General features: G+C 69.1%; 60 protein-coding genes (2 of these 60 cut by a window edge). 44 read left to right on the forward strand and 16 right to left on the reverse strand.

The features are described from left to right. Positions 1–651, reverse strand: partial view of a hypothetical protein gene (locus BLW75_RS43055; RefSeq protein ID WP_034310881.1) — the 5' portion only. 252 nt of this gene lie to the left of the window's left edge; 651 of the gene's 903 nt are visible here — the first part of the coding sequence; its start codon is at positions 649–651; the stop codon falls past the left edge of the window. A 314-nt stretch (positions 652–965) separates the two neighbouring features. On the opposite strand from BLW75_RS43055, the gene BLW75_RS36610 reads away from it, so the two are divergent. Next, a complete protein-coding gene (locus tag BLW75_RS36610; RefSeq protein WP_241783536.1) occupies positions 966–1301 on the forward strand; it encodes a helix-turn-helix domain-containing protein in 336 nt (111 codons plus the stop codon). A 333-nt stretch (positions 1302–1634) separates the two neighbouring features. On the opposite strand, the gene BLW75_RS36615 is transcribed toward BLW75_RS36610, so the two are convergent. Next, on the reverse strand, positions 1635–2249 hold the full coding sequence (locus tag BLW75_RS36615; protein WP_034310886.1) for a (2Fe-2S)-binding protein: 615 nt from the start codon (positions 2247–2249) through the stop codon (positions 1635–1637). Then, complete coding sequence (locus BLW75_RS36620) at positions 2249–3109, reverse strand: putative RNA methyltransferase (protein ID WP_091599132.1); 861 nt, start codon at positions 3107–3109, stop codon at positions 2249–2251. Before BLW75_RS36620 ends, BLW75_RS36615 begins: the two co-directional genes overlap by 1 nt. Positions 3110–3284: 175 nt before the next feature. Between BLW75_RS36620 and BLW75_RS36625 the strand changes: the two genes are divergently transcribed. The 6 genes from BLW75_RS36625 to ku all read left to right on the forward strand — a co-directional run bounded on the left by BLW75_RS36625 (position 3285) and on the right by ku (position 9611). Continuing rightward, positions 3285–4679: an ammonium transporter gene (locus BLW75_RS36625; protein WP_167373561.1), complete on the forward strand. Its 1395-nt coding sequence runs from the start codon at positions 3285–3287 to the stop codon at positions 4677–4679. Then, positions 4676–5014 (forward strand): P-II family nitrogen regulator, encoded by a 339-nt coding sequence (locus tag BLW75_RS36630; RefSeq protein ID WP_020630602.1) that lies wholly within the window; start codon positions 4676–4678, stop codon positions 5012–5014. The genes BLW75_RS36625 and BLW75_RS36630 overlap by 4 nt, the downstream gene beginning before the upstream one ends. A gap of 9 nt (positions 5015–5023) precedes the next feature. Next, the gene (locus BLW75_RS36635) at positions 5024–7339 is read left to right on the forward strand and encodes a [protein-PII] uridylyltransferase (protein WP_034310891.1); all 2316 of its coding nucleotides are present in this window, start codon (positions 5024–5026) and stop codon (positions 7337–7339) included. Positions 7340–7375: 36 nt separating this feature from the next. Further along, positions 7376–8218, forward strand: a complete 843-nt coding sequence (locus tag BLW75_RS36640; RefSeq protein ID WP_034310893.1) for a DMT family transporter — start codon at positions 7376–7378, stop codon at positions 8216–8218. A 92-nt stretch (positions 8219–8310) separates the two neighbouring features. Then, complete coding sequence (locus BLW75_RS36645; protein ID WP_091599135.1) at positions 8311–8703, forward strand: hypothetical protein; 393 nt, start codon at positions 8311–8313, stop codon at positions 8701–8703. Positions 8704–8753: 50 nt separating this feature from the next. Continuing rightward, positions 8754–9611 carry a non-homologous end joining protein Ku gene (ku, locus tag BLW75_RS36650; RefSeq protein WP_034310896.1) on the forward strand — a complete coding sequence of 286 codons (858 nt, stop codon included), beginning with the start codon at positions 8754–8756 and terminating at the stop codon, positions 9609–9611. Between the two features lie 247 nt (positions 9612–9858). Here the strand turns inward: ku and BLW75_RS36655 are convergent, their stop codons facing one another. After that, entirely contained in the window at positions 9859–10110 is a 252-nt protein-coding gene (locus BLW75_RS36655) for a hypothetical protein (protein WP_091599138.1), read from the reverse strand. Between the two features lie 240 nt (positions 10111–10350). Between BLW75_RS36655 and ffh the strand changes: the two genes are divergently transcribed. The 17 genes from ffh to BLW75_RS36740 all read left to right on the forward strand — a co-directional run bounded on the left by ffh (position 10351) and on the right by BLW75_RS36740 (position 24766). Further along, positions 10351–11892, forward strand: coding sequence for a signal recognition particle protein (ffh, locus tag BLW75_RS36660; protein WP_034310899.1), 1542 nt, complete (start codon positions 10351–10353; stop codon positions 11890–11892). A gap of 3 nt (positions 11893–11895) precedes the next feature. Further along, positions 11896–12969 (forward strand): amidohydrolase family protein, encoded by a 1074-nt coding sequence (locus tag BLW75_RS36665; RefSeq protein WP_034310901.1) that lies wholly within the window; start codon positions 11896–11898, stop codon positions 12967–12969. A gap of 45 nt (positions 12970–13014) precedes the next feature. Then, on the forward strand, positions 13015–13764 hold the full coding sequence (locus BLW75_RS36670) for a CPBP family intramembrane glutamic endopeptidase (protein WP_091599141.1): 750 nt from the start codon (positions 13015–13017) through the stop codon (positions 13762–13764). 58 nt (positions 13765–13822) lie between these two features. Then, positions 13823–14641, forward strand: a complete 819-nt coding sequence (locus BLW75_RS36675) for a CPBP family intramembrane glutamic endopeptidase (RefSeq protein ID WP_034310906.1) — start codon at positions 13823–13825, stop codon at positions 14639–14641. 157 nt (positions 14642–14798) lie between these two features. Then, positions 14799–15245 carry a 30S ribosomal protein S16 gene (gene rpsP, locus BLW75_RS36680; RefSeq protein WP_005154724.1) on the forward strand — a complete coding sequence of 149 codons (447 nt, stop codon included), beginning with the start codon at positions 14799–14801 and terminating at the stop codon, positions 15243–15245. Next, positions 15242–15481 carry an RNA-binding protein gene (locus tag BLW75_RS36685; RefSeq protein ID WP_003103110.1) on the forward strand — a complete coding sequence of 80 codons (240 nt, stop codon included), beginning with the start codon at positions 15242–15244 and terminating at the stop codon, positions 15479–15481. Before rpsP ends, BLW75_RS36685 begins: the two co-directional genes overlap by 4 nt. Positions 15482–15497: 16 nt before the next feature. Next, positions 15498–16010, forward strand: coding sequence for a ribosome maturation factor RimM (gene rimM / locus BLW75_RS36690; protein ID WP_034310909.1), 513 nt, complete (start codon positions 15498–15500; stop codon positions 16008–16010). Continuing rightward, positions 16010–16774: a tRNA (guanosine(37)-N1)-methyltransferase TrmD gene (trmD, locus tag BLW75_RS36695; RefSeq protein ID WP_034310911.1), complete on the forward strand. Its 765-nt coding sequence runs from the start codon at positions 16010–16012 to the stop codon at positions 16772–16774. The genes rimM and trmD overlap by 1 nt, the downstream gene beginning before the upstream one ends. Before the next feature lie 160 nt (positions 16775–16934). Beyond that, entirely contained in the window at positions 16935–17303 is a 369-nt protein-coding gene (gene rplS / locus BLW75_RS36700) for a 50S ribosomal protein L19 (RefSeq protein WP_005154717.1), read from the forward strand. 31 nt (positions 17304–17334) lie between these two features. Continuing rightward, positions 17335–18285, forward strand: a complete 951-nt coding sequence (gene lepB / locus BLW75_RS36705) for a signal peptidase I (RefSeq protein ID WP_034310914.1) — start codon at positions 17335–17337, stop codon at positions 18283–18285. A gap of 58 nt (positions 18286–18343) precedes the next feature. Next, entirely contained in the window at positions 18344–19123 is a 780-nt protein-coding gene (locus BLW75_RS36710; RefSeq protein WP_034310916.1) for a ribonuclease HII, read from the forward strand. Then, complete coding sequence (locus BLW75_RS36715; RefSeq protein WP_003096226.1) at positions 19120–19443, forward strand: DUF2469 domain-containing protein; 324 nt, start codon at positions 19120–19122, stop codon at positions 19441–19443. Before BLW75_RS36710 ends, BLW75_RS36715 begins: the two co-directional genes overlap by 4 nt. Positions 19444–19674: 231 nt before the next feature. After that, entirely contained in the window at positions 19675–20061 is a 387-nt protein-coding gene (locus tag BLW75_RS36720; RefSeq protein WP_034310918.1) for a YraN family protein, read from the forward strand. Then, positions 20062–21573, forward strand: a complete 1512-nt coding sequence (locus tag BLW75_RS36725; RefSeq protein WP_034310921.1) for a YifB family Mg chelatase-like AAA ATPase — start codon at positions 20062–20064, stop codon at positions 21571–21573. It begins immediately after the preceding gene. Then, on the forward strand, positions 21570–22709 hold the full coding sequence (dprA, locus tag BLW75_RS36730) for a DNA-processing protein DprA (RefSeq protein ID WP_034310924.1): 1140 nt from the start codon (positions 21570–21572) through the stop codon (positions 22707–22709). Before BLW75_RS36725 ends, dprA begins: the two co-directional genes overlap by 4 nt. 105 nt (positions 22710–22814) lie before the next feature. Then, entirely contained in the window at positions 22815–23810 is a 996-nt protein-coding gene (locus BLW75_RS36735; RefSeq protein ID WP_091600117.1) for a tyrosine recombinase XerC, read from the forward strand. A gap of 20 nt (positions 23811–23830) precedes the next feature. Then, positions 23831–24766 carry a FliA/WhiG family RNA polymerase sigma factor gene (locus BLW75_RS36740; protein WP_034310925.1) on the forward strand — a complete coding sequence of 312 codons (936 nt, stop codon included), beginning with the start codon at positions 23831–23833 and terminating at the stop codon, positions 24764–24766. 521 nt (positions 24767–25287) lie between these two features. Here the strand turns inward: BLW75_RS36740 and BLW75_RS36745 are convergent. Continuing rightward, complete coding sequence (locus tag BLW75_RS36745) at positions 25288–25893, reverse strand: murein hydrolase activator EnvC family protein (protein ID WP_034310927.1); 606 nt, start codon at positions 25891–25893, stop codon at positions 25288–25290. A 381-nt stretch (positions 25894–26274) separates the two neighbouring features. Between BLW75_RS36745 and rpsB the strand changes: the two genes are divergently transcribed. The 6 genes from rpsB to BLW75_RS36775 all read left to right on the forward strand — a co-directional run bounded on the left by rpsB (position 26275) and on the right by BLW75_RS36775 (position 31999). Beyond that, a complete protein-coding gene (gene rpsB / locus BLW75_RS36750; protein ID WP_034310929.1) occupies positions 26275–27147 on the forward strand; it encodes a 30S ribosomal protein S2 in 873 nt (290 codons plus the stop codon). A gap of 93 nt (positions 27148–27240) precedes the next feature. Beyond that, complete coding sequence (gene tsf / locus BLW75_RS36755) at positions 27241–28065, forward strand: translation elongation factor Ts (protein ID WP_034310932.1); 825 nt, start codon at positions 27241–27243, stop codon at positions 28063–28065. A gap of 92 nt (positions 28066–28157) precedes the next feature. After that, positions 28158–28901: a UMP kinase gene (gene pyrH, locus BLW75_RS36760; protein WP_005154669.1), complete on the forward strand. Its 744-nt coding sequence runs from the start codon at positions 28158–28160 to the stop codon at positions 28899–28901. A 51-nt stretch (positions 28902–28952) separates the two neighbouring features. After that, a complete protein-coding gene (gene frr / locus BLW75_RS36765) occupies positions 28953–29510 on the forward strand; it encodes a ribosome recycling factor (RefSeq protein WP_034310934.1) in 558 nt (185 codons plus the stop codon). Beyond that, positions 29510–30406: a phosphatidate cytidylyltransferase gene (locus BLW75_RS36770; RefSeq protein WP_034310936.1), complete on the forward strand. Its 897-nt coding sequence runs from the start codon at positions 29510–29512 to the stop codon at positions 30404–30406. The genes frr and BLW75_RS36770 overlap by 1 nt, the downstream gene beginning before the upstream one ends. A 45-nt stretch (positions 30407–30451) precedes the next feature. Continuing rightward, a complete protein-coding gene (locus tag BLW75_RS36775; RefSeq protein WP_241783538.1) occupies positions 30452–31999 on the forward strand; it encodes a carboxylesterase/lipase family protein in 1548 nt (515 codons plus the stop codon). A 14-nt stretch (positions 32000–32013) separates the two neighbouring features. On the opposite strand, the gene BLW75_RS36780 is transcribed toward BLW75_RS36775, so the two are convergent. Then, complete coding sequence (locus tag BLW75_RS36780) at positions 32014–32859, reverse strand: VOC family protein (protein ID WP_034310938.1); 846 nt, start codon at positions 32857–32859, stop codon at positions 32014–32016. 115 nt (positions 32860–32974) lie between these two features. Here BLW75_RS36780 and BLW75_RS36785 point away from each other — a divergent pair, with 115 nt between their 5' ends. Next, positions 32975–33814, forward strand: coding sequence for a class I SAM-dependent methyltransferase (locus tag BLW75_RS36785; protein ID WP_034310943.1), 840 nt, complete (start codon positions 32975–32977; stop codon positions 33812–33814). Here BLW75_RS36785 and BLW75_RS36790 read toward each other — a convergent pair. Both BLW75_RS36790 and BLW75_RS36800 read right to left on the reverse strand, forming a co-directional pair. Next, entirely contained in the window at positions 33760–34368 is a 609-nt protein-coding gene (locus BLW75_RS36790) for a PadR family transcriptional regulator (RefSeq protein ID WP_034310945.1), read from the reverse strand. The genes BLW75_RS36785 and BLW75_RS36790 overlap by 55 nt on opposite strands. Before the next feature lie 483 nt (positions 34369–34851). Further along, positions 34852–37020: a YcaO-like family protein gene (locus tag BLW75_RS36800; RefSeq protein ID WP_034310950.1), complete on the reverse strand. Its 2169-nt coding sequence runs from the start codon at positions 37018–37020 to the stop codon at positions 34852–34854. A 266-nt stretch (positions 37021–37286) separates the two neighbouring features. Here BLW75_RS36800 and rlmN point away from each other — a divergent pair, with 266 nt between their 5' ends. The 4 genes from rlmN to BLW75_RS36820 all read left to right on the forward strand — a co-directional run bounded on the left by rlmN (position 37287) and on the right by BLW75_RS36820 (position 39934). Further along, a complete protein-coding gene (gene rlmN / locus BLW75_RS36805; protein ID WP_034310951.1) occupies positions 37287–38393 on the forward strand; it encodes a dual-specificity RNA methyltransferase RlmN in 1107 nt (368 codons plus the stop codon). 33 nt (positions 38394–38426) lie between these two features. Next, positions 38427–38714 (forward strand): hypothetical protein, encoded by a 288-nt coding sequence (locus tag BLW75_RS36810; protein ID WP_091600119.1) that lies wholly within the window; start codon positions 38427–38429, stop codon positions 38712–38714. 12 nt (positions 38715–38726) lie between these two features. Next, entirely contained in the window at positions 38727–39017 is a 291-nt protein-coding gene (locus BLW75_RS36815; RefSeq protein WP_198935721.1) for a hypothetical protein, read from the forward strand. Between the two features lie 101 nt (positions 39018–39118). Continuing rightward, on the forward strand, positions 39119–39934 hold the full coding sequence (locus tag BLW75_RS36820; RefSeq protein ID WP_034311193.1) for a DUF1206 domain-containing protein: 816 nt from the start codon (positions 39119–39121) through the stop codon (positions 39932–39934). A gap of 99 nt (positions 39935–40033) precedes the next feature. Here BLW75_RS36820 and BLW75_RS36825 read toward each other — a convergent pair whose 3' ends face one another. Beyond that, positions 40034–40807 (reverse strand): AraC family transcriptional regulator, encoded by a 774-nt coding sequence (locus BLW75_RS36825; RefSeq protein ID WP_034310956.1) that lies wholly within the window; start codon positions 40805–40807, stop codon positions 40034–40036. 91 nt (positions 40808–40898) lie between these two features. Between BLW75_RS36825 and BLW75_RS36830 the strand changes: the two genes are divergently transcribed. The 6 genes from BLW75_RS36830 (at position 40899) to BLW75_RS36855 (ending at position 47332) form a co-directional block, all read left to right on the forward strand. Continuing rightward, the gene (locus tag BLW75_RS36830; protein WP_034310959.1) at positions 40899–41702 is read left to right on the forward strand and encodes a sulfite exporter TauE/SafE family protein; all 804 of its coding nucleotides are present in this window, start codon (positions 40899–40901) and stop codon (positions 41700–41702) included. A gap of 127 nt (positions 41703–41829) precedes the next feature. Further along, a complete protein-coding gene (locus BLW75_RS36835) occupies positions 41830–43815 on the forward strand; it encodes a beta propeller repeat protein (RefSeq protein WP_034310962.1) in 1986 nt (661 codons plus the stop codon). Positions 43816–43893: 78 nt separating this feature from the next. After that, a complete protein-coding gene (locus tag BLW75_RS36840; RefSeq protein WP_034310965.1) occupies positions 43894–45075 on the forward strand; it encodes a cysteine desulfurase-like protein in 1182 nt (393 codons plus the stop codon). Between the two features lie 157 nt (positions 45076–45232). Then, positions 45233–45745 carry a hypothetical protein gene (locus BLW75_RS36845; RefSeq protein WP_034310967.1) on the forward strand — a complete coding sequence of 171 codons (513 nt, stop codon included), beginning with the start codon at positions 45233–45235 and terminating at the stop codon, positions 45743–45745. A 135-nt stretch (positions 45746–45880) separates the two neighbouring features. Beyond that, positions 45881–46708: a poly(ethylene terephthalate) hydrolase family protein gene (locus BLW75_RS36850; RefSeq protein ID WP_034311194.1), complete on the forward strand. Its 828-nt coding sequence runs from the start codon at positions 45881–45883 to the stop codon at positions 46706–46708. A 69-nt stretch (positions 46709–46777) separates the two neighbouring features. Continuing rightward, positions 46778–47332 carry a cysteine hydrolase family protein gene (locus tag BLW75_RS36855; RefSeq protein WP_034310971.1) on the forward strand — a complete coding sequence of 185 codons (555 nt, stop codon included), beginning with the start codon at positions 46778–46780 and terminating at the stop codon, positions 47330–47332. A 6-nt stretch (positions 47333–47338) separates the two neighbouring features. On the opposite strand, the gene BLW75_RS36860 is transcribed toward BLW75_RS36855, so the two are convergent. Beyond that, positions 47339–48775, reverse strand: coding sequence for a PP2C family protein-serine/threonine phosphatase (locus BLW75_RS36860; RefSeq protein WP_034310972.1), 1437 nt, complete (start codon positions 48773–48775; stop codon positions 47339–47341). Between the two features lie 348 nt (positions 48776–49123). Between BLW75_RS36860 and BLW75_RS36865 the strand changes: the two genes are divergently transcribed. Together BLW75_RS36865 and BLW75_RS36870 are read left to right on the forward strand one after the other, a co-directional pair. After that, positions 49124–49948 carry a GAF and ANTAR domain-containing protein gene (locus BLW75_RS36865; protein WP_395766749.1) on the forward strand — a complete coding sequence of 275 codons (825 nt, stop codon included), beginning with the start codon at positions 49124–49126 and terminating at the stop codon, positions 49946–49948. Positions 49949–49975: 27 nt separating this feature from the next. Continuing rightward, positions 49976–50839: an alpha/beta fold hydrolase gene (locus BLW75_RS36870; RefSeq protein WP_034311199.1), complete on the forward strand. Its 864-nt coding sequence runs from the start codon at positions 49976–49978 to the stop codon at positions 50837–50839. A 37-nt stretch (positions 50840–50876) separates the two neighbouring features. On the opposite strand, the gene BLW75_RS36875 is transcribed toward BLW75_RS36870, so the two are convergent. From BLW75_RS36875 to BLW75_RS36895, 5 genes are all read right to left on the reverse strand, one after another. Next, on the reverse strand, positions 50877–51218 hold the full coding sequence (locus tag BLW75_RS36875) for a hypothetical protein (protein ID WP_034310975.1): 342 nt from the start codon (positions 51216–51218) through the stop codon (positions 50877–50879). Positions 51219–51382: 164 nt separating this feature from the next. Then, positions 51383–52918: an alkaline phosphatase D family protein gene (locus tag BLW75_RS36880; RefSeq protein ID WP_034310978.1), complete on the reverse strand. Its 1536-nt coding sequence runs from the start codon at positions 52916–52918 to the stop codon at positions 51383–51385. An 83-nt stretch (positions 52919–53001) separates the two neighbouring features. Next, positions 53002–53964 (reverse strand): NAD(P)-dependent alcohol dehydrogenase, encoded by a 963-nt coding sequence (locus BLW75_RS36885; protein ID WP_034310980.1) that lies wholly within the window; start codon positions 53962–53964, stop codon positions 53002–53004. A 7-nt stretch (positions 53965–53971) separates the two neighbouring features. Further along, positions 53972–54193: a helix-turn-helix transcriptional regulator gene (locus BLW75_RS36890; protein WP_034310983.1), complete on the reverse strand. Its 222-nt coding sequence runs from the start codon at positions 54191–54193 to the stop codon at positions 53972–53974. Next, on the reverse strand, positions 54187–54615 hold the full coding sequence (locus BLW75_RS36895) for a hypothetical protein (protein ID WP_034310987.1): 429 nt from the start codon (positions 54613–54615) through the stop codon (positions 54187–54189). Before BLW75_RS36895 ends, BLW75_RS36890 begins: the two co-directional genes overlap by 7 nt. A 108-nt stretch (positions 54616–54723) precedes the next feature. On the opposite strand from BLW75_RS36895, the gene BLW75_RS36900 reads away from it, so the two are divergent. Then, complete coding sequence (locus BLW75_RS36900) at positions 54724–55620, forward strand: LLM class flavin-dependent oxidoreductase (RefSeq protein ID WP_034310990.1); 897 nt, start codon at positions 54724–54726, stop codon at positions 55618–55620. Positions 55621–55678: 58 nt separating this feature from the next. Here the strand turns inward: BLW75_RS36900 and BLW75_RS36905 are convergent, their stop codons facing one another. After that, positions 55679–55811 carry the end of a MarR family winged helix-turn-helix transcriptional regulator gene (locus BLW75_RS36905; protein ID WP_034311200.1) on the reverse strand. The gene runs 254 nt beyond the window's last position, so only the last 133 of its 387 coding nucleotides appear in the window; the start codon falls outside the window, past its right edge; it ends in the stop codon at positions 55679–55681.

A 55811-nucleotide genomic window follows, 5' to 3' on the forward strand; every position in this document is an offset into this window, starting at 1 on the left:
CTGCATACCCGTGCGGAGGCCTTTCTTGACCTTCGCCGCGGTGCGTTTGACGATCTGCGGGACACGCCGGACGAGGTGTCGCGTGCCCGGATTACGCCAGAGCTTGCGGCCGAGGGTGGTGGCGCCACGGATGATCTTCGGGGCCACCGAGCGCACGACCGGGGCGAGCCGGGGCAGCGCGCGAACGGCCAGCGCCGCCAGCGGTCCGATGAACGCCTCGGCTTCCTCCTCGGTCTCCGCCTGTTCCGCCTGGAAGGCCAGCCGGGCCAGCTGATCGGCGTCGGGATAGAGGCGACGCAGCGGATTGACGAAGTCCTCGCCTTCGAACTCGTCCTCGAACTCGAACTCCTCCTCGAGCTCGCGGACCAGGTTCTCGAACTCTGCCTCGAATTCGTCCTCGTCCTCGAACTCGAACTCGTAGAGCGCTTCGTCCTCGTCTTCGAGTTCGTCTTCGAGTTCCTGGGCCAGTTCACCCAGCTCGTCTTCGGCCTCGAACTCGTAGAGCGCTTCGTCCTCGTCTTCGAGTTCGTCCTCCAGCTCATAGGCCAGCTCGCCGAGCGCACCCTCCAGCTCGTCCTCGAACTCGTCCTCGAACTCACGGCTCAGCTCGTCTTCCAACTCGCCGTCCACTGCCGCATAGCCACGGCTCATAACCCGTTCTCCTCTGCTCCGGTGAAAATCCCGCGGTCCCCGGCGCGGTGCGTCGGTGAGCACGGACCCGACACTGCCCGCGCACCGGGGCACACCGGTAGTCACACGTTCCTGTGTGACATGAATCGACTAGTTCGGACTTGTCACACAAATCGACGATGCGCTTTTCCTGTCGGAGGGGTTTGCTAGAGAGGGAGGGAAACCAAGAGGGGGGAGGCCGGTCTATGTCCACGAGCCCGGCGGTGGGATTTCCTGCGGCACCGATACACGATCTCGCGCGGCAGCGGAGGAAGGTCGCTTCGGAAGACGAAACCGTGCGAAGCCTGGCGAGGTCGCTCGTCCGGCGGGTCACGGAACTGAGCGACGGGGAGGCCGCGACGCGGAGACCGTTGCTGGACCTCACCGAGCACGGCGTCAGATGCCTGCTGGTGCCGGTGACACCGGAGGCGCACGACCTGCTCAGCCCGCGCGAGCACGAAGTGGCGCGCATGGTGAGCCGGGGCTATACGAACAAACAGATCGCCGGCGTACTGGAAATCAGTCTGAACACGGTTTCCGCGCATATGCGGCGGATCTTCACCAAACTGGGGGTCGGCACCCGTGCGGCGATGGTCGCCGCGTTGACGGGGGAGAATCTCGCCGCCGTATGAGCGGGCCGGGGCCAAGGGGGCTTTCCCGCGTCTGATGTGGTGAAGGGCGAACATGCCGTGTTGGTGGGCGGGGACAAAGGCTCCTTTCGCGTCGTCTGACGCGGCGAAGGATCCCTTCGGTGCCTGAGGTCGTCATCGGGCCGGTGAGACGGGGCTTTGCGGATTCAAGCCATCCCGTGGCCCGCGTCCTTTGCGCGCCGCAGGTGTGTTCGCTCGTGCGGCTGGGTTCAAGGCGGTGATCCGAGGCTGGTGAGGGGAACTTCGGGGACTCTTGGTCCCTCAAGGGGTCCTTCACGGAATGGCGATCCGGCCTCCTTCACCGAAACCCACGCGCTACCCGAGAGCGGCGCGTAGCCGCCGGTCCCGTTCCTCGGGAGTTTGCCGGGGACAACTGGTGCACTTCGGGTTGCCCGCTTCGTAGATCAGGCAACAGGAAGCACGGCGCACCACGGTGTTCCGCCCGATCCGGGAGAACCGCGGCTCCGGCATCCCGAGCCCGATGGCGGCCACGAGCGGCGCCGCCAGTTCGATCGCTCGTTCGGTGTCGCCGGTCCACATCAGGCGGTTGCCGATCGAATCCGTCGCGATCGCGCCCAGCGCGCGCGGATTCGCCCCCGTGACGGCCGAAATGGTGCCGATCGCCGTGCTCAGCGCCCCGGCGAACGCGGCACCGAGTTCGGCAAGGCCGCCGTCGAGGAGCCGTGAAGACCGGGCGCCGGTGAAGCGGCCGTCCGGGACGAGGTCGATCGTGACGGCGTCGAGCGACGGATCCAGCGGCTCACCCCGGACGAGTGACTCGACGGAGGGCGCGACGAGAACGGAGGACAGCGAGTACCACCAGATCGTGCCGAGCACTTCGGGCCGCGAGCAGCCGTAGAGTTTCGCGGCCCCGCCGATGCGGGCGCTGACCCAGGCGGCGTCGGCGAGCAGGGTCGCGGGTGCCTCCATCAGGGCACCGGCCGGTACAGCGTGACGCTGAACGACGTGGTGACGTCCACCGGCGCGTCGATCGCGTCGAGGCGTTCACGGCGGCCGTCGCGGTGGAGGTGGTGGGCGCTCGGTCCCATCTCGACGATTTGACGGACCTGGGCGGGCGCCAACGTCACCCGCCGGGTGACCTCGTGCCGGTCCGCCCGGGTGAAGCGGTCGCCGAGGGTGTCCTCCAGCCGCGCGTCCTTCCCGCCGTCGACGGAGATCACCAGGTCGCCCAGTTCCCCGAGGTGACCTGGGTTCGGCGTCGCGACGACCAGCAGCCCGTCCGCGGACAGGACGCGGTGGAACTGCGAGGCGTTGCGGGGCGCGAAGACGTTGAGGACGAGTGACGCGCTCGAGTCCGCCACCGGCCAGGGCTCCCACAGATTCCACACGGCCGCGCCCGCGCGCGCGTGCGCGCGAGCGGCCCGACGCAGGGCGACGGCTGAGACGTCGAGCGCCAGTCCGTACGCGGTGGGGACGGCGTCGAGCACGTGCGCGAGGTAGTACCCAGTGCCCGCCCCGGCGTCGATGACCATCCCGTTCTCGACGTGGTCCGAAGCCACCTTCGCGAGGGCTTCGGCAAGAGGCAGATAAACACCCGACGAGAGGAGGTCGACGCGAGCCGCGACCATCGGCGCCGTGTCCGCGGTGCCGGCCGGGATGCGCGCGTGCAGAAGATTGACGTAACCCTGCTTCGCTACGTCGAACGAGTGGCCTCTCCCACAACGCACCGTGCGGTCGCTTAGCCCGACCGGGTCACCGCAGACCGAACACCGCAGCGACCGGACGATCTCCGGTGGCAGTGGGTCATGGCCGGATACACGTGCGTTCATGGACCTATTCGACCATGAGGTTTCGCAACCGGACAGAACGCACCAGGTCTCGGGAAACCTGGACGTAACAACGCCGCACCGACAGTTCACGCGGGTGAAACCTGAATCGCCGCCCGAGGAAACACCGCGGTCCAAAGATTCCTGCGCAGTACACCCCAGGCACGGGAGGAAGATTGTGCTGAACGCAGGAGACACCGCATGGGTGTTGATCAGCGCCGCGCTGGTCATGCTCATGACACCGGGATTGGCGTTCTTCTACGGCGGCATGGTCCGCGCGAAGAGCGTCCTGAACATGTTGATGATGAACTTCATCGCGCTCGCCGTAGTCGGTGTCCTCTGGACGCTGTACGGCTTCACGATGGCGTTCGGCAACGACATCGGCGGAGGATTGCTCGGTAACTTCGACTTCGCCGGTCTCTCGAACATCTCCGGCAAGCTCGCCGGGTTCGCGACCGCCGCCACCGACACCGCGCCCGAGGTCGCCTGGCCCGGCGCGGACGCGTTGCCGTTGTTCGCCTTCGTGATGTTCCAGCTGATGTTCGCGATCATCACGCCCGCGCTGATCTCCGGTGCCATCGCCGACCGCGCCAAGTTCTGGGGCTGGACGCTGTTCGTCGCGGTGTGGGTGACCATCGTGTACTTCCCGGTGGCGCACTGGGTGTTCTCGTTCAACGGCTTCATCGGCGCGGATTCGGTCGGCGGCTGGATCGCCAACCAGCTCAAGGCGCTCGACTTCGCCGGTGGTACCGCCGTCCACATCAACGCCGGCGCGGCGGGCCTGGCGCTGGCGATCGTGCTCGGCAAGCGCAAGGGCTGGCCGAAGGGCACCGGACGTCCGCACAACGTCCCGTTCGTGCTGCTGGGTGCCGCGCTGCTGTGGTTCGGCTGGTACGGCTTCAACGCCGGTTCGTCGCTGGCCGCCAACGACCTCGCCGCCGTCGCGTTCACCAACACCACCGTCGCGACCGCCGCCGCCATCCTCGGCTGGCTGATCATCGAGCAGATCAAGATCGGCAAGCCGACCACCCTCGGCGCCGCCTCCGGTGCCGTCGCCGGTCTCGTCGCGATCACCCCGGCGGCCGGTTTCGTCAGCCCGCTGGGCGCCATCGCCATCGGTCTCATCGCCGGTGCCCTGTGCGCGCTGGCGATCAGCCTCAAGTTCCGCTTCGGTTTCGACGACTCCCTCGACGTCGTCGGCGTCCACCTCGTGGGTGGTCTCGTCGGCACGCTGCTCATCGGTTTCTTCGGCACCACCAGCGTCAACTCGCTCGGCGTCGACGGCCTGTTCTACGGCGGCGGCCTCGGCCAGCTCGGCAAGCAGGCGCTCGCGGCGGCCGTCGTGCTCGGCTACTCGTTCGTGCTCACCTTCGTCATCGGCTGGGTGATCAAGAAGCTCGGCGGGTTCCGCGTCAGCGCGGAGGACGAGGTCAGTGGTATCGATGAGGCCCAGCACGCGGAGAGCGCGTACGACTTCACCGGATCGGGCGGTGGCCTCGGCCAGCCGAGCTCCATCCCGGTCAAGTCGTCCACCGGAAACGCGGCCACGAAACTCGAGGAGAGCAAGGCATGAAGCTGATCACCGCGATCGTGAAGCCGTTCACGCTCGACGACGTCCGCTCCGCGCTGGAGCAGCTGGGCGTGCTCGGCATGACGGTCAGCGAGGTGCAGGGCTACGGCAGGCAGAAGGGCCACACCGAGGTCTACCGGGGTGCGGAGTACTCCGTGGACTTCGTGGCGAAGCTGAGGGTCGAGGTCGTCACCGACGATTCCAACGTCGAGAAGGTGCTCGACGCGATCACCACGGCCGCCCACACCGGCAAGATCGGTGACGGCAAGATCTGGGTGACGCCGGTGGAGACGGTCATCCGGGTACGCACCGGTGAGCGCGGCTCGGACGCCCTATAGGCGTCACGGATGGCCGACGGGGGTGAACTGGTCAAGGCCACCGAGCGATTGCTCGAGGGCAGGCACGGGAGGCTGGGGTCGGCCGCGTTGCGGGCGGCCCTGGTCGACCTCTACGAATTCTGGTTGGGCAAGGGCGCTTCGGCGGCCGGTGTAGACACCGCTGAACCCGGTGTCGCGCTGGCCGCCGTCGGCGGCCTGGGGCGCAGCGAGCTGGTGCCCTTCTCCGATCTCGATCTCTTGTTGCTGCACAACGGGAATTCGCGGGTCGGCGAGATCGCCGACGCGATCTGGTACCCGTTGTGGGACGCCAAGATCGGCCTCGATCACTCGGTGCGCACTCCGGGTGAGGCCCTGAAGGTGGCGTCCGAGGATCTGCGGACCGCGATGGGGCTGCTCGACATCCGCCACATCTCCGGGGACGCCGAGATCACCGCCAGGCTGGCGGCAGCGGCACGGGACCAGTGGCGGCGGACCGCCAGGAAACGGATGGACGAACTGGCGGACGCGGTGCGGCAGCGCTGGGCCCGCAGTGGCGAGATCGCGCAGTCCGCCGAGCCGGATCTCAAACACGGCCGGGGCGGCCTTCGCGACTTCGCCGTGTTGGAAGCGCTGGCGGCGGCACAGCTGACGGCGAGACCCGGTGAGGAGCTGCTGGCGGCCAAGAGCCTGCTGCTCGACGTCCGGACGGAACTGCGCCGGGAACTCCGCCGGGAGCGGGACATCCTCAGCGCGCCGGAGGCCGAGACGGTCGCCGGTGAGCTCGGGTTCGGCGACCGGTTCACCTTGGCGCGTAAGCTTTCCGGTGTCGGGCGGACGATCGCGTACGCGGTGGACGTCGCGCTCCGGTCCACTGTGGAACCGCCCAAGACGCGGTTCGGGCGGCGGCCGGCGCGGACTCCGCTCGACGAGGGTGTCGTCCTGCACGGGAACGAGGTCGCGCTGGCGCGGGACGCGGTGCCCGCCAAGGATCCGGCCCTGCTGCTGAGGGTCGCCGCGGCGTCGGCGCGGATCCGGAAGCCCATCGCGCACGGGACCCTGCGGGCCCTCGCCGAAACCGCGCCGGAACTGCGCGCACCCTGGCCCGCCGACGCCCTCAAGGCGCTGGTGGAACTGCTCGGCGCGGGCGAGGGACTCGTCGACGCCGTGGAGGCGCTGGACCGCACTGGCCTGTGGGCGCGCCTGTTCCCCGAATGGGGGGCGGTACGGGATCTCCCGCCGAGGTCGCCGGTGCACTCGTGGACCGTCGACAGGCATCTCGTGCGTGCCGCGGTCGAGGCGTCGAAACTGACGACCACCGTTTCGCGGCCGGATCTGCTGCTCATCGGCGCGCTGCTGCACGACATCGGCAAGGGCCGCGACGCGGACCATTCCGAACTCGGCGCGAAGATCAGTGCCCAGGTGGCGGCCCGGCTCGGGCTGACGGACGCCGATTCGGCGCTGGTCGCGGCGATGGTGCGGCATCATCTGCTGCTGCCGCACACCGCGACGCGGCGGGACATCAGCGATCCCGCCACGATCCAGCGGGTGACGAAGACGCTCGACGAGAACCTTGTCCTGCTGGAACTGCTGCACGCCCTGACGACGGCTGATTCGCTGGCCACCGGACCTGGTGTGTGGACGGATTGGAAGGCGCGCCTGCTCGCCGAACTCGTGTCCGGTTGCGAGGAAGCGTTGCACGGCAAGGGATTCGTGCCGCCGGAGCCGATGGGTGCCGAACAGCGGGAGCTCGTCGCCGAAGCCGTCGCGTCCGGCCGTGGCGAGGTCCGCATCACCGCCGCGGGCAAGGTCGTGACCGTCGTGCTGGCGGTCCCGGCGCGCGCCGAACTGCTGGCTCCCGCAGCCGGGGTGCTCGCGCTGAACTCGCTCGAAGTCCACGCGGCGGTGCTGCGCGGGCACGACGGGGGACGCGCGGGCGTGTTCACGGCGTCGCCGAAGTTCGGCTCGCTGCCCGACGTCACCCTGCTGCGTGAGCAGTTCGCGCGGGCGGTGGCCGGTACGCTGCCGCTCACCCAGCGGCTCGCGGCCAAGGAACGGGACTACGGCGGAGGGGAGACGCCGCCGGCCGGAGCGAAGGTGATCTGGTTCGACGACGAGACCAGTGGGCACGACACGGTCGTGGTCGAACTGCGGGCCGCGAACCGGATCGGGCTGCTGTACCGGGTCGCGGGCGCGTTGCGCCGGTGCGAGGCCGAGGTGCGCTGGGCGAAGGTGGCCACGCTCGGTGGCGCCGTCGTCGACTCGTTCGCCGTCGCGCCGCGGGCGGGCCGCGTCGACCAGGAGTGGCGGTCGAAGATCGAAGCGGCGCTGCTGGCCGCCGCAGCTTGATCGTTTGCCGACACCCGGCGCCGGGTAAGCCAATCCATGCCCGATCCCACTCTGCTCGCGCTGGGATCCGCCCTCTGTTACGGATTCGTCGACTTCGCGGGCGGACTCCTGGCCCGGCGGGCCGACTTCGCCGCCGTCGCGTTCGCCGGCCAGGCGGGCGGTTTCGTGATCATGCTCGGTGCCGTGCTTCTGCTCACGCCGGCGGATCCGTCGACGCCTGATCTCGTATGGGGCGCTGCCTCCGGCTTCGGCACGGCCGTCGGCATGGTCTTCCTCTACCGCGGTCTGATCGGCGGGGCGATGAGCATCGTGGTGCCGATCAGCGCGGTGGGCAGCGTGACACTGCCCGTGCTCGTCGGCGTGACCCTGCTGGGCGAGCGTCCCTCGGTGCCGGGATTCGCCGGGATCGGGCTGGCGGTCCTCGCGCTGGGGGCCGTTTCGCGTTCCGGCGCGGGTGACGCGGAAAGCACGAAGCCCGCGGTCCGGGACGCGCTGATCGCCAGCGCCGGATTCGCCGTCCAGTATCTCGCGCTGGCGCAGGCGGCACCGGAAGCCGGTCTCTGGCCGGTCGTGGCGAGCAGGCTGGCGGCGACTTCGGCGATCCTCCCGATCGTCGCCCGTAGGGGGAACGGTGTGCGGCTGCCGTGGCGCTTCGCGGTCGGCTCGGTGGCGAACGGCTGCTTCGCCGCGTTGTCTCTGGTCCTGTATCTCCTCGCCACTCGCCAGGGACTGACCACGATCGCGGTAGTGCTGGCGTCGTTCTATCCGGTCGTGCCGGTCGTCCTCGGCATCGTGGCACTCCGTGAGCGGCCGGGACCCGTGCGATCCGCGGGGTTGGTCCTGGCGGCGGGCGCGGTGGTCCTGCTCGGTTACGGCTGACCCGGGACCGGGGTGTCGCGCGAATCGCGGAGGGTAGCGGTGGCAGGATGTGCGCGGTCGAGACCCGAAGGAGCCGGAGGGGCGGTGAGCACGTGCTCGACCACGAGCAGGACTCGCCCGGACCACAGCGGATCACGCTTCCGCCGACGGTCGTGGCCTCCCATCTCCGCGCGTGCGCGGACGACCTCGCCGTCTCCCTCACCGCTTCCGGTACCGCCGCGACGGTGCCCGAACTGCTCAAGGTGGTCCGGCACCTCGTCGCGGGGCAGCAGGCCCTCGCCATCGCGCTCGAAGGCATGGCGGGCCGGGTCGAAGGGGGCGGCGAAGGCGCGCTGGCCACCGCCCCGATGACCGACGTCGAGGTCGTCGCCGAAGTGCTCCGTGCGGCGGCCACCGCTGTCGACTGTTCGGCCGAGGCACTCGCCGAATCCCGTCCGTCGTTCGAATGTGTGAGCGAATCGGTCGCCCCTGACACCCGTTTGTAGCTGTCCCGCTCCTTCGGCGCGTGGATACGCTGACCAGGCGGAGGTGGGCCATGCGCGCGGTGTGGAAAGGCACGATCGGATTCGGGACCTACGCCATTCCGGTGAAGGCGTACAGCGCGACCGAGGAGCACAACGTCCCCCTCCACCAGGTGCACGAGCCCGACGGCGGCCGGGTGCGGGTGAAGTGGGTCTGCGAGGTCGACGGCGCCGAGGTGCCCGCGGCCGAGATCGCCAAGGGGTATCCCGTTCCCAACGGTGACGTCGTCCTGCTGACCCCCGGGGATTTCGCTTCGCTGCTCCCGCCGACCACCCGGTCGATGGACGTCGTCGGCTTCACCCCCGCCGAGCAGGTCGACCCGATGTACTTCGCCCGCAGCTACTACCTCGAACCGGAGCCCGCCGGCACCAAGCCGTACGTTCTGTTGAGCGAGGCGCTGCAGCAGTCCGGGCGGATCGCGATCGTGAAGGTGACCTTGCGACAGCGCGAAACGCTGGGCGCGCTGCGCGTGCGAGACCAGGTGATCCTGCTCGAGACGATGCTGTGGCCCGACGAGATCCGGCGGCCCGATTTCCCGTTCCTGCACGAGGACGTCGACCTGCGGCGGGGGGAACTGCGGAACGCGGTTTCGCTGATCGAGGACCTCACCCGGGATTTCGATCCCGGCCGGTACACCGATCACTACCGTGAAGCGCTCGAAGCGCTCATCCAGGCCAAGCTGGACGGCGACGACGTCCTGCGGCCGACCGCCGCCGAACAGTCCGAAGGCGTGACGCGGCTGCTGGCGGCATTGCAGCAGGGCCCGGTCGAGAAAGCCAAGGAAGCGGCGGACAAGGCACGCCAGGCGCGGACGCGGGCGAAGCAAGCTGCGTCGTCGGCGTCGTCGGCGTCGTCGGCCAAGACCAGTTGAGTAGATCTACTCAGGGGGAGTTGGGGGTCTTCACGCTGCCGTGACCCCAGGGTGACCGGGCAAGGTTATGTCATCGCGCGGAGAGAAGGCGCGGGCAGCGAATCGCCTGGTACTGGGGGTCCGGCGATACCGAGTCCCGCGAAACTCGCCAAGTGTGCTTACGGTCGGCTCGCGGGGAGGCGAGCCTTCCGTAGGGGCTCCGGTACCGGTCTGCGAGGGGCGATCGGTCCCGGAGCCCTGTTTAGCGTTAGAGCCGCTTGGCCGCGCGGAACGCCTTCGCGTAGGTGCCTTCGCCGTCGATCAAGGACGTGCCACCGGCGTCGCCGAAGGTCGGCCCGTTGGCGACCTTCCGGCTGGACAACACCCGCCGCTTGCCCTCGCTGTCGAGCCCGATATGGGAAACCAGCGGTCCGAGCTGCGGTTCCGGATCGAAGAACAGCAGGTCACCGGGCTGCAGGGCCGAATAGTTCACGACCTGCCGCTGGGTGTCCTTGATCACGGGCAGGCCCGGTCACAGCTCCGACATCGCCCAGGCGCGCCGCGGCAGCCCTGGCCCTTTCACGGTGCTTCCGGGCAACGGGTAAACCCGAGCGGTATCCAGGCTCTGGCCGAAGCCGACCTCCGCGAGCCCTGAGCTCACGCGCAACCGTGTCAACGCCTGCACGGAACACCGACTACCCTGGGAAGCCGCCGGTCCGTACCGGCGAGCCACAACGACCCCGCTGGAGCGTGCACACCCGTGTTCGACACCCTCTCCGATCGGCTCACGTCCGCCCTGCAGACCCTGTCTCGCAAGGGCAGGCTCTCCGACGCCGACATCGACGCCACCGCGCGCGAGATCCGGATCGCGCTGCTCGAGGCGGATGTCGCGCTGTCTGTGGTCAAGGACTTCATCGCCCGGATCAAGGAGCGCGCCAAGGGCGCCGAGGTGCACGGCGCGCTGAATCCGGCGCAGCAGGTCATCAAGATCGTCAACGAGGAACTCGTCACCATCCTCGGCGGCGAGACCAGGCGGCTCACGTTCGCGAAGAACCCGCCGACGGTCATCATGCTCGCCGGTCTGCAGGGTGCCGGTAAGACGACGCTCGCGGGCAAGCTCGCGATGTGGCTGAAGAAGCAGGGGCACGCGCCGATGCTGGTCGCGTGTGACCTTCAGCGTCCCAACGCGGTCACACAGCTGCAGGTCGTCGGCGAGCGCGCCGGGGTCGCGGTCTTCGCACCCGAGCCCGGGAACGGCGTCGGCGACCCGGTCGACGTCGCCCGCCGCGCCATCGACGAGGCCAAGCGCGCCCAGCACGACATCGTCCTGGTCGACACCGCCGGCCGTCTCGGCGTCGACGAAGAGCTGATGAAGCAGGCCGCGGACATCCGCGACGCCGTTTCGCCGGACGAGACGCTGTTCGTCGTCGACGCGATGATCGGTCAGGACGCGGTCACCACGGCCGAGGCGTTCCGCGACGGCGTCGGCTTCACCGGTGTCGTGCTCACGAAGCTCGACGGTGACGCCCGCGGTGGTGCCGCGCTGTCGGTCCGCCAGGTCACCGGCCAGCCGATCCTGTTCGCCTCCAACGGTGAGAAGCTCGAGGACTTCGATCTCTTCCACCCGGACCGGATGGCCAGCCGGATCCTCGGCATGGGCGATGTGCTCAGCCTCATCGAGCAGGCCGAGCAGCACTTCGACCAGGAGAAGGCCGAGCAGACGGCGGCCAAGCTCGGCAGCGGCCAGCTCACCCTCGAAGACTTCCTCGAGCAGATGCTCGCGGTCCGCAAGATGGGCCCGATCGGCAACCTGCTCGGCATGCTGCCCGGCGCCGGGCAGATGAAGGACCAGCTCGCTCAGGTCGACGACAAGCAGCTCGACAAGCTGCAGGCGATCATCCGCGGCATGACCCCCGCCGAGCGGGCCGACCCGAAGATCATCAACGCCTCGCGCCGGGTCCGGATCTCGAAGGGGTCCGGCGTCGCCGTCCGCGACGTCAACGACCTGGTCAACCGGTTCTTCGAAGCGCGCAAGATGATGGCGCAGATGGCGGGCCGGTTCGGCTTCGGCGGCGGAGGCGGCGGCAGCAAGAACCGCAAGGGCAAGAAGGGGAAGAAGGGCAAGGGGCGCGGCCCGACGCAGCCCAAGGTCCGCGGCGGCTTCCCCGGCGGCATGCCGATGCTGCCCCCCGGTGGCGGGATGCCCGGTGGCGGCGGGATGCCCGACCTCTCCCAACTCGGCGGCATGAACGACGTACCCGGGTTCGACCCGAAGAAGTTCAAGCTGCCGAAGGACAAGTAGTCCGTGGAGGCGCTGCACCTGGCCGGCGTCGTCCTGCCGGACGGCGAGCACCGCGAGCTGTGGGTCACCGGCGGCCGGATCACCACCGAACCGGTCGCCGGAGCGGAAACCGTTGTCCGGGAAGGCTTTCTCGTGCCCGGGTTGGTCGACGCACACTGCCACCCCGGCATCGGTGTCGGCGGCGCGACCACGCTCGAAGAGGCGACCGAGCAGGCGATCACCGATCGCGACGCCGGGACGCTGCTGATCCGTGACTGTGGTCTGCCGATCGACGTCAGGCCGCTGCAGGAGCGGGCCGACCTGCCGAGGATCATCCGCGCCGGACGGCATATCGCCTTGCACAAGCGCTACATCCCCGGCCTCGGTATCGAACTCGAAGACCCTTCCGAGTTGCCGAAGGCGGTCGCCGAGCAAGCGCGTGACGGTGACGGCTGGGTCAAACTCGTCGGCGACTGGATCGACCGCGGTGCCGGCGATCTCGCGCCCCTCTGGCCCGACGACGTCCTCGCCGAGGCCATCGCCGTCGCGCACGCCGAGGGCGCCAAGGTGACGGCGCACGTGTTCGGCCAGGCCGCGTTGCCCGGTCTGATCGACGCGGGGATCGACTGCCTCGAACACGGCACCGAACTGCTCCCGGACCAGCTGGGCGTCCTCGCCGACCGCGGGATCGCGCTCGTGCCGACCCTGATCAACATCGAGAACTTCCCGGGTATCGCGGACAAGGCGGGCAAGTACCCGGTGTACGCCGACCACATGCGGGCGTTGCACGCCGGTGTGGGGGAGATGGTCTCGACGGCGATCGAGGCGGGCGTCGCGGTGTACGCCGGAAGTGACGCGGGCGGCATGGTCGAGCACGGCAGGCTCGTCGACGAGATCGAGGCACTGCACAAGGCGGGCATGTCCGCGGAGCAGGCGCTGGCTTCGGCTTCGTGGGCGGCCCGCGAATGGCTCGGTGTGCCGGGAATCGTCGACGGCGCTTCGGCCGATCTGCTCGTTTACCCGTCCGATCCGCGCGAGGATGTCGCGGTACTCCGCCATCCGAGCCACATCGTCCTGCGTGGCAAGATCTACGCCTGACCCGACTCCACCGGTGACCGGAGCGGCACTTAGCGTGGAGGCGTGGTGGACGACGGGCAGGCTCGCGAGCGTCTGGTGCTCGGAGCGCACTGGGGCTTCGTAGCGTTCTTCGCGGGCATCGCCGGATACCACCTCGTCACGCTCGTCATGAGCTTCCTGATGTCAGGCCGCTTCGGCGGCTACGACCCGCTGGAACTGCGTGACGTCGGCCCGCTGCTGATCCTGGCGTTCCTGCCGACCCTCGTCCTCGGTCTCGGTCCCGCGGTCGGCTCACGCGTTTGGGGGCAAGGGCTCCGCACGGACTTCGGGCTCAAGCCCACCTGGCGCGACGTCCGGATCGGGCTCGCCTGCGGGGCCGCCGCGCTCGCCGCCGGCTACCTCCTCAACCTGCTTTTGCTCGCCGTGTACGGGACCGACAGCGACGACAGGACCTTCTCCGACGTCTCGCCCGGCCCGATCACCGAGCTGTCGGGCACCGCCGACGGCGACACGATCTGGCTGGTGCTGGCCGCCGTCATCGTCGTCCTCGCCGCTCCGGTCACCGAAGAACTGCTCTTCCGCGGCACGCTGTGGAACGCCATGGGCTTCCACCGCCTGCCCTCGTGGGTGATCCTGCTGGTCACCGCGCTGGTGTTCGCCCAGTTGCACGGCGAGGCCGCGCGCACGATCGCGTTGTTCGGCCAGGGCATCGCCATCGGTCTCGCCCGCTATCTCTCCGGCCGGGTGAGCGCGTCCGTCATCGCGCACGCGGCCAACAACCTCCCACCGGCTGTATTGCTCTTCGCGGCGAGGTGATCGCCGCTCCAGGCGGCTAGAGTCTTTGAGTAACCGAACGATCACCGGAGGGATCGGCGTGACCGTATCTCAGCCCAGGGAGCCGATCCCCGAGGCCGCGCCGCCGGATGAGCTGACCGAAGAAGTCACTGCCGGAGGTGAGGTGGCCGCGCCCGACACGCCACCGCCGCATCGCTGGGGATTCGGGGCCTTCCTCCTGGTGGAAGCCGTTCTGCTGGCGTCGGCGGCGTTCATCAGCGTCCTGCTCGGCGACGTCCAGCCCGGTCAGCCACTGCCGATGCGCATGGTGCTGCTGGGCACCATGGTGCCGACGATGATCGCCGCCGGGGTCGCGCTGCTGATCACCCGCCTGCGCGGCAACGGCCCCTTCGCCGACCTGCGGATCGGCTGGAGCTGGGCGGACGTCAAGGTCGGGCTCAAACTCGGCGTGCTCGGGCTCGGGTTGACCTCGCTCGCCGCCTACGTCTGGACGCAGCTCGTCGGAAACGAGAACGCGACCTCGGCGATCAGCGCGCTCGTGGAGGACCGGCGGATGTCGGTCTCGGCGGCCGTGGTCATGTTCATCTACCTGTGGCTGGTCGGGCCGATCTGCGAGGAGATCATCTACCGCGGTCTCCTGTGGGGCGCGGTGGAACGGTTGACCTGGCGCACCGAACGCTGGGGGAGGATCGCGGCCTTCCTGGTCTCCACGGCCGTCTTCGCGGCGAGCCACCTCGAACCGCTGCGCACCACGTTGCTGCTGGTGATCGCGATCCCGATCGGGCTGGCCAGGGTGTTCACCGGACGGCTGCTCGGCAGCGTGGTCGCCCATCAGGTGAACAACTTCCTCCCGGCCGTCACCATCCTGCTCGCCTCGCTCGGGATAGCCGCGTTCTGACGCTCGCCCGGCGTCTGGCAGAATGTACGCTTGCCTGCTTTGGCCGGACCCTCTCACCGCGCCCGAGCTCACCCTTCGGGTGTGCGCAGCCGTGTCCCCACTCGGCTGGCGTGCGCCTTCCACATGCATCAGAGAGAACTGAGGAGTACCCACACCCGTGGCCGTCAAGATCAAGCTGCAGCGTCTCGGCAAGATCCGTGCGCCGTACTACCGCATCATCGTCGCCGACGCGCGCACCCGCCGTGATGGCAAGGCCATCGAGACGATCGGCAAGTACCACCCCAAGGAAGAGCCGAGCTTCATCGAGGTCGACACCGAGCGGGCCCAGCACTGGCTGTCCGTCGGTGCCCAGCCGACCGAGCCGGTCCAGCGCATCCTCGAGATCACCGGTGACTGGCAGAAGTTCAAGGGCCTGCCGGGCGCCGAGGGCACCCTGAAGGTCGCCGAGCCGAAGCCGTCGAAGCAGGACCTGTTCAACGCCGCGCTCGCCGCCGCCGGTGACTCGGCCTCCGCCGAGGCCACCACGCCGAAGAAGAAGTCCGCCCCGAAGAAGGCCGAAGCCGACAAGGCCGAGGCCGCCGAGGGTGACAAGGCCGAGGCGTGAGCTTCCTCGCTGACTCCCTCGAGCACCTGGTGCGCGGGATCGTCGACAACCCGGACGAGGTCCGGGTCGAGCTGCTGACCACGCGTCGTGGCCGCACGCTCGAGGTGCACGTGCACCCCGACGATCTCGGCAAGGTGATCGGCCGGGGCGGTCGTACCGCGACCGCCCTGCGCACCGTCATGGGCGGCATCGGTGGCCGCGGCGTCCGGGTGGACGTCGTCGACACCGATCGCTGACCAAGGACAGAACGGGATGGACGTCGTAGTAGGCCGGATCGCCAAGGCCCACGGAATCCGCGGGGAACTCGCGGTGGACGTGCGCACGGACTCGCCGGAACAGCGGTTCGCGGTCGGTTCGGCCGTCACGACGAAGCTGCGTGACGGCAGCAGCAGAAACCTCACCATCGCAGCCGCCCGCGAACACAGCGGGCGGCTGCTGGTGCGTTTCGAAGAGGTCCTGACCAGGGACGTCGCGGAGACCCTTCGCGGCGCGCTGCTGATCGCCGACACCTCGACGCTGCCGCCGACCGAAGACCCCGACGAGTTCTACGACCACGAACTCGAAGGCCTGCGGGCCGAGCTCACCGACGGCACGGTCGTCGGCAAGGTGCTCGAAATCGTGCACTCGCCCGCCGGCGAACTGCTGTCGATCGAGCACGACGGACGCGAGGTGCTGGTGCCGTTCGTGAAGGCGATCGTCCCGGCGGTCGACGTCCCGGGTGGCCGCGTCGTCCTCGACCCGCCGGAAGGCCTGCTGGACGCCTGATGCGCCTCGACGTAGTCACGATCTTCCCCGAATACCTCGACCCGCTCCGCGCCGCGCTGCTCGGGCGCGCGATCGACCGCGGCCTCATCGAGGTCGGCGTACACGACCTGCGGAACTGGACGCACGACGTCCACCGCGCGGTCGACGACGCGCCGTACGGCGGCGGGCCCGGCATGGTGATGAAACCGCAGATCTGGGGCCCCGCCCTGGACGACGTCTGCGGCGAGAACACCCGGCTCGTGGTCCCGACCCCGGCCGGGCGGCCGTTCACCCAGGCCATGGCCCACCGGTACGCCGCCGAGGAGCACCTCGTGTTCGCGTGCGGCCGCTACGAGGGCATCGACCAGCGGGTGATCGACGACGCCGCGCGGCGGATGCCCGTCGACGAAGTCTCGATCGGCGACTACGTACTGGTCGGCGGCGAGGCCGCCGTACTGGTGATGGTCGAGGCCGTCGTCCGGCTGCTGCCCGGAGTCCTCGGCAACGCGCGCTCCGCCGAAGAGGACTCGTTCTCCGACGGGCTGCTCGAAGGCCCCAGCTACACCCGGCCGGAGGTCTGGCGGGACCTGGCCGTGCCGGACGTCCTGCGTTCGGGGAACCACGCGCTGATCGACCGCTGGCGCCGCGACCAGGCACTGGAACGCACCGTGCGGCGCAGGCCCGAACTCATCGGGCAGCTGCCGGAAGGTAGTCTCGACAAGCACGATCTCGCCGTCCTCGAGCGGTTGCACGAGGACGGCGGCCAGGCCGGGTCAAACGCCTGAGACCTGGTCTGCAATACTTGACAGGTTGGCGTGAGTGGACGCGCGGCTTCGCAGCCGGCGCCGTACACCGGAACGCCATCAGCCCCCGGGTAGGTCGCAGTGCCCGACACTGCGCGCCCAAGCTGCACGTAAGCCATACGAAGACGAGGACGGACCACCGATGAACACCCTGGACGCGCTGGACGCGCAGTCACTGCGTTCCGACATCCCGGACTTCCGACCGGGCGACACGCTCAAGGTTCACGTCCGCGTCATCGAGGGCAACCGCGAGCGCAACCAGATCTTCCAGGGCGTCGTGCTGCGTCGCCAGGGCGGCGGCATCCGCGAGACCTTCACGGTCCGCAAGGTGTCGTTCGGCATCGGCGTGGAGCGCACCTTCCCGGTGCACTCGCCGAACATCGCCGAGGTCGAGGTCTTCAAGCGCGGTGACGTCCGCCGGGCGAAGCTCTACTACCTCCGCGAGCTGCGCGGCAAGGCCGCCAAGATCAAGGAACGCCGCGAAAACCGCGAGACGACCTCCGCCAAGTAGGTAGCCGCACGGTTACCGGTAACCTGGCGTCGTGGTCGAACCCGTGTCCCAGCACACCTCCGAAGACGAGCCCGATCGCCCCGATGAGGAGCGTCCTACCAGGGCCTCCCGGCGGGGCCGATCAGGTTCCAAGAAATTCGGCAAGGTCAACAAGAAGCGGTCGTTCTGGAAGGAACTGCCGATCCTGATCGTCGTGGCACTCGTGCTGACGATCTTGATCCAGCAGTTCCTCGCCAAGGTCTACATGATCCCCTCGGGGTCGATGGAGACCACGTTGCACGGCTGCCCGGGTTGCACGGGTGACCGGATCCTGGTCGACCGGATCACGTACGACTTCACCGATCCCGGCCCGGGCGACGTGGTGGTCTTCAAGGGCCCGCCCGCCTGGGTCGGCGAGATCGACACGCCGGAGTCCAGCAACATCTTCGTCACCGGATTCCGCACGCTGGGTTCCCTGATCGGGTTCGCGCCGCCGGACGAGCGTGACTTCGTCAAGCGGATCATCGCGACCGCCGGGCAGACGGTGCAGTGCTGCGATCCGCAGAACCGGGTGATCGTGGACGGCAAGGCGCTCGACGAGCCGTACATCCACTGGGAACCGGGATCTCAGGTGGACGAGAACGGCAAGCCCGTCCAGGACACGTTCGCTCCGGTCAAGGTGCCTGCGGGCTACGCCTGGGTGATGGGCGACAACCGCAACAACTCGAGCGACTCGCGGCGCCAGGGCGGCGGCGGAGTCAATGGCGCGATTCCGGTGGACAACATCATCGGCAAAGCGCGGATCATCGTGCTCCCGCCCGGCCGCTGGGGTGGCGTTTCGGACCACAACCCGCAGGCGAACGCCCAGCCGCTGGCGCTTGGCGCGCCCGCCTGGCAGCAGGGGCTTCCCCTTGGCGTCGGTATCGCCTCGGCGTGGCCCGTGCTCTTCCTCGGCAGGCGGATGACGGCCGGAGTGCGCAAGGCGGTCGACCGGAGGCGGTAAGGCCTTGAGAGTTCCTGTACCGCTCACACCGGCCGAGCCGCTTCGGCCACCGCGGGCAGTGGTGCGTGGCGACCTCTTCTGGGGGTTGCAGGGCGCGCTGGACCGGCGAGGCCTCGGGCCCGTCGCCGGAGTCGACGAGGCAGGGCGCGGTGCTTGCGCCGGCCCGCTCGTCGTGGCCGCCTGTGTCCTGCGTCCGGGTGACGCCGCACGCCTGCCCGAGCTCACCGACTCGAAGGTGCTCACGGCCAAGGCTCGCGACCGGGTGTACGACCGGGTCGTCCAGCGTGCCGTCGACTACTCGGTCATCGTCATCCCGGCGGCCGAGATCGACCTGTTCGGCATCCACGTCATGAACCTCGAAGGCATGCGGCGCGCCGTCTCGGCGCTGCGGAACGCGCCTGGCTACGTCCTGACCGACGGATTCCGCGTGTCCGGGCTGCCCGCCCCGAGTATCCCGGTGCTCAAAGGGGACAAGGCCGTCGCGTGTGTGGCGGCGGCGTCCGTGCTGGCCAAGGTCACCCGGGACCGGATCATGGGCGACCTGCACGACGTCCACCCGCATTACGGCTTCGACGTGCACAAGGGATACAGCACCACCGACCACAGCGCGGCCCTGAACACTCACGGTCCGAGCCCGGTCCATCGCTGGTCGTACACGAACGTGGCCACCGCGGCCGCCGCGCACCGCGCGCCGCCGCCTCACCCGGTGGTGCTGACCGTCGCGGCGCTGGAAAACCCGAGCGTGCCGATACGTGCCCTCGGCCCGTACGTGGGTAACAATGAACGCTCCGCCGCTGGAACAGCAGCAAAATCGCGAGGAGGGGCGCGGATTTCATGAGCGCAGAGGATCTCGAGAAGTACGAGACCGAGATGGAGCTCTCGCTTTACCGCGAGTATCGCGACATAGTCGGCCAATTCTCGTACGTGGTGGAGACCGAGCGGCGGTTCTATCTGGCCAACGCCGTCGACGTGCAGGTGCGCGACGGCGGCGGTGAGGTGTACTTCGAGGTCCGCATGTCCGACGCGTGGGTCTGGGACATGTACCGGCCCGCGCGGTTCGTCAAGCACGTCCGGGTCATCACGTTCAAGGACGTCAACGTCGAAGAACTGGACAAACCGGACCTCCGGCTGCCGGAAGACGGGCCGTTCTCCGGCTGATCTTCGGAAAGTACGTGAAGGCCCCCTTCATCGCGTGAAGGGGGCCTTCACGTATCTCCGGGTCGCCTAGCACATCCCACCGGCAATTCCGGCCGGTGAGCTTCCGCGACGGCCGAACCATCCACAACACCCCGGTTGTCCACAGGCGACGAAATCGGGTCTGTCCGCCGCCCCCTCACCCTGGCAGCGTTGATCGCACACGCACCGTGACGATCGCTGAGGGGGATCGAGATGACGAGCACGGCCGAACAGCCGTCCGCCGGAGCACCACATATCGAACTGGGCAGATGGGGCGAGGAGCTCGCGGTCCGGCATCTGGAAAAGACGGGCTATGTCGTCCTGAGCCGCAATTGGCGTTGCCGTGACGGCGAGCTGGATCTCATCGCGACCGACACCAAACGCCTCGTCTTCTGCGAGGTGAAGACGAGGAGCGGGGTCGGTTTCGGCACACCTGCCGAGGCGGTGACCCCGGACAAGGCGGACCGCATCCGCCGTCTCGCGTACCAATGGCAGCGTCAGTTCATGCTCCGCTGGTGCCCCGTTCGCTACGACATCATCGCGATCGTCGCCCGGCCCGACGCCAAGCCCAAGGTGCGGCATATCAAGGCGGCGTTCTGAATGGCGCTGGCGAGGGCCTGGTCCGTCGCGTTGCTCGGCGTCGAAGGCAGAATGATCGAGATCGAGGCCGACATCGGCGGTGGCTCGCCGAAGGTGACGATGGTCGGACTGCCCGACACAGGGCTGAAAGAGGCCAAGGACAGGGTCCGCTCCGCCGTCCGTAACTCGGGGCGCACCTGGCCGGACGAGCGGGTGATCCTCGGCCTGTCACCGGCGAATCTGCCGAAGGTCGGGTCCGGTTACGACCTGGGGATCGCGGCGGCGATCATGGCCGCGACCGGCTCGGTTCCCGCCACGAAGCTGCTGAACACCGTGCTGCTCGGCGAACTCGCCTTGGACGGCCGGGTGCGGGCGGTCCGCGGGGTCCTGCCGGGACTGCTGGCGGCACGCGACGCCGGGTACCGGAGGGCCGTCGTCCCCGCCGAGTCGCTGTTCGAAGCCGCTCTCGTGGACGGCTTGGAGGTCGGCGGGGTAGCGCGGCTGACCGAATTCGTGGACTGGCTCAAGGGCGAAGGGGAACTCACCCGTCCCGAGCCGTCCGTCGTCCAGGAGCCGCCGCAGGTGCCCGACCTCGCCGACGTCGTGGGACAGCCGGAAGCGCGGTGGGCACTGGAGGTGGCCGCGGCGGGCGGGCATCACCTGCTCATGACCGGGCCTCCCGGGGTGGGCAAGACGATGCTCGCCAAACGCCTGCCCGGCCTCCTGCCACGGCTGACCGCCGAAGAGTCGTTGCAGGTGACAGCGATTCATTCGATCGACGGTTCGCTTTCGCGGTCCGCGCCGCTCGTCACCGTGCCGCCGTTCGTCGCGCCGCATCACTCGATCAGCGTGCCCGCGCTGATCGGCGGGGGAAGCGGCCTCGCCGTGCCCGGCGCGATCAGCCGGGCGCACCGGGGAATCCTGTTCCTCGACGAGGTGTGCGAATTCGGCCCGGAGCGGCTGGAGTCGCTGCGCACGGTGCTCGAAGAGGGCGAAGTGCGGATCGCGAGGGTCAAGGGCGCGGTGCGGTACCCGGCACGCTTTCAACTGGTGCTGGCGACGAATCCCTGCCCGTGTGCTCCGGCGAAGGACGCCGACTGCACGTGCTCCGCGACCGTGCGGAGGCGGTACTTGAGCCGCTTGTCCGGGCCATTACTCGATCGGGTGGATTTACGGGTTCGGCTGCGCCCGCTTTCCGCGCTCAGCGCGCACCTGAGCGAGCCGCCCGAAGCGTCGGCGGCCGTCCGCGAGCGAGTGCTGGAGGCCCGCGAGCGAGCCGGAAAGCGCTGGACGGAGCGGGGCTGGCTGACGAACGCGGAGGTGCCCGGCCCGGCGCTGCGCCGTGAGTTCGCGCTGCCGTCCCAGGTCACGGCGTTGCTGGACCGAGCGTTGGAACGAGGCGCGATCACCGCGCGCGGCGCTGACCGCTGCCTTCGCATCGCCTGGACACTCGCCGATTTGAAAGGGGCCGACAAACCGGAGGCGGACGAGGTCGCGGCTGCCCTCAACTTCCGAGAGAGGTCATCCGGATGAGTGAACTCGACGCCGAACGCATCGCCCGGTCGTATCTCCTGCGCGTGGCCGAGCCGCCGGCACCCGCCTTGGCCGATTTCGTCGGCGAACTCGGCCCCGTCGCCGCCGCGGAACGAGTGCGGAGCGCCGAGTGCCCGCCGAAGGTGCGCGACGAGACCGCCGCGCGGCGAGCACACGACTACGCCGAGCGGGATCTGGAGCGAGCCGAGGCAGGTGAGGCCCGTCTCGTCATCCCGGAAGACGACGAATGGCCGGCCTGGCCGTTGCTCTCGCTGGCCGTGGCCCAGAGCAGGGGCGTTTCCGGCGTGGCACCACCGCTGGCGCTGTGGGTACGCGGCCCCGCGAGGCTCGACGAGGCCGTGGACCAGGCGATCGCGATCGTCGGTGCCCGTGCGGCGACCGGGTACGGCGAGCACAACGCGGCCGAAGCGGGCTACCACCTCGCGAGCCGGGGGATCCCGGTGTTCTCAGGGGCGGCGTTCGGTATCGACGGCGCGGCCCACCGCGGCGCGTTGAGCGCGGACGGAACGACGGTCGCCCTGCTCGGCTGCGGTGTCGACGTCGGCTACCCGGCCCAGCACGCGACCTTGTTGCGCTCCATCGGGAAGACCGGCGCGGTGGTCAGCGAGTACCCGCCGGGCACCACATCCGCGAGACATCGCTTCCTCGTCCGGAACCGGCTCATCGCGGCGCTCACGGAAGGGACAGTCGTGGTCGAGGCGGGCAGGCGCAGCGGCGCACGGAACACCGCGACGACGGCCGGAGCGCTCGGCAAGGTCGTGATGGCCATGCCGGGGCCGGTCTCTTCGGGGATGTCCGCCGGTTGCCATGCGCTGATCCGTGAAGGGGAGGCCACGCTGGTGACCTCGGTCGACGAGATCCTCGAGACGGCGGGACGGTTCGGCGTGGCGGGTGCGGATCCGTCGAAACCGCGCCGCCGCACCGATCGGCTCGGTCCGGAGGCGCTGCGAGTGCACGACGCACTGTCCGAACGGTCGCCGAGGCCCGTGGAGCGGATCGCCGCCGAGTCCGGCATCCCGGTCGAACGGGTCCGTTCACTCCTTCCGGCACTCGAACTCGACGGCTTCGCGGTAAGGGGTGACACAGGGTGGCGAAGAAAGGCCGCCAAGACCTGACTGGCCTACCCATGAGACGCCATCCCGGCACGATCCGACCACGGACACCGCAACAGGGTGCGGCGATACTTGACCATCCGCCGTACATCGCGCAGCGTGATCGGCATGCCGTCGACCGAAGGTCCCCACGGCACGGGGAAACGCGCCCGCAGACCCGATCTGCGCGCCGCCCGTGCCGCGCTGCCGGAGCCTGTCCGGAAGCTGATCGACGACTACGAGCGGCACCTTTCCCTCGAACGCGGGCTGTCCGCGCATACGGTGCGTGCCTACCTCGGCGACGTGGTCTCGCTGATGGAGTTCGTGGAGGGGAACGGTCGCCGGTTCTCCGATCTCGACATCGGGACGCTGCGCGGCTGGCTCGCCCGGCAACGCGAGGAAGGGGCAAGCCGGACGACGTTGGCGAGGCGAGCGGCGGCGGCCCGCACCTTCACCGCGTGGGCCCACCGAGGCGGGGCGCTCGCGTCTGATCCGGGCGGGCGGCTGGTGGCGCCGCGTGCGCACCGCAAGCTTCCCGGCGTCCTCCGCGCGGAGCAGGCCAGTGACGTCATGCGCTTCTCAGCCGCCGGTGCCGAACAGCGCGACCCGGTGGCGTTGCGGGACAGTGCCATCGTGGAACTGCTCTACGCGACCGGTGTGCGGGTCTCGGAACTGTGCGGGCTGGATGTGGGTGACGTCGACTTCTCCCGCCGGGTCGTGCTCGTGCTGGGCAAGGGCGGCAAGGAACGTGTCGTGCCGTTCGGCGTCCCCGCCGAGGCGGCCTTGCGGGCGTGGCTGGACGAGGGCAGGGGAAAGCTCGCCGTCGAAAAGAAGGGACCGGGGGAGGAGGCGCTCTTCCTCGGGGCGCGGGGAGGCAGGCTCGATCCGCGGACGGCTCGCCGGGTCGTTCACGACGCCGTCGGTTCGGTGCCGGGGGCGAACGACATGGGGCCGCACGGTCTGAGGCATTCCGCGGCCACCCATCTGCTCGAAGGCGGCGCTGATCTTCGGAGCGTTCAGGAACTGCTTGGTCACGCTACGCTGGCCACAACGCAGCTCTACACTCATGTGACCGTCGATCGGCTGAAGGCGATCCACGACCGCGCACACCCCCGGGCCCGATGATGCCGGGGAGGACTCGGCAGGTGACCCGGCGGCCCGAACCGGCGGCGCACGCGCATCCGCACGAGCACGGAGACCACGCTGAGTCGCATGCTGAGAACGGCGGCCCGATGACCGCCGACCCACATGTCACCGAAGCCGCCGGGAAACACCGCCCCGGCGGGGACGGTCCTGCCGTCGCGCCCGAAGCGCGGACCGGCTACGAGGTGGACGCCGGGATCCAGGCGCTGTGGCGTGAGTTCACCGAGTCTCCGGACCAGGTCGTGCGAGACCGGCTCGTGCTGCACTACGCCCCGCTCGTCAAATACGTCGCCGGCCGGGTCGGCACCGGGCTGCCGACCCATGTCGACGTCGGCGACCTGATCCAGTCCGGAATCTTCGGCCTGGTCGACGCGATCGAAAAGTTCGAACCCGCCAGGGGGCTGCGGTTCGAGACCTACGCCATGCAGCGCATCCGGGGCGCGATCCTCGACGACCTCCGCTCCCAGGACTGGGTCCCCCGAGCGGTCCGCAGCAAGGCCCGTGAGGCCGAACGTGCCCTGGAACGCCTCGGCGCCCGGCTGAACCGCACCCCGACCGACGCCGAACTCGCGGCCGAGCTCGAAATCAGCGTCGACGACCTTCGCGAGTTCTACGGACAGATGCAGCTGACCAGCGTCATCGCCTTGGAAGACCTGGTCGCCGCGGGCAAGGACAGCGGCTCGCTGGTCGACACCCTTCCCGACGACGGCGCCGTCGACCCGGTGGCCGTCCTGGTCGACCAGGACAACCGCCGTCAGCTCGCGCAGGCGATCGCCCAGCTCACCGAACGCGACCGGATCGTGGTCGGGCTCTACTACTTCGAAAGCCTGACGCTCGCCGAGATCGGCAAGGTCCTCGGCGTCACCGAGTCGCGGGTCAGCCAGCTGCACACCCGCGCCGTCATGCGGTTGCGCGCCAAACTGGTCGAGCAGGCCTGACCGCCGCCCTTTGCCGGGGGCGACCTGCCGGGTTGCTTCGGGTGAGGCTCTGAAAACCCGAGGCCTGCGTCGCGGCCTTGCCGCGCTACCGGAGCCCTATTCCCTGGGTGAGTGCGCCGCATGCTCCGGCGGCGGGACGACGCGTGTGCCTGGATGGACGACGCGTGTGCTTGCACGGACGACACGTGTGTCTGGATGGACGACACGTGTGTCCAGCCGGACGACGCGTGTGCTTGCACGGACGACACGTCTCCAGCCAGAAGTCACCTGTGGAGCCGGATCAGGCGTGCCGCCAGCCGGATCACAGGGTGCGGAGCCCGGTCCAGGCGCGTTCGCTCGCCGGTCACGCGTCCCGTGCCTGGACACGCGAATCACGTCATTGGCCGAATCGGGAGCAAGGAAAGCAGGACCCACGCCAGGAACCTAAGCCAAGATCACGCGACCCACCCTGCGACTTCGCGGACAATGCCCGCGCCCGCCCTCGAGACCAGCAGGCCATCGGCAGAGGCTTACCGAAACGCTCAGTCTCCCTCCCAGGGCTTGAGGCGGATCTCGGACGGCTCGCCGATCACCGCGAGCGGGTCGACGTACTCCTCGCCCCGCCGGACGCCGAAATGCAGGCACGCCGGCTTCGGGCAGCCTGGGTGGCCCATCGCGAGGGTGCCGAGCACCTGGCCTCGGTAGACCTGGTCACCCGTGGTGACCGTCGGGGCGAGCGGTTGGTAGGTGGTGCGCAGTCCTCCGTCGTGATCGACCGACACCACTCCGCGGCCGGCCACCTGCCCGGCGAACATCACCACTCCTTCGGCGGCCGCGAGCACGTTCGTGCCCGGTGGCGCGGCGAGGTCGACGCCCCGGTGGCCGGGGCCGTACGGCGTCGAGGGCGGCTCGAAGTACCTGGTGACGCTCGGTGTCGGCGAGAGCGGCCAGGAGAGGCGCCCCTGCGGCGAGGGCGCCCCTCTCGCCGTCCCGGGCATCGTCGCGGACGTGAGGATCGCGAGCACGGTCGCGAGGATCGCGAGGCGGGGAAGAGGCCGGACGCGCCCTGGGCGGCGGTGCCTGCCGCCGGTGCGATCGATCGCGAAGGAATGCCTGGTGACAAGGCGGGAAGAGGTCGTCGGTGTCATGTGTTCAAGGTTGGGGTAGCGGCGTGGCGTGCGGGGCGCGCCGGTGGAATCTGTGGATAACCGAGGCGGTTGTGGACAACCCCTCTCATCAGGGGCTGCCGGTGCGGTACCCGGTGGCGACAGGGAGTAGACTCTTTTGCGCGGTCCGCGGCAGCGGACTGACTTCGCGTGCACGTGCGCGCTCCCGATGGCCGATCTCCTCACGGAGGGTCAGGACAGCCGGGGGCACACGGCCCGGCGGTCCCTGGGGTACTTCGCTCCCGGGTCCGGGCCCGAGCATCGGCACCAGGGCGATCGGCCACCCGGCCGAGAGCGACGAACCGAGCAAGCGCGTTCCGGCGGAGCCGGGCGCGCACGACACAGAAGAGGTTGATTCCGGCAATGGCCGTCGTCACCATGAAGCAGCTGCTCGACAGCGGCGTGCACTTCGGGCACCAGACCCGTCGGTGGAACCCGAAGATGAAGCGCTACATCTTCACCGAGCGCAACGGCATCTACATCATCGACCTGCAGCAGACGCTGACCTACATCGACCGTGCGTACGAGTTCATCAAGGAAACCGTCGCGCACGGCGGCACCATCATGTTCGTCGGCACGAAGAAGCAGGCCCAGGAAGCCATCGCGGCCGAAGCCTCGCGCGTGGGCATGCCCTACGTGAACCAGCGCTGGCTCGGCGGCATGCTGACCAACTTCCAGACGGTGCACAAGCGTCTCCTCCGCCTGAAGGAGCTCGAGTCGCAGGAGCAGACCGGCGGCTTCGCCGGCCTGACCAAGCGCGAAATCCTCACGCTCACCCGTGAGAAGGACAAGCTCGAGAAGACCCTCGGCGGTATCCGCGACATGGCCAAGGTGCCGAGCATCGTGTGGATCGTCGACACGAAGAAGGAGCACATCGCCGTCGGCGAGGCTCGCAAGCTGAACATCCCGGTCGTCGCGATCCTGGACACCAACTGCGACCCGGACGAGGTCGACTACCCGATCCCGGGTAACGACGACGCCATCCGTTCGGCCGCGCTGCTGACCAAGGTCGTGGCCGAGGCCGCCGCCGCCGGTCTGATGGCCCGCTCCAGCCGCAACGGTTCCTCCGCCGACGCCAAGCCCGAGGCCGGCGTCGCCACGGACGAGCCGCTGGCCGAGTGGGAGAAGGAGCTGCTCGCCGGCTCCGAGACCGCCGCCGCGGACGCCAAGGAAGCCGCCGCCGCGACCGAGGCCGCCACCGAGGCTCCGGCCGAGCAGGCCACCGCCTCCTCCTGATCGACCCCGCCCGTGGGGCCGCCTCCCGGCGGCCCCACGGGTGACTTCCCCACAAGACTTTCTCGTACCTGAAAAAGGACGGACACACCCACGATGGCGAACTACACCGCCGCAGACGTGAAGCGTCTCCGGGAGCTCACTGGCTCCGGCATGATGAACTGCAAGAAGGCGCTGGAGGAGAACGACGGCGACTTCGACAAGGCCGTCGAGTTCCTGCGCATCAAGGGCGCCAAGGACGTCGGCAAGCGCGCCGAGCGCGCCACCGCCGAGGGCCTCGTCGCCGGTGACGGCGGCGTGCTGATCGAGCTCGACTCCGAGACCGACTTCGTCGCGAAGAACGAGGACTTCCAGGCCCTCGCCGCGAAGATCGTCGAGGTCGCGAAGGCCGAGAAGACCAGCGATGTCGAGAAGCTGAAGGCCGCCGCGCTCGACGGCAAGACCGTCGACGAGCAGGTCCAGGAGCTGGCCGCCCGTATCGGCGAGAAGCTCGAGCTGCGCCGTGTCGCCGCCTACGAGGGCACCACCACCACGTACCTGCACCGTCGCGGTGCGGACCTCCCGCCCGCCGTCGGCGTGCTCATCGAGTACACCGGTGAGGGCGAAGCCGCCGCCGAGGCCGCTCGTGGCGCCGCCATGCAGGTCGCCGCGCTCAAGGCCAAGTACCTCACCCGCGAAGAGGTCCCGGCCGAGATCGTCGAGAACGAGCGCCGCGTCGCCGAGGCCACCGCCCGTGAAGAGGGCAAGCCGGAGCAGGCCATGCCCAAGATCATCGAGGGCAAGGTCAACGCGTACTACAAGGACAACGTCCTGCTCGAGCAGCCGTCGGTCAAGGACAACAAGAAGACCGTCAAGGCCCTGCTCGACGAGGCCGGCGTGTCCGTGAGCCGGTTCGCCCGGTTCGAGGTCGGCCAGGCCTGATCCAGGCGCGGAACACAAGAATCACCACTGTGCCCCGTCTCCGTCCATCGGGGACGGGGCACAGTCGGGTTCAGAGCATTAGGGAGGGCGACATGGGTGTCCGGGTCGAAGGCGGATACCGGCGGGTGCTGCTGAAGCTGGGCGGCGAGATGTTCGGCGGCGGTTCCATCGGGGTTGATCCGGATGTGGTGCACTCGGTCGCTCAGCAGATCGCCGACGTCGCGCGGACGGGCGTGCAGATCGCCGTCGTGATCGGCGGCGGCAACTACTTCCGCGGCGCGGAGCTGTCGCAGCGCGGCATGGACCGCGACCGCGCGGACTACATGGCGATGCTCGGCACCGTCATGAACTGCCTGGCGTTGCAGGACTTCCTGGAGAAGGAGGGCCTGCCGACCCGCGTGCAGACCGCCATCACCATGGGACAGGTCGCGGAGCCGTACATCCCGCGCCGCGCCGAGCGTCACCTGGAGAAGGGCCGCGTCGTCATCTTCGGCGCCGGGGTCGGCATGCCGTACTTCTCGACCGACACCGCCGCCGCGCAGCGCGCGCTCGAACTCGGCTGTGAGGCCGTCTTGATGGCGAAGGCCGTCGACGGTGTCTACACCGCGGACCCGAAGAGCGACCCGACCGCCGAAATGTTCCACGAGATCAGCCACCGCGAGGTGCTGGAACGGGATCTCAAGGTCGCCGACGCCACCGCGTTCAGCCTGTGCATGGACAACAACATGCCGATCATCGTGTTCAATCTGCTCACCGAGGGGAACATCGCCCGCGCGGTCAGTGGTGAGAGGATCGGCACCCTGGTCGACACCCCCGCCGACGGGGTGCCCGCGTAGGCCTGCTCTGATCTTCGCAATCGGTACGCATACACAACTACGGGAGTTGCCGTGATCGACGAGACCCTCCTCGACGCCGAGGAGAAGATGGAAAAAGCGGTGTCCGTCGCCAAGGAGGACCTGTCGTCGGTACGCACCGGCCGGGCTCATCCCGGGATGTTCTCGCGCATTGTCGTCGAGTACTACGGCGCGCCGACCCCGCTGAACCAGATGGCGAGCGTCAACATCCCCGAAGCCCGGATGGCGTTGATCAAGCCGTACGACCAGACCTCGCTCAACGCCATCGAGAAGGCGATCCGCGAGTCGGATCTCGGTGTCAACCCGAGCAACGACGGCAACGTGATCCGCATCGTCATCCCGCAGCTCACCGAAGAGCGCCGCAAGGAGATGGTGAAGGTCGCCAAGGCCAAGGGTGAGGACGCCCGCGTCTCGATCCGCAGCGTCCGCCGCAAGGCCAAGGAAGAGCTCGACCGGATCAAGAAGGACGGCGAGGCGGGCGAGGACGAGGTCGTCCACGCCGAGAAGGAACTCCAGAACCTCACTGACACCTACAGCCACAAGGTCGACGAGCTGGTGAAACACAAGGAAGCCGAGCTACTCGAGGTCTGATGAGCCAGGTGAGCGAGGAACGCGAGGACCGGGTGGAGAACCCGGAACCGGTTCCGGCCGAGAAGCCGGAACCGGCGAAGAAGGTTTCCCGCGCCGGCCGCAACCTGCCCGCCGCGATCGGGGTCGGGCTGCTGCTGGGCGCGGCGATCATCACGTCCCTGCTCACCGTCCGCTTTCTGTTCATCGGCATCATCGCGATCGCCATCGCGGTCGGCACGATCGAGCTGGCCGGGGCACTGAAGCGCGCGGCGGGCATCCGGATCGCGCTGGTCCCGGTGCTCGTCGGCGGTCAGGCGATGATCTGGCTGGCGTGGCCGTACGGCCGTGAAGGCGCGCTGACGGCGTTCGTGCTGACGGTGCTCGTCTGCCTGTTGTGGCGGTTGCCCGGCGGCGCGGACGGCTACCTGCGCGACATCAGCGCGTCGGTCTTCGCCGCCGCGTACATCCCTCTTTTCGGTGCCTTCGCCGCCATGCTCGTCCCGCCTGCGGACGGCGTCGGCCGCGTGCTGGCGTTCATGATCGGTGTGGTCGCTTCGGACACCGGCGGCTATATCGCCGGTGTACTGGGCGGCAAGCATCCGATGGCGCCCAGCATCAGCCCGAAGAAGACCTGGGAAGGGTTCGCCGGTTCGCTCGTGGCCGGTGTGGTCGCCGGCTCCCTGACCCTCAGCCTTCTCCTCGACGGTCACGCCTGGCAGGGCGTGCTGTTCGGCGCGGCGATCGTCTGCACGGCGACGCTGGGCGACCTCGTCGAGTCGCTGATCAAACGCGACCTCGGCGTCAAGGACATGGGGAACATGCTGCCGGGCCACGGCGGGCTGATGGACCGGCTCGACTCGTTGCTCCCTTCGGCCGTCGTCTCCTGGCTGCTGCTCTCCGCATTCGTGCCTCTTTAGGCCAAGTCCCCGTGACGAGCCCGGCGCTCTGTCATGGTCGGGGGCATGCGCACTCAACGGCTGAGTAAGCGGCTTCTGTCCATGGCACTGAGCGTGATGACGCTGGGGGCCCTGACGACGACCGTGGCGGAAGCGGGCGGAAGCCCGGTCGTCCGCACGGATTCCGGTCCCGTTCGAGGCGTGGGCACGGGCGAATACCGGAGTTTCCACGGCATTCCGTTCGCGGCGCCACCTGTCGGCGACCTGCGCTGGGCGCCACCCCGAAGTCCCGAACCGTGGACCGCCGTGCGGGACGCGAGCAAACCGGGACCTCGGTGCGCGCAGGAGGCGGGGCTCGGTCCGGCGCCGAGTGACAACGAGGATTGCCTGTACCTCAACGTGATCAGCCCGGCCAAGCCGGCGCGGAAGCCACGTCCGGTGCTGGTCTGGGTCCACGGTGGCAGCTTCACCTACGGGGCGGGCAGCGACTACGACTTCAAACGCATGGCGCTGGGCGGGGACGTCGTCGTGGTGACGGTGAACTACCGGCTGGGGGTGTTCGGCTTCTTCGGGCATCCGGAACTCGGCCGCGACTCCGGCGTGTTCGGCCTTCAAGACCAGCAGGCCGCACTTCGCTGGGTGCAGCGCAACGCGCGCGCCTTCGGGGGAGATCCCGGGAACGTCACGCTGTTCGGCGAATCGGCCGGCTCGATGAGCGCCTGCGCCCAGCTGGCCTCCCCCTCGGCGGCGGGGCTGTTCCACCGCGTGATCATCCAGAGCAGTCCGTGCACCTTGAACTGGCCCGACGGCGGGTTCGTCCCCGGCCTGCCCGCGGGCACGCCGTACCTGTCCCGGACGGACGTCGAAGCGATGGGTGCCGACGCGGCCGGGAAGCTCGGCTGCGCCGACGTCGCCTGTCTCCGGCGGCTTCCGGTCAAGGCCTTGGTGAACCAGCCGTTCGCGCCACCCGCGTTCGGCACCGGCCTGCTGCCCGAGCATCCGGCCGAGGCACTGAAGGCGGGTCGCTTCGCCCGCGTGCCGGTGCTGACGGGGATCACGAGGGACGAGGCGAGGATGTTCGTCGCCATGTACCCCGGGCATCCGTTCACCGAGCAGCAGTACCAAGGACTGCTGCGGACCGCTTTCGGGGAGAAGGCGCCGCTTGTCGCCGCCCGGTACCCGTCGGCGAAGCACGGCGGCCCGTCGATGGCGTTCGCGGACGCGATGACCGACCGGATCTGGGGCTGCACCCAGCTGGAGACCGAACGATTGCTGCGCGAGCGCACCCGGACCTTCGGCTACGAGTTCGCGGATCGGGACGGACCGTCGCTTCTCCCGGCTCCGCCCGGGATGTCCATGGGCGCTTCACATGGAGCCGAATTGGCCTATTTGTCCGATGTGGTCGCGCCTCCGGCGGAATTGACGCCCGCGCAGCGGGAACTGGGAGCGCGAATGATCCGGTACTGGACCGCGTTCGCGCGCACCGGTGACCCGAACGGCGAAGAACTGCCGAAATGGCGTCCCTCGCCGCGGACGCAGTCGCTGGCGCCGGACGCGATCGGCCCGGTCGACCTCGCGGCGGTGCACGATTGCCGATTCTGGGCGGGAATCTGACGGGAGCGCGGGGCTCAGTCGTCGTAGGGATCGTCGACTTCGGCGGTGCCCCAGCCCTCGACGGCCCGGGAGTGGTCGATCACGGCGAACACCGAACCGTCGGGGTCGGCGAGGATCGCCATCCGGCCGTACGGGGTGTCGTAGGGCTGGACCACGACAGCGCCGCCGAGCATCAAGGCCTGTCCCGCCGCGGCGTCGGCGCCGCGGGCCGGATCGAGTGCGAAGTAGACCATCCAGTGCGGGGGAGTGTCCGGCCGATACTCCGATCCCATCACGTACCGGTACAGCACGGGTTCGTGCTCGATGAGCCATTCGGCGTAGTCGAGGTTGGCTCCGTCGCCGATCTGGTGGCTGGTGTAGTTGAAGAGGCGGCAGTAGAAGTGATCCGCCGCGGCTCCGTCGTGGGTGTTGAGATCCGCGCCACTGAAGGTGTTCGGCACTCCCGTCGCGAACTCCCAGGTGGCGGGCGGCTCCCAGAAGACGACGTGTGCGCCGCACGCGTCGACGGCGTGGACGATGTTGCCGCGATGGGGGATCGCCACCGGTCCGAGCGTGACCCGGCCACCGAGACTGTCCACCCATTCGGCGGCGGCGGCCGCCTGGGGCACCGAGATGTGGACGCTCCAGCCGGACGGCCCGCCAGAGCCCGCGCGGTACAGACCACCGGCCGGGACGCCGTTCAGCGTCGCGATCGAGTAGCGGCCGGTCGGCGTCGCCGGATCGCGCCGGACGACGTACTCCCAGTCGAATAGCCCGCTGTAGAAGGTTTGTGCGGCCGTTTCGTCTCTGCACGCGAGCTCGATCCAGCACGGAATTCCCGAAGGTATGACGGAAGTGTGGGCGGCCGAGCCGAGCGACATGCGGTTCTCCCTTACCGGTGGGAGTAAAGTCTAGTCGCTGACCGTATTGATTCCGTGAGAGATTTCGACCGGATGACCCCGGAACCCCGCCCGGTGTCCCTTCGTTGGAGCTTCCGTGCGCTGGTTTCCCCGAGCCCTCTCCTCCCTCCGCCGCGGCGGTGAGGAGGTGTTGCCGAGCCCGAACATCTGGTACTACCAAAAGGCCTACGAGGTCGAGAACCGCGCGCAGGACGTCGACGACGAGATCTGGCGCGTGCTCGCCGGGTATCGCGATTGGTCCGGTGCGGACGTCCTCGACATCGGCTGTGGTGACGGGTTCCACCTGCCGCGGTTCGCCGCGACGGCGCGATCGGTGGTCGGGATCGAACCCCATGAGCCGCTCGTCCGTGACGCGCGGAAACGGGTGGAGCGACTGGAAAATGTCGAGGTGCGGCATGGGCGTGCGCAGCGGCTTCCCTTGCCGGACGCGGCTTTCGACATCGTCCACGCGCGCACCGCGTACTTCTTCGGCCCCGGGTGTGAACCTGGTCTTCGTGAAGCGGAGCGGGTGCTGCGGCCGGGTGGGCTGATGATGATCGTGGATCTCGATGTGGCGAGTGACCCCTACGGACACTGGATGCGGCTGGATCTGCCGCACTACGACCCGCCCGGCGTGGAGAGGTTCTTCGCCCGTCAGGGATTCGGCTGCCGCAAGGTGATGACGCGGTGGCTGTTCGAGGACGCCGCCGCGATGGAAGCGGTGCTGAAGATCGAGTTCAGCGCTCCGGTCGCGGCGAAGGCGATCGCGGAGGTCCGGCGCCTGAACGAGGTTTCGTCAGCTTCCGGGGAGAAGCGGATGACGCTGCCGGTGGGCTATCGCGTGCATACGCGCGCCAAGCCCACCGGCCTCGTCGTGCCAGGTCACTCCGCGTCCTCGTCCGGAGTGGCGTCCTCTGCCTCGCCGAGGATGCCGTAGATCGTCCGGCGTGCCTCGTTGAGCAAGTCGACGGTGCGGGCCTGCTGACTCTCGGTGCCGGCGTGCATCACCTGGGCGACCGCCGCGGCCAGGGTCGCGCCCGCCTTGCGCAGGTTGACCTCGACCGGGTCGACGTCGTGGGCGATCTGCTCCCACGGCGGGACTGCGTCCTGCTGCTCGGCCGCGGCGCGGCCGGATTCGGTGAGCTCGAACAGCTTCTTGCCGTTCTCGTCCTTGCTGATCACCAGGCCTTCGTCGGCCAGCAACTGCAGGGTCGGGTAGACCGAACCGGGGCTCGGCTTCCAGAAGCCGCCGCTGCGTTCGCCGATCTCGCGGATGATCTCGTAGCCGTGCCTCGGCTGCTCGGAAAGCAGCGCCAGGATCGCGGCGCGGACGTCACCGCGTTTGCCGCGCCGTCCGGGGCCACCGCGGCGGCCGTGCCGGTGCCGGTGGCCCGGTCCGCCCGGGCCCGGCGGGAAGTCGCCGAAACCACCGCGGGCCCAAGGGCCGAAGGCCGGTCGGCCGTGTTCTGGAGGGAAGGGTCGTCGTCGCATGATGTGAATCCTTTCTACGTACTGTCTCGACACGTTCACGATATATCGGAAACGGTCGGACGACAACTCCTCTTCGGTGATCTGGGTCTCGGTAGAGGTCGAGCGTGAGGAGGTCGATGCCTCCGGAGTCGAACCGCCGAGCGGGCGCCTCGACGCGGGACGCGAGGACGGCGAACCGTTCGGGCCGCTCTTTCAGCAGGTCATCGAGCAGAGCGCGGCCAAGCCCGCGACCGTGGAGCTCGGGGAGGAGTGCCGGCCGATTTCTTGCCGTACCCCGTAGGCGAAGCCGCCGAGCGCGCCGGCTTCACGCACTGTCGTCCTGGCACCCCGGGGAGCGTGGCGTGCTCGGCGAACAGCACGCCGAACCGGGCGACGTCGTCCAGTTCAGAGCGCACGGTTCAGTCTCCCAGCACCGGCCTCGGCGAACCCGGACCGTGCGACGGCAGCCGCTCCGCAAACCGGTCCCGAGCGCGGCGGCGGCCATCACGCGTGGGGGAGCGGGAAGACGTTGAGTTCGTGCTCGGCGAGCGGTTCGTCCCGCCAGCCGAGTGTCACCGCCGCGTCGGCGATCCTTCCGTTGCCCCACAACGGCGATCCGGCGGGGAAGTTCGAAACGAGCCCCGGGACCAGCGTATGCGCGGCGTGGAATCCTGCGGCCGCGACGTCGCAGGTCGTCAGGTCGACGCTGACCACCTCGAATCCCCGGGCTTCGACGCGGGCTTGGTAGGCCTTGAGCCGCCGCTCCCCGAGGGACGGTAGGTCGTCCCAGCCGCGGCTCGGCAGGTCCATGACCCAGGGCGCCACGCGCTTCACGGCGCGGGGGTCGAGGTAGATCTGTTGCTGGCAAAGGAGATCCGCGACGTCGGCGAAATCTTCGCGGTACGAGTCCAGGTAGCGCCGGTCGGCCCGGTGCGGTTTGAGGTCGCCCAGATGGGGCAGGTCCCGGCGCATGCCGGACAGCTCGCGCTCGTCGTCGAGGGCGCGGCAGGTGTGCTGGAGCGTGAACCCTTCGGCGAGTGCCTTCTTCGCGGCCTCCATCGCGTCCGGCCGCGTCGCGAAGCCGATCGACAGCCAGCGTTTCACGCGGTCGAGCACCACCGCGGCGACCACCGGGACGTCGAACTCGTTGTCCAGGTGGATGAGCGTGACGTCGTAATCGTCGGTGGCGTCGGCGATGAGCGACCGGATCTCGTCCGGGATCGTGAGCCTGCCGAGGCGTGGCGTGTTCGCCCACCAGAGCATGGTCGTGTCGCGTTCGAGGACCTCTTCGAGGCCGGAGGTGACGGCGTGCTCCTCGGTGGTCCCGCTCGCGAGACCGGCGATCAGCGGATCGGCGAAAGACGCTTCCCCCGGTTGGCGTTCGTTCGAGAAGAGGAAAGCCGGAACCCAGACGGGTTCGTCGGTGGTGTGGGAGAAGCCTTCCACCCACGAGCATTCCGTGTCCTGGGTCAGTGGCGCGAAGGGAAAACCGGGGGACCGGTACTGCTCGGCCGAGTAGAGGTTCAGCCGCTGTGGGTCGAGTGCAGGGACTCCGTAGCGGGCGAATTGCCTGTAGCTGCCGAAGCATACTTCGCGCTCCGGAGCGAGCCAGCTTCCGCAGTAGCGCTCCACCGCTTCGCCGATGGCCGACTGGCGCGCGAGGTCGAAGTCGTGCCACGACGAGCCGAAGGCCTGACGGTCGTTGGGCCAGTTCGTCACCCGGCGCATGTCCGCGACATCGACCGCGCAGACCCGGAGCCGGGCGGGCATCCCCGGAGCGGGCGGGATTTCGCCGACGCCGGTCACGATCCCGGCCTGGTCGTCCACCAGCAGTTCGGCGTCGGTCGTGGCGGGAACGGGCCGGACCCGGTCGGGTACGGGGAGGATCGGGCGGCGGATCTCGGTGAGGTCCGCCGGGTTCAGTTCGATCTCGCCAGTGGTCATGCCGGATCGCCCGCCGGAGAGCCAGCGTTCGAGATGGACGGCGAGGGTGGTCAGCGCCCAGCGGGCGTCGCCGGGCCGAAGCGGGGTGGAGTCCGAAGGGGCAGAAAGGAACGCCTCGACGACGCGCGGGTCCTGCGCGGCGGAGCGGCGCCGTGCGACGACGTCGGCGAAATCGATACCGCCGGGCGCGATCGCGGGTCCGGCGATCACCCGGCCGCGTTCCCGGCGCAACGGCAGCCACCGCACCCCGCTGCCGGCGCACAACGCGTCCAGCGCGATCAATTCGGTGTAGGCGGGGTGATCGAAGGCCGCGACCACGACCGTGTTCTCGATGTCCCTTTCGGACAGATCGTGGAAGTAGGGGACCGTCTCGACGCTCGCGTATCCGCTGTCGCCGAGAATCTCCGCCAAGGGCTTGATGAGCACCGGCGAGCCGGTGAGAAGGATCGAGGTGGCGGCGACGTCGTCCATCCCGGTGTCCGCGCCGGAGCGGAGGCAGCCGTCCGCTTCGAGGATCTCCATCATTTCCTCGTAGATCGGAGCCATGCCGGCCAGCAGTTCGGCGCGGGTCCGGGTGCCGTCGCAGCGGCTCGCCCACGCGCGGAATTCCCGGGTGGGCGCGGCGATGGAGAACTGTCCCCCGTTGGGCGTGACGAGAAAGCAGAGCTCCGGTTCGAGATCGGTGATCTCGATTCCGTCGAGCCGCGGTCTGACCTCTTCGGACCCCATGGCAACCCCATCGTTTCCAGGACTTCCGCCTCACGAGCCAGGATCCCGGGGCGGGACCGCGGCGGCGCGGGCGGCTTTGTCGGCCGGTTACTCGGCGGCGGGGCGCTCCTAGGCCGAGATCCAAGTCTCGGGCCCGACGTGACCGCCCGACGTCTCCTGATGTGCGATCCGCACGGTCGGCCCGGGTGCGGTTCACGTGACCTGGGGAACAGCGATCCGGGGCGGCCCAGGCGCGGCGGAGGTGGACATGGGACACTGAGTGAGCTATGACTGCCCTCCCTCTCGTCTTCGACGCGCCCAAGCGCGGCCTCCCGCCGCGCCACCTCGCCGACCTTTCCGCCGCCGAGCGGGCCGCTGCCGTCGCCGAGCTGGGGGAGAAGCCGTTCCGCGCGAAGCAGCTTTCGAACCACTACTTCTCGCGCCTCACGGTGAACCCGGAGGAGATGACCGACATCCCGGCGGCGTCGCGGGAGAAGCTCGTCGGCGATCTGATGCCGACGCTGCTCACCGAGATCAAGGCGCTCGCGTGTGACGACGGCACCACACGCAAGACGCTGTGGCGCGCGCACGACGGGACGCTGCTGGAGAGCGTGCTGATGCGCTACCCGGACCGCGCGACGCTGTGCATTTCGAGCCAGGCCGGCTGCGGCATGGCGTGCCCCTTCTGCGCGACCGGTCAGGGCGGGCTCGACCGGAACCTGTCGACCGCGGAGATCGTCGACCAGGTCCGCGCCGCCGCCGCGGTGATGCGCGACGGATCGATGCCCGGTGGCCCCGGCCGTCTGTCGAACATCGTCTTCATGGGCATGGGCGAGCCGCTGGCGAACTACAAACGAGTCGTGGCGGCGGTCCGGCGGATCACGGATCCGGCGCCGGACGGGCTCGGCATCGGCCAGCGTTCGGTGACGGTGTCGACGGTGGGTCTCGCGCCGGCGATCCGCAAGCTGGCGGACGAGAAGATGCAGGTCCGGCTGGCGGTTTCGCTGCACACGCCGGACGACGAACTGCGCGACACGCTGGTGCCGGTGAACGAGCGCTGGTCGGTCGACGAGGTCCTGTCCGCGGCCCGGTACTACGCGGACACCTCCGGCCGCCGGGTGTCGATCGAGTACGCGCTGATCCGGGACGTCAACGACCAGCCTTGGCGTGCCGAGCTGCTGGCGAAGCGGCTTCGGCAGCACCTCGGCCAGCTGGTGCACGTGAACGTGATCCCGCTGAACCCGACGCCGGGCAGCAAATGGGACGCCTCGCCGAAGCCGGTGGAGCGGGAATTCGTCCGGCTGGTGAACGCGGGCGGAGTGGCGTGCACGGTCCGTGACACGCGTGGTCAGGAGATCGCGGCGGCGTGCGGTCAGCTCGCCGCCGAGAACTGAGTTCTTCCTTTCAGTGATGGAGATTTTGTCGTGATGTATGCCCCCAGCCTGCTGGACCCGGCTGCGGAGGAGCTGAAGCTCACGGACGTGATCGGCCGCGGCGCGACCGGTGTCGCGCGCGAGGCCAGGACGTTGCTCGGCGACCGGTTCAGCTCGGTGACCTTCATGTACGTCCTGATGCGGGCGTTCGAGGTGGAGTACATGGCGGCGCGGGACGCTTCGCGGTGGCACGAGTTCCACGGCGGGCCGTACGCGTTGTCGGACGCTGACCTCGAAGTCCTGCTCGCGCCCTGGCTCGGTTCTCCCCGCCAGACGAGGTGACAGGATGCGGGCGTGTATCGCCTGCAGGCCGTCCTCGTCACCGAGTCCGCGCGCGGTGAACTGCTCGCTTCGGCCGAGGGCGTGCGGCTCGTTCCGCTCGGACACGACCTGTCACTGATGCCGGTGACCGAGGTGCTGTTCGACGCCGCGGAATTGCGGACAGTGCTCGCCGAGTGCTCCGAGCACGGCGCTGTGGCGTACGTCGAGGCCGAGTACTTCGGCGGTGCCCGGAGGGCGACGAGTTCGCCGCGGTCGGGCTCGGCCGGCACCGCGACACCGGCGATCGGCTTCCCGCTTAGCTGACACACCACCTCCCTCGCCCGCTGGGCCGGACGGACCAGTCAACCGGCGGTCATGGCCGTGGGCCGTGACACTCGATGAAGACTCACGAGGAGGTGGACCGGATGTCCGCGACCAAGGCGGGACAGGTGCGGCACAACAAGGCCGTCCAGGTGCTCGGGCGGATCGGGATGGGGTGCTACGGCCTGGTGTATCTGCTCATCGGGTATCTGGCGGTGCGCGTCGCCGTCGGCAGTGGCGGCCAGGAGGCCGACGGCCGTGGCGCGATCGCGGAGGTCGGCTCGACCGCGATGGGCGGTGTGCTGTTGTGGGTGCTGGCGGCGGGACTGGTGGCCTACGGCCTGTGGCAGGGGTTGCTGGCCGCGGTCGGCTACACCTGGATCGGCAAACGCAGGACCCGGACCGTCAAGCGGGTGACGTCCGGAGTGCGCTGTGTGGTGGGGATTTCCTTGGGCGTCTACGCGGCCAGGGTCGCCGCGGGCGCGGGGCAGCAGGGCAGCGGCGACCAGAAGCAGCAGGAGTTCACCGCGCGCCTGCTCGGGCTGCCGGCCGGGCCGTTCCTGGTGACCGTGGTGGCCGTCGTCGTGTTCGGCGTCGCGGTGGGTTCGGTGGTGAAGGGTGTACGCCGGACCTTCGAGCAGGATCTCGACCTCTCGCGGCTCCCGTCAGGGACCCGGCGGTGGGTGGAGCGGCTCGGCAGGATCGGTTATGTGGCAAGGGGTGTCGTGTTCGGGGTGGTCGCGGTGCTCATCGGCTACGCGGCGCTGACGCACGACGCGACCCGTTCCGGCGGGCTCGACGCCGCCTTGCGGACCTTGGCGGCTCAGCCGTTCGGCGCGGTGCTGCTCATCGTGGTGGCCGCCGGGGTCGCGGCCTTCGGCGTGTACTGCTTCGGGGCGGCGCGGGCGCAGCGGGGCTGAGCCCGTGTGACGATCAGGAAGAGCCCATCGCGGCGGTTCCGGCGACCATGGCGGTGACCGACTCCGATTCCTCGTGCGGCGCCGGTGACGAGTACGTTCTCACTTCGAGACAGCGGCGCGATAGTCCTTCGGCGAGGTGCCGAGAAGCCGGGTGAACATCGTGGAGAACGCGGCAGGGCTCTCGTAGCCGAGCGAGGCGGCGATCCCGGCGATGGGGAGACCGTCGGACAGCAATGACAGGGAATGCAGGACGCAGGCCCGCTGCCGCCAGCGGGCGAAACTCAACCCGGTTTCGGCGGTGAAGAGCCGGTTCAGCGTCCGCTCGCTCACGTGCAGCCGGTCGGCCCAGCCGCCGACCGGATCGTGGATGTCCGGATCGTCCAAAAAGGACTCACAGAGGGCGCGCAGCCGGTCGTGCTTCGGCAGTGGGAGATCGAGCCGCACCGGGGCGGAGCGGCGGATTTCGTGCAGGGTCAGGCCGATGACCGCGGCGTCCCGTCCGCGCGGGGTGTACAGCTCCGGCACGACGACGGCCTCGTTCAGGAGTTCCCGGAGCAGCGCGGAGACTTCGACGACCTGGCAGCGGCGAGGGAACCACGGCACCGCCTTCGGCTCGATGTACAGGCTCCGGGTGCTCACTGTCGTGGTGAAGACCTGATGGACCGTCTCCGGCGGCACGAGCACCGCCCGCCGCGTCGGGATGGTCCACGTGCCGTCGGCCGTTTCGACCCGCATCGAGCCCGTCGCGCTGTAGAGGAACTGGGCCCGCCGGTGCCGATGCGGGAGGATCCGGTGCCCCGGCGGGTAATCGGTGCGGATCGCCACCACCGCGCGGTCGAGGTGGTCGACCTCGTCGATGGGGATGTCGCGCATCTCACCGAGCCTACGCCGGGTGTCCGATCTGCGAAAGAAACTGGCGCTCTTTCGAATGCCCGCCGCATTGTGTACGCCTACCGTCGACGGGGTGCTGATCGAGATCTCGGTGCTCCTCGGGTTCGGTTGCCTGAGCGGGGTCACCACCGTCCTTTTCGGATTCGGCGGCGGCTTCATCACCGTGCCCGTCGTCTACGCCTTCGCGCTCGCGCGGCCGGAGCACGCGCTGGGCGCGATGCACGTGGCGGTGGCCACGTCGACCGCGGTGATGGTGGTCAACGCCGGGAGCGCGACCCTCGCGCAGCTGCGGGCGGGCCGGCTTCGCCGCGACTACCTGTGGCCGCTCATCGCGTTCATCGGCCTGGGTGCCGTGCTCGGCTCCTTCGCGGCCACCATGGCCGACGAGAGTCTCCTGCGCTGGCTGTTCGTCGCCTACCTCGCGCTGACGATCGCCGACAGCGTGCTCCGGAAGGGTTTCGTGAGCAGGCGGGACGACAGCCTGCCGCGTGGGCTCGGCGGGATCACCACCACGGCGGGCGGGACCGGGATCGGTGCCGTGGCGAGCTTCCTCGGGGTGGGGGGCAGTGTCCTCACCGTCCCGCTCATGCGGCGCAAGGGTCTGCCCATGGCCGACGCGACCGCGCTGGCGAACCCGCTGAGCCTGCCGGTGGCGGTGATCGGCACGGCGGTCTACGCCTTCGCGGCGACGGGCACGGCTCCGGGCACCGCCCACCTCGGCTACATCGATCTGGTGGCCGCGGGAGCGCTGCTGTGCGGATCGCTGCCGACCATCGCCGTGACGCGCCGCGTGGTCGGCCGGATCCCGGATCGCGCGCACGCCATCGCGTACCTCGCCTTGCTCGTCGCCGCGCTGATCGCGATCATCGTGCGCTAGTGATCCGATGAGTTTGTCTGTTGTCAAGCCTTGACAAGGAATCAGCGAGCTGGCAAGGGGTAATCGGCAGGCAAAGATCCGACGAATCCTCTATCTCTTTTCGGAAACTTGCGCCAAGATCTCCCGCATGAAACTGAGATCGATCACCAAACGCATGTTCGTTCTCGGGCTGCTGACGGTTCTCGGGACCACCGGGGCGACGTCGGTGGCCACCGCCGAACCCCAGCTGCCGCCCGCCGAGGTCAACGCCACCGGGCTGCCGCACGGCGGCTGGGACCCGGTCGGCCCGAACAGCGTCGGCGGGCTGCTGGCGGTTTCGCCCGCCGGGCTCGCGATGATGGTGCCCAGCCCGCCCGCCCTGTGGCTCTCAGGCGACCGCGGTGCCTCGTGGACCGCGCGCCGGGGACTGCCGCAAGAGACCTCCATCCAGGGATTCTTCGCCGATCCGGCGAACCCGGACCGGATGCTCGCGGTGGGCAACAAACCGGCGGGCATCCTCGGCGAATGGCGCGGCCTGCTGCTGAGGACCACCGACCGCGGCCAGACCTGGGAGACCCTGCGCGAGTGGTATCCCGACGGCGCGTTCGGCATGGCCACGGACCCGGCGGGCCGGGTCGTCGTGGTGCAGAACCTCGATTCGCTGAGCGTCAGCACCGACGGCGGTGAGCACTGGAACGACGTGCCGAGGACCTGGCCTCGCGAGGGGAACGCCGCGCCCGTCGGCGGGCTCAAGCTCACGATGGTCGGTGACGACGCCTACTTCACGACGGCGTACCCGGAGTACGCGCTGTGGGCGGTCCGCGGGGTCAGCGGCAAGGAGCCGCGAGCCGAACTCGTCTACCGGACCAACGGCGAGATCAATCAGGTCGCCGCGGACGGCGAACGGCTCGTGGTCACGGTCGGCCCCGAACTCCACGGCTCCACCGACGGCGGCAGGACCTGGACGGTACTGCGGCGCGATCCCGGTGAGCAGCCCCTGCGTGAGCCGCACTTCGTCGGCGGGCGCCTGTACGTCGCGACGTATAACGACATAGACGTCAGCTCGGATTTCGGCCGCACCTGGACGCGCAAACCGGTGCCCGCCCCCGGCGAGGGTGTCAGCGACATGATCGACCTTCCCGCCGTGCCGGGCAAACCCGCCACCACGCTCATCTCCTCGCTCTACCGCGGCGTGTACGCGGACGGCGGCAAGAGCGGGTATCAGCAGATCGGCGTGCCGGCCGAATCCATCCGCGACCTCGTGACCACCGGGAACCTCCTGCGCGAGAGCGTCGTCGCGGCGGGGGTGCAGGAGATCTACAACACCCCGCTCCCGCGCGGCAAGGTCTCCGCGACGGACCGGGTCTGGCAGTCGCATCCCACCGACCGGCTGCACGAGGACGCGCGCCTGTCCGTGTCGCCGGGACGGCCGGACGTCGTCTGGCAGGTGACCCGGAACGGGTTCGCGCTCGACGTGCTCCGCAGCGGTGACGGCGGGCGGACCTGGCAGTTCGCGGCGAAGGCGAAGGAAGGGCTCCCCAGGACGATCTTCGCTCACCCTGCCGACCCGGACCGGCTGCTCGTCTCGGCCTTCGCGCCCAGCGGCTACGTGCTCTACCGCAGTGACGATGCCGGGAAGACCTGGGAAAAGCTCGCGACCGACAACGGCTTCATCGCGTTCGCCGGTGATCCGTGGAACCCGGACCGGATCTGGGGCGGAGACTTCGACGGCCTGTCCCGGTCGGACGACGGCGGCAAGACCTGGACCCACGTCACGAGTGACCCGGTCAGTTCGATCTCGGTCAGCCGGTGGGGTGGCGGCCGCGTGCTCATCGGCGGCGCGGGCATCCACCTGAGCGAGGACGGCGGCCGGACGTTCCGCCGGGTTCAAGACGGTGAAGACCCCCGTGAGATCAGCCGGATCCTGCCGCATCCGTTCGACTTCCGGGTGTGGTTCGCGAGCAACGCGACCGGGGGAGGCGTGCTGCGCAGCACGGACTTCGGCCGGACCTGGTCGCCCGTGCCCGGCGCGCTGCCCGATTCCAGGGTGCTCTCCCTGGCGATCAGCGCGGACGGCCGGTATCTGTTCGCCGGAACCACGCAGTCCGGCGCGTACCGGTTGAAGCTGTACTGAGTCCGAGCGCTTCGTGGCCGGAGAAGTTCCGGCCACGAAGCGTTTACTCGGTCCTCGCCGAATGTCAGAGTCGAGGACATGGCCATCGACGTCGCCGCCCTCCGGCTCCACTTCCCTTCCCTCGCCGACGGAACCGCCTTCTTCGACGGACCGGCGGGTACCCAGACACCCCGCCCCGTCGCCGACGCCATCGTCCGGACACTCGTCGGGCCACTGTCGAACCGGGGCAAGGTCAGCCCGTCCGAACTGAACGCGGAGAACGCCGTCGCGGCGTTCCGATCCGCCTATGCCGACTTCCTCGGCGTGCCCGCCGAAGGTGTCGTCCACGGCCGCAGCGCCACCCAGCTGACGTACGACTTTTCCCGGCACCTGGCCAAAGGCTGGCGTGAGGGAGACGAGATCGTCGTCAGCCGTCTCGATCACGACGCGAACGTCCGGCCGTGGGTCCAGGCCGCGGAGCGAGCCGGGGTGACCGTCCGCTGGCTCGACATCGATCCTCGGAACACCGAACTCGACCTCGATTCCCTGGTCCTCACCGAAAGGACGAAGCTGGTCGCGGTCACGGCGGCTTCGAACGTCCTCGGCACGAAGCCGCCGATCCGCCGGATCGCCGATCTCGCCCACGAGGCCGGGGCGCTGGTGTTCGTCGACGGAGTGCACTACGCAGCCCACGACCTGGTGGACGTTCCCGCGCTGGGAGCGGATTTCTTCGTCTGCTCGCCGTACAAGTTCCTCGGCCCGCACTGCGGGGTGCTCGGCGCGGCACCGGCCCTCCTGGAAACCGTCGAGCCGGACAAGCTCGTGCCGTCGCCCGGCACCGTCCCGGAGCGGTTCGAATTCGGGACGCTGCCTTACGAAACGCTCGCGGGCGCGACGGCGGCCGTGGACTTCCTCGCCGCACTCGACCCGGGATCGGCCGGTTCGCGACGGGACCGGCTGGCGAACTCGATGAACTCGGTGCACGAGCACGAAAACCTGCTGCGCACCAGGCTGGAGAAGGGGCTGGGCGACGCCGTCACCGTCCATGGCAAGGCCGCCGACCGGACGCCGACCGTCCTGATGAGTCTCGGCGGCCGCGAGCGCGAGGCGCAAAAGTATCTCGCCGAGAGGAATGTCGTCGCACCGGCAGGGTCCTTCTACGCCTACGAAGTCTTCGCGGCCTTGAAGCTGGAGGACCCCGCGCTCCGCGTCGGGATGGCCCCGTACACCAGTACGGAGGACGTCGACAGGCTGTTGGACGGGCTTTCGACGTTCGGGTGAAGACCACAGTGGACAGTGCGTGCCTGACGGAGCGCGGCCGCAACGGCACCTGAGACCCGTAACTCGAACAGGTTGGATTTCCGCGCCGCCGCCGCCGGGAGCCGTATTGCCGTTCGCTCATGATCGACAACGGGAGGTTCGCGATGCGTTCCGGTCGGTGGCCGCTTCAGTCCTTCTCGGTTGCGCGCTGTGCGTGGCACCCGCGGCACTCGGGGCCGGGGCGCGGTCGCTCGCGATCCAGCCCTGCCCCGAGGTCAACGATCCGCCCGGCTACAAGATCTCGAACGGCGCCAAGGCCTGGATGAAGACGAACCTGCGCAGCGACTACCTGCGCGGGCCGGGGACGATCACCTACAACAAGACCACGACCTCCTCGGTCAACGCGTCCATCACCGGTACGACCAGTGCCGGGGCGGGCGTCATCTTCGCCAAGGCGAGTGTTTCGCCGGCGGTGAGTGTCGGCGCGAGCTACTCGAAGTCCGATTCCTGGTCCTATGCCGCGACGGTGCCCGCGGGGAAGACGTTGCGGTTGCAGCAGTACAAGGAAGCGCGCTCGTTCACCGTGCAGAAGTACCGGATCGTCCCGCCGTGCAAGGTCAAGTACCTCTGGAAGAAGAACGCGGTCGCGCCGGTCAAGAGCCCCGGTTACCTGTGGCAGCTCATCGGCTGACCCGGTTTGGGGTCGATCACAAGACTCGTTCGCCCGATCTTGTGATCGGCCCCATGGACGTACGGTGACCGTGCCGACACGCTGGGAGGGGCGTCCCGGGCAACGGGGCCCGGACGGAACGGGACGGTGGCCACGATGGGGAAACTTCGCGCACGGATACTGATCGCCGGGATGGTCGCGCTCGCGACCGTGGGTATCACGCCCGCCGCGACGGCCGAGGCCGGCATCGCGAGCCGGTGGAGTGAGCCGGGGCCCTACGCCGTGACCGTCGAAGCGCTCGACAGCGCCCACACCGTGTACCGGCCTTCGCGGCTGGAGAAGCACCCGGTGATCTTGTGGGGCAACGGCACCGGCGCGAACCCGAAGATCTACGACGGTCTGTTGCGGCACCTGGCCTCCCACGGGTTCGTGGTCGCGGCGGCCGACACGCCGAACGCGGGTTCCGGTCAGGAGATGCTGGCCGGGGCCACGACGTTGATCGCCGAGAACTCCCGGCCCGGCAGTCCTTATCAAGGGAAGATCGACACGGCGCACATCGGCGCCACCGGTCACTCCCAGGGCGGCGGCGGGGCGATCGCCGCCGGCGCGGACTCCCGTGTCACCACGACGATCCCGATCGAACCGGGACCGCAGGGCTCGGCCACGGCGCTGAAGGGGCCTTCGTTCTTCTTGGGTGGGCAGTTCGACACCATCGTCGTCCCCGGGCTGCTGGTCATCCCGCGCTACCGCGTCGCGGACCAGGTCCCCGCGATCTACGGCGAACTCGGCGGAGCGACCCATTTCACGCCCGTCGGCGACGGAGGCGGGTTCCGCGGCGCGATCACGGCGTGGTTCCGGTTCTGGCTTTCCGGTGACGAGCGGGCCCGGGCTGAATTCTTCGGCGCTTCCTGCGGATTGTGCCGGGACGGGGCGTGGTCCGACGTCCGGCGCAACGCGAAGGCGCTGGCCGTTCCGGGAGCTTGATCGCCGGATCTTGTCGGTGGCCGGGGTTAAGGTCTGCCACAGCAGCCTGACCTGGAGGGAACCCCCGCGATGACCACTCTCACCGACCGGCCGAACACCGCGCTCCTGGTCGTCGACGTCCAGAACGGCGTCGTCGACGAGGCCTACGAGCGTGATTCCGTGGTCGCGAACATCGGCGCTCTCGTCGGCAGGGCGCGAAGGGAAGACGTGCCGGTCGTGTGGGTGCAGCATTCCGACGAAGAACTCGTGCGAGGCAGCGAGGAGTGGCGCATCGTCGGCGAGCTGGACCGTGCCGAGTCCGAGCCTCTCGTCGAAAAGTCCTACGGGGACTCGTTCGAGGACACCGATCTGGAGAAGGTGCTGGCCGAGCGCGGTGTCGGGCGGCTGGTGGTCGCCGGGGCGGAGACCGACGCCTGCATCCGTTCGACACTGCACGGCGCGATGGTCCGCGGGTACGACGTGACGCTGGTCGGTGACGCGCACACGACCTTCGACAAAACGGAGTGGGGTGCGCCCACGCCGGAGCAGGTCATCGCGCACACGAACCTGTACTGGCGGCACCAGGTCGCGCCGGGCCGGAAGGGAGGAACGGTCAAGACCGAAGACGTCGTTTTCCGCGGCTGAGCCGCTTCACCGCGTGCCCGGCCAGCGGGCGATCAGCAGTCCGGCGTCGCCTGGGAAGCCGTTGCGGCAGTGGGACTTCGCCGCATCGAGCACACGACGGACGATTTCCGGCGGTACCTGACCGGCGCTGGCGTCCAGGCTGTCGGCGAGCGCGAATCGTTCACCGTCGGCGGTGCGCGCTTCCGTGAGGCCTTCGGTGTGCAGGACAAGGAGATCTCCGGCCTGGAGGCGGGAGGCCTCGATACGCCGGGAGCCTCCGTCGCCGAACGGGGGGCGCCGTGCACTGTCCACTGTGGTCGGTTCGGGTCCGGTGCCGAGCACGAGTGGTGGTTCCCCGCCCGCTTCGAGATGGCGCAGCGCGCCCTGAGTGAGGTCCACTTCGGCCAGTGTGCCGCGGACCGTGGTGCCGTCACCGAACTGTGCCGAAAGCGCTTTGTCGACAGCGTGCTCCTGGCCGCGCAGATCCTGGCCCTCGCGGCGGGCGGATCGGTAGGCCGAGAGCGCCGCCGACACCACCAGGCCCGAGGAAACGGTGTCCCGGCCCGCGTCGAAGATCGCCAGCCAGGCCGTCGTGTCGGAAAGGGCGTAGTCGAAGGTCACTCCGCGAACGTCGTAGGCGGGCTCGATGCCGCCCGCCACCACGAAGTCGGCCGTCGCCGCCGTCAACGGGGGCAGGTTCTGCCAAAGCAGCTCGGTGGTGGGGCCGCGCCGTCTCCGGCGCCGGGTCGTGTCGAGGCCGTCGCCGTAGCGCATCGCGGCGGCGATGAGGTGGCCGGACAGCGATGCGAACCACTGGCACTGGGTGCGCAGGGCGGGGTCGTGAAGGTCGGCGTCCGCGGCGGCCCCGATCTCGAGCACGCCCATCCGCTCGTCGCCGTCCAGGAGGGCGGTCCACAACCGCGGCCCGTTCGGCTCCTCGGTCAGCACGGTGCCGGCGTGCCGATAGGCCTGTCCGGCGGTACTTGCCTCGATGGGCAGCGGCGTCCGGTCGGGCGCGGACTCGGCGGGAAGGGGGTGGAGCTGTCGCTGCTCGTAGTCGGCGAGATAGACCGTCAGCTCCAGGTCCAGCGCCCGGCCCGCGGCGGCGATGATCGCGGGCAGCCGCTCGGGTGAGACCCGCTGGGCGCCGTCGAGGAGTCCCACCAACGCGGCCAGAAGACCACGAGGACGGCTGTCGTCCCCGACGTCGCGGCTGTACGGTGCCCGTCGCGCGCCGGAAAGCTCGTCGAGCCGCTCGTTGACCGCGTGGGCCACCATGTCCCGCTGGATTCTGGGCAGGGGGAGCACGCCCCGCAAGTAGGCCGCCAAATCGACTTCGCTGACATCGCCACCCAGTGCGAAGTACCTCAGCCACAGTTGCTCCATGGTGAGCCCGCTGCGCGCGAAACATTCGGCGACGACCCTTCGCTGCTCCGCGGCCTGGAGCGAGGACACAGTGATCACCCCCGGGGGTTCTCGGCGACACCGGGCCGGGTACCACCTCCGTCCGCCGTGAAACACGAACCGGAGCCCGACGGGCCGGTGCGGGATTACGCCAGGTGGCCGAACCGGTCGTCACCAGTGCGCCCGGAAGGGCGATCGGGCACGGGCTGAACGTGGGTCGCGGTAGGCCGGGTGATCGCATTCGGCTAAGGTCGGTGTCCGAAAGCGGTTCTGAGCGTTGAGAAGTTAGCGCCGATCCGCCGGTAACCGGGTTGGTTGCGGCGGTTGATGGTGCGCGCTCGGCGCCGGTTCCCGCCGGTGACTCCCGTGGTGCATCACGCCGATGTGCAGAAGTGGGAGAGGCGGGCTTTGGCCGATGAATTCGACTGGCAGCAGGACAAGAACCGATTCGTCGAGGATGTCGGCGACGGCGACCTGCCGGTGACCTCCGAAAGCGGCGCCCGGCTCATCGCCGGGCCACTTGTCACCCAGTTCGTAGCCCTGACCAGGGCGTTGCTGGATTCCGGTTCGATCGCGGCGGTGCTCGAACGGGTGGTCTTCGCGACGCGTGACCTGGTGCCGGGCGCGGATCTGGTCAGCGTCACCCTCCTCGACCCCGACGGAGGGTTCCACACGCCGGTGCGGACCGACGAGATCGCCGGCGAACTGGATCAGCTTCAGTACCAGTACGGCGAGGGCGCTTGCGTTGAAGCGGCGCGGATTTCGGGGCCGGCGGCGGCGTTCAGCGACAATCTCGCGGAGGACGCTCGATGGCCGCGGTTCGGTCCTGCCGCCGCGGCGCTCGGGTTCCACTCGCTGGTCTCGACCGCCCTCTTGCCGGAAGCGTCGAGTTCGCAGCTTTCCGGCGCGCTGAACGTCTACTCGCGAAGCCCGCACGGCATCGCCAAGGCCGACCGTGACGTGCTGCTGCTTCTGGCGACGCACGCGTCACTGGCCCTGGCGACGACACACGCGGTCACACGTGGCCAGCTCCAGGAGGAGCAGCTTCAGCAGGCGCTCGACAGCCGCGACGCGATCGGGCAGGCCAAGGGCATCCTGATGGCGCGGCGCGGGATCGACGCCGCGGAGGCGTTCGAGGTGCTGCGGCACACGTCGCAGAACATGAACGTCAAACTCCGGGAGCTGGCGGAGATGCTGTCCAAACGACATGCGGAACTGCAGCTGCCGGACTGAGCGGTGGCCGCCACTACGATCGCGATCATGGGTTTCGGCGAGCTGGAGTTGTCGCGGACGTTCGAGTGGCGTGGCCGTTCGGTGGCCTGGGAACGCCTCGGCGAAGGCGCCCCGGTGGTGCTGTGCCACGGGACACCGTGGTCGGCGCAACTGTGGGCGCCTTTCGCGAGAGCGCTCAGCGCGGAGTTCGCCGTCCATGTCTGGGACATGCCGGGATACGGCCGTTCGTCGAAGGATCCCGGCCATGCCGTCGATCTCGGGACACAGGGTGAGCTGTTCGCCGACCTGCTCGAGTATTGGGGGCTGACTGCCCCGCATGTGATCGCCCACGACTACGGCGGGGCCGTTTCTCTGCGCGCGAAGCTGCTGCATGGCGCGGAGTACGCCTCGCTCGCCCTGGTGGACGTCGTCGCGCTGCGGCCGTGGGGTTCGGAATTCTTCCGGCTCGTCGCGGAGAACGCCGAGGTCTTCCAGGCGCAGCCCCCGGTGGTGCACCGGGGAGCGCTGGAGTCCTACATCGGGACGGCCTCCCATCGTGGTCTCACCGGCGCGCAGCTGGCCACGCTGACCGGGCCTTGGCTGGACGCGGAGGGACAACGCGCCTTCTACCGGCAAATCGCCGAGGCCGACGTCCGGTACACCGACGAGATCCAGGACCGTTATCCGGAACTGGCGCTGCCGGTGAAGGTGATCTGGGGCGCCGATGACACGTGGATCCCGGTGGACCGGGCGAGGCGCCTCGCCGACGCGATTCCCGGTGCCCTCCTGGACGTCATTCCCGGCGCCGGGCATTTGATCCAGTACGACGCGCCGGTCGAACTGGCCTTTTCCCTGCATCGGTGGCTCACCGCGGAAGTGGGCCGGTGGGGACCTGCCGGGAGCGGACGCTGAACCGCGCCGTCAAGATCGACATCGAGTCATTCGGATATCAGAATTCGTCTACGTGATATCCGGCCACGTATGCGCTCGAAAGCAGGGCGCCGTGACATTCCGCTGTCGACGGCCCGAAACCGATCGGGACCCAATGTCCGACGGTGTACCAATAGGAGGATCCGGACGCGCAGTGGGCGACCACCCGGTAGGTCTCCGAGTGTCTCGGCAGCGCGAAGCAGGTCAGGGAAATGCCCTCGCCGAAGAGGATTCCGTAGCGATCACCGTTGCATCCGTAGGGTGGGAACCGGCCTTCGGTCGCCGCGGAGGCCGGCGTGGCGGCCAGGAATACGGCCGCCGAAAAGGCGGCCATGACTAAAGCGGCGATTTTCTTCTTCATCGAATTCTCCCGCGGCTCGTTCCCAATGGAATGCCAAGGTTAGCCGCACGGAAGAATTGTCGTGAATTCATCGGGCAGGTGAAACGAGAACGCGTGCGGTGAACCGCGCTGCTCCGAAAGAGCGTCGCCCGCCCCTCTTCTGAGTTCGCGGCTCCCCTTTTGGCCTAGCGCCGCCGGTACTGCGCCGGAGACGTGATGGTCGACCGGTCCTCGTACGACCCGGGCCTGCCGCGGTCGACGTGGAACGTCGTCAGGGTGCTCACCGGGGAACGCGGGTCGCGCCGGTCGCCGATCACACGCATATGCGTGCTCCAGCGGCGCGGGGTGACCTCGTAGACGTCGTAGCCGTACCGGTTGCCCTCGAAGTACTTGAGGTGCGGGTTCGCCGCGCCCATCTTCGGCCCGTTCGTGGCGTTCCACTCGGGGGAGTAGGCGCCGGAGGAGACCGAATGCGCGGTGAACTCCGTGCCGATCACCGGGGTGGCCGGATCCGCGAAGTCCGGGCGGATGTCGTCGACGAAGGCGGAATGCCAGTCGCCGGTGATCACCACGAGGTCTTCGAGGCCGCTCTGGGCCACGTGGGTCAGCACTTCCTTGCGTTCGGCGAGGAAGCCGTCCCATTGGTCCGTGAACATGTAGCCACCGCCGGGCTTCGCGAGCTGGCTCAGCATGATCGAGTTCACCCAGCAGTGCCACGCCTCGCCCGCCCCGGTCACCTGGTCCTTGAGCCAGGCCTTCTGATCCGTGCCGAGGATGGTGCCGTCGGGCAGGTTCTGCGCCGACCGGTACTGCCTGAGATCCAAAATGGACAGGTCGAGGAGATCGCCCCAGTGGCGCTGCCGGTGGATCCTCGGTGTCGAGGGGTGGTCGGGACGCACCGGCATGTGCTCGAACCAGGCCTGGTACGCCGCCGAGCGCCGGGCTCGCAACGACGGGGTGGTGCCGCTGTAGTCGTTGACGACCTCGTGATCGTCCCAGGTGATGAACCAGGGGTGGGCGGCGTGGGCGTCCCGGAGGGAGGGGTCGGATTTGTAGAGCGCGTGCCGCCGCCGGTACGCCGGCAGGGTGAGCACCTCGGGTCCTTCGTGATCGCGCAGCGGATTCCCGCCGACCTGACCGTGCTCGTAGACGTAGTCACCAAGGTGGACGACGAAATCCAGCTCCTCTCGCGCGATCCCGGCGTGCGCCGCGTAGAACCCGTCGTGGAAGGCCTGGCAGTTCGCCGAAGCGAACCGCACCCGCCGGACCGGCCCGATCGGCGCGGTACGGGTGCGGCCGATCCGGCTGACCTTGCCGAGCGCGTGGAAGCGGTAGTAGTACTGCGAACCCGGCTCCAGCCCGGACACCGGGACGTGGACGCTGTGACCGAGCCCGGCGGTGGCGGCCGTCGTCCCGCGCGCCACGCGGCGGCGGAACCCGCGGTCGGTGGCGACCTCCCAGGCGACCTCGACGGTGTCGTCCAGCGGCTGCTCGAACTCCATCGGCTTCGGCGCGAGCCTGGTCCAGAGCACGACGCCGTACGGAACCGGGTCGCCGGACGCGACGCCGAGGGTGAACGGCGCTTCGTCCCAGGTCGCGCCCAGCGCCGCCGCGGCCTCCTCGGCCTGCGCGACCGTCATCCGCGAACTCAACGGCCAAGCCAGCCCCAGCGCACCGGCGGTGGCGGCGCCTCGCAACAGGTCGCGGCGGTTGACGGACATCGCTGGTCTCCTCGGCACTCGGCGGATCGCTCTCCGACACCGAACACTGCCAAGATGACCGGAGCCCGACATGGGGGAGAACATCAGACGGTGATGACGACCTTGCCGCGTGCGTGTCCTTCGCGCACGTAACGGATGGCTTCGGGCACCTCGGCCAGCGAGTAGGTCCGGTCGACGACGGGCGTCAGTTTCTCCGCTTCGATGAGCGCCCGCAGCGTCTGGAGATCATCGTGGTTCTCCGTGGAGAACAGGCCGCGGAGCTTGTGCTTCACGAACGGCCCGAGGAGCAGTGCCCGCACATTGCGCCCTACCGCGCCGATCCACTTCCCCTCGCTCTCACCGCCGACGAGGACGAGCGTGCCTTGCGGGGCAAGGGCCTTCCGCAGCGAGGACAGCGGCCGGTTGCCCGCGGTGTCGAGGATGAGGTCGTAGCCGCCGCCGAAGTCCTCGCGGGTGTAGTCGAAAACGCGGTCCGCGCCGAGTGAGCGGACGAGGTCGACCTTGCCCGTGCCGCATACGCCGTCCACCTCGGCACCGAACGCCTTGGCGATCTGCACCGCGAAGGTGCCCACGCCACCGCCGGCGCCGATGACCAGGACCTTCTGCCGGGGCGCGACCCGGCCTTTGTCCCGAAGCGCTTGGAGCGCGGTGAAAGCGGAGATGGGAACGGCCGCCGCTTCGTCGAAGCCGAGCCGCTCGGGCTTCCGGGCGATCTTGTCCACTGTGGTCAGTGCGCACTCGGCGAAGGCGCCTTGGCAGGTGCCGAAAACCTCGTCGCCCGGCCGGAATCGCGTCACGCCGTCCCCGACGGCGTGCACTACGCCGGCGAAGTCGAGGCCGCGGACTCGGGCCTTCGGTCTCCGTACGCCGAAACCCATCAGGCGCACCAGATACGGCGTGCCCTCCATGAGGTGCCAGACCCCGGGATCGACCGCCGCCGCCCGGATCCGCACGACCACGCCGTCCGGTCCGGCTTCGGGTTCGGGAAGGTCGGTCAGGGTCAGCACATCGGTGGAGCCGTACTCGTTCTGGGCGATCGCCTTCACGGCGGCCTCATTCCTGGTCTGGGTACTGGAAAACGTCGTCGAGCCCGACGCCGAACACCCTGGCGATCCGGAAGGCCAGCTCCAAGGACGGCGAGTAGCGGCCCTGTTCGATGGCGATCACGGTCTGGCGGGTGACGTCGATCCGGTCCGCGAGTTCCGCTTGGGTCATCTCACCCTTTGCGAACCGCAGGGCGCGGATGGAGTTCGTGACCTTGGTCGGTTTCACCATGCCTGGAATCCCCAGCGGTAGGCGGCGATCTTCGCGATCGAGCCGAGCAGGGAGGACAGGACGAAGGCGAGGTACACGGTGTTGGCGATCCAGAAGTGGTCCAGCTCCGCCATCGCCATGACGAGTGCCGCGACCCCGCCGATCACGACGAACGACTGTCCGATGTGCTCACCGAACCGGCCGATCTCGCGGTCGCGCTGGTCCTTGCGTCCCGCGTCCCGCGGTGCGGCGGCCGCCGCGGCGATGTGCAGCACGATCGAAGCCACGATGGCCGCCCCGACCGTCCACACCAACGCCGCAACGTAAGGGACATCGACGAGCGGGCCGGAGCCCGCCCGGCGGAGGACGACGATCAGGTACGCGGCGTAGCCGAAGACCGTGACCACCACCATGATCCACGCGCGTTTCTCTTCCATTGCCACGAGTCCAAAGGTAAAGAGTTCTAGACATGGTGTCAAATATTCTTTACTTCGACAGGCGAAGGTAGTTCGTGATACAAATAGTGCGTACTACGAACTTAAGGAGTGGTGATGACACTGTTCGGATTCGGGCTCGAAACCGGCGTCGGCGAGGTGGAAGACCTCCTGCGGCACGCCGACCAGGCCGACCGGGCGGGACTCGACCTGGTCAGCCTGTCCGATCACCCGTACTTCGCCGATCGGCTCGACGCCTACGCCGCACTGGGCGTGATCCTCGGCCGGACGTCACGGGTGACGGCCGCGGTCAACGTCACCAACCTGCCGAGCCGTCCCGCCCCGATGCTGGCGAGGACGATCACGTCGCTTTCGGCGCTCTCCGGTGGCCGTGTCGCGCTCGGTATCGGGGCGGGCGGGCTCTGGCAGGAGATCGCCAAACTCGGTATCGAGCACCGCACGCCCGCCGAGGCGGTCCGGGCGATGGGCGAGGCGATCACCCTCATCAAGGCGCTTTCCGGTGGTGGAGCACCGGTGACCTTCGAGGGTGAGTTCTACTCCGTCGACGGGTTGGTCCCGGCGGCCGCGCCCGCGCCCCCGGTCTGGACGGGCGCTGTGGGGCCCAAATCCCTGGCGGTGACCGGAAAGCTGGCGGACGGCTGGATTCCCGGGCACGCCGCGGACTGGCTCAGCCCGCGGTTCGCCGAATCCCGTCCGGTGATCGACCAGGCCGCCGTCGACGCGGGCCGCGACCCTGGCGAGATCGCCACCATCTACAACTTCCCTGGCCGTATCACGGAGAGGCCCACGCCGTCGCCGCGTGACGGCGACGGGCGGTGGATCGGTGGTTCGCCGGAGCAGTGGGTCGAGGAACTGGTTCCGGCGGTGCGCGACCACGGCGCCGCGGGGTTCATCTACTTCCCGGTCGAAGACGGGACCACGACCGACAGCGCGCTCGGCCGCTGGGGGAACGAGGTCGTCCCGGCGATCCGCGAGGAACTCGCCCGGAATTGACCGCGGCCGGGGTTGACTCGGCACAGTGTCGCGGGCAACTGTGCGTGGAAGCTTGAGCTCAGGCGTCGACGGCGAGGGTTTCTTCGAGGGTCGCCCGATGTGTCGGCTTCGCCTCTTTGTAGCGACGGCGACCCTCGTCGGTCACGACGACGAAGATCCCGCGCCGGTCCGACTCGCAGAGCGCGCGCTGG

It is taken from the genome of Amycolatopsis lurida (assembly GCF_900105055.1).
GTDB classification, from domain to species: Bacteria; Actinomycetota; Actinomycetes; order Mycobacteriales; family Pseudonocardiaceae; genus Amycolatopsis; species Amycolatopsis lurida.

What these genes read in the sequence shown, in the direction of transcription:
- BLW75_RS36770 (WP_034310936.1), top strand. Translation starts at nt 29,510, where the DNA reads ATGAGCCAGGTGAGCGAGGAACGCGAGGACCGGGTGGAGAACCCGGAA.
- BLW75_RS36735 (WP_091600117.1), top strand. Translation starts at nt 22,815, where the DNA reads ATGCCGTCGACCGAAGGTCCCCACGGCACGGGGAAACGCGCCCGCAGA.
- BLW75_RS36630 (WP_020630602.1), top strand. Translation starts at nt 4,676, where the DNA reads ATGAAGCTGATCACCGCGATCGTGAAGCCGTTCACGCTCGACGACGTC.
- BLW75_RS36840 (WP_034310965.1), top strand. Translation starts at nt 43,894, where the DNA reads ATGGCCATCGACGTCGCCGCCCTCCGGCTCCACTTCCCTTCCCTCGCC.
- BLW75_RS36900 (WP_034310990.1), top strand. Translation starts at nt 54,724, where the DNA reads ATGACACTGTTCGGATTCGGGCTCGAAACCGGCGTCGGCGAGGTGGAA.
- trmD (WP_034310911.1), top strand. Translation starts at nt 16,010, where the DNA reads ATGCGCCTCGACGTAGTCACGATCTTCCCCGAATACCTCGACCCGCTC.
- BLW75_RS36875 (WP_034310975.1), bottom strand. Translation starts at nt 51,218, where the DNA reads ATGAAGAAGAAAATCGCCGCTTTAGTCATGGCCGCCTTTTCGGCGGCC.
- BLW75_RS36720 (WP_034310918.1), top strand. Translation starts at nt 19,675, where the DNA reads ATGACGAGCACGGCCGAACAGCCGTCCGCCGGAGCACCACATATCGAA.
- BLW75_RS36620 (WP_091599132.1), bottom strand. Translation starts at nt 3,109, where the DNA reads ATGAACGCACGTGTATCCGGCCATGACCCACTGCCACCGGAGATCGTC.
- rplS (WP_005154717.1), top strand. Translation starts at nt 16,935, where the DNA reads ATGAACACCCTGGACGCGCTGGACGCGCAGTCACTGCGTTCCGACATC.
- tsf (WP_034310932.1), top strand. Translation starts at nt 27,241, where the DNA reads ATGGCGAACTACACCGCCGCAGACGTGAAGCGTCTCCGGGAGCTCACT.
- BLW75_RS36890 (WP_034310983.1), bottom strand. Translation starts at nt 54,193, where the DNA reads ATGGTGAAACCGACCAAGGTCACGAACTCCATCCGCGCCCTGCGGTTC.
- BLW75_RS36880 (WP_034310978.1), bottom strand. Translation starts at nt 52,918, where the DNA reads ATGTCCGTCAACCGCCGCGACCTGTTGCGAGGCGCCGCCACCGCCGGT.
- BLW75_RS36640 (WP_034310893.1), top strand. Translation starts at nt 7,376, where the DNA reads ATGCCCGATCCCACTCTGCTCGCGCTGGGATCCGCCCTCTGTTACGGA.
- BLW75_RS36835 (WP_034310962.1), top strand. Translation starts at nt 41,830, where the DNA reads ATGAAACTGAGATCGATCACCAAACGCATGTTCGTTCTCGGGCTGCTG.
- pyrH (WP_005154669.1), top strand. Translation starts at nt 28,158, where the DNA reads ATGGGTGTCCGGGTCGAAGGCGGATACCGGCGGGTGCTGCTGAAGCTG.
- BLW75_RS36810 (WP_091600119.1), top strand. Translation starts at nt 38,427, where the DNA reads ATGTATGCCCCCAGCCTGCTGGACCCGGCTGCGGAGGAGCTGAAGCTC.
- rimM (WP_034310909.1), top strand. Translation starts at nt 15,498, where the DNA reads ATGGACGTCGTAGTAGGCCGGATCGCCAAGGCCCACGGAATCCGCGGG.
- BLW75_RS36855 (WP_034310971.1), top strand. Translation starts at nt 46,778, where the DNA reads ATGACCACTCTCACCGACCGGCCGAACACCGCGCTCCTGGTCGTCGAC.
- BLW75_RS36790 (WP_034310945.1), bottom strand. Translation starts at nt 34,368, where the DNA reads ATGCGACGACGACCCTTCCCTCCAGAACACGGCCGACCGGCCTTCGGC.
- BLW75_RS36775 (WP_241783538.1), top strand. Translation starts at nt 30,452, where the DNA reads ATGCGCACTCAACGGCTGAGTAAGCGGCTTCTGTCCATGGCACTGAGC.
- BLW75_RS36715 (WP_003096226.1), top strand. Translation starts at nt 19,120, where the DNA reads ATGAGCGCAGAGGATCTCGAGAAGTACGAGACCGAGATGGAGCTCTCG.
- BLW75_RS36725 (WP_034310921.1), top strand. Translation starts at nt 20,062, where the DNA reads ATGGCGCTGGCGAGGGCCTGGTCCGTCGCGTTGCTCGGCGTCGAAGGC.
- BLW75_RS36615 (WP_034310886.1), bottom strand. Translation starts at nt 2,249, where the DNA reads ATGGAGGCACCCGCGACCCTGCTCGCCGACGCCGCCTGGGTCAGCGCC.
- BLW75_RS36780 (WP_034310938.1), bottom strand. Translation starts at nt 32,859, where the DNA reads ATGTCGCTCGGCTCGGCCGCCCACACTTCCGTCATACCTTCGGGAATT.
- rpsB (WP_034310929.1), top strand. Translation starts at nt 26,275, where the DNA reads ATGGCCGTCGTCACCATGAAGCAGCTGCTCGACAGCGGCGTGCACTTC.
- BLW75_RS36800 (WP_034310950.1), bottom strand. Translation starts at nt 37,020, where the DNA reads ATGGGGTCCGAAGAGGTCAGACCGCGGCTCGACGGAATCGAGATCACC.
- dprA (WP_034310924.1), top strand. Translation starts at nt 21,570, where the DNA reads ATGAGTGAACTCGACGCCGAACGCATCGCCCGGTCGTATCTCCTGCGC.
- BLW75_RS36825 (WP_034310956.1), bottom strand. Translation starts at nt 40,807, where the DNA reads ATGCGCGACATCCCCATCGACGAGGTCGACCACCTCGACCGCGCGGTG.
- BLW75_RS36870 (WP_034311199.1), top strand. Translation starts at nt 49,976, where the DNA reads ATGGGTTTCGGCGAGCTGGAGTTGTCGCGGACGTTCGAGTGGCGTGGC.
- BLW75_RS36850 (WP_034311194.1), top strand. Translation starts at nt 45,881, where the DNA reads ATGGGGAAACTTCGCGCACGGATACTGATCGCCGGGATGGTCGCGCTC.
- ku (WP_034310896.1), top strand. Translation starts at nt 8,754, where the DNA reads ATGCGCGCGGTGTGGAAAGGCACGATCGGATTCGGGACCTACGCCATT.
- rlmN (WP_034310951.1), top strand. Translation starts at nt 37,287, where the DNA reads ATGACTGCCCTCCCTCTCGTCTTCGACGCGCCCAAGCGCGGCCTCCCG.
- BLW75_RS36820 (WP_034311193.1), top strand. Translation starts at nt 39,119, where the DNA reads ATGTCCGCGACCAAGGCGGGACAGGTGCGGCACAACAAGGCCGTCCAG.
- BLW75_RS36745 (WP_034310927.1), bottom strand. Translation starts at nt 25,893, where the DNA reads ATGACACCGACGACCTCTTCCCGCCTTGTCACCAGGCATTCCTTCGCG.
- BLW75_RS36635 (WP_034310891.1), top strand. Translation starts at nt 5,024, where the DNA reads ATGGCCGACGGGGGTGAACTGGTCAAGGCCACCGAGCGATTGCTCGAG.